The 56,781-nt window shown below is 70.8% G+C and carries 51 protein-coding genes, 6 pseudogenes and 1 riboswitch (2 of these 58 only partly in view); of the genes and pseudogenes, 19 read left to right on the forward strand and 38 right to left on the reverse strand.

The features are described 5' to 3' along the window. From Phou_RS14940 to fxsT (Phou_RS14950), 3 genes are all read left to right on the forward strand, one after another. A protein-coding gene (locus tag Phou_RS14940) for a pyridoxal phosphate-dependent aminotransferase (RefSeq protein WP_173056601.1) crosses the window boundary here: on the forward strand, positions 1-408 show its 3' portion. 783 nt of this gene lie to the left of the window's left edge; only the last 408 of its 1,191 coding nucleotides appear in the window; its start codon lies off the left edge, out of view; it ends in the stop codon at positions 406-408. Positions 409-636: 228 nt separating this feature from the next. Then, entirely contained in the window at positions 637-831 is a 195-nt protein-coding gene (locus Phou_RS14945; protein ID WP_173056602.1) for a hypothetical protein, read from the forward strand. A gap of 54 nt (positions 832-885) precedes the next feature. After that, positions 886-4,035: an FxSxx-COOH system tetratricopeptide repeat protein gene (gene fxsT / locus Phou_RS14950; RefSeq protein ID WP_486357954.1), complete on the forward strand. Its 3,150-nt coding sequence runs from the start codon at positions 886-888 to the stop codon at positions 4,033-4,035. Between the two features lie 12 nt (positions 4,036-4,047). On the opposite strand, the gene Phou_RS14955 is transcribed toward fxsT (Phou_RS14950), so the two are convergent. The 4 genes from Phou_RS14955 to fxsT (Phou_RS14970) all read right to left on the reverse strand — a co-directional run bounded on the left by Phou_RS14955 (position 4,048) and on the right by fxsT (Phou_RS14970) (position 9,538). Then, complete coding sequence (locus Phou_RS14955; RefSeq protein ID WP_173056604.1) at positions 4,048-5,328, reverse strand: HEXXH motif domain-containing protein; 1,281 nt, start codon at positions 5,326-5,328, stop codon at positions 4,048-4,050. Further along, positions 5,325-6,494: an FxsB family cyclophane-forming radical SAM/SPASM peptide maturase gene (locus tag Phou_RS14960; protein WP_246273567.1), complete on the reverse strand. Its 1,170-nt coding sequence runs from the start codon at positions 6,492-6,494 to the stop codon at positions 5,325-5,327. The genes Phou_RS14955 and Phou_RS14960 overlap by 4 nt, the downstream gene beginning before the upstream one ends. Before the next feature lie 32 nt (positions 6,495-6,526). After that, positions 6,527-6,727 carry a hypothetical protein gene (locus tag Phou_RS14965; RefSeq protein WP_173056606.1) on the reverse strand — a complete coding sequence of 67 codons (201 nt, stop codon included), beginning with the start codon at positions 6,725-6,727 and terminating at the stop codon, positions 6,527-6,529. A gap of 168 nt (positions 6,728-6,895) precedes the next feature. Next, entirely contained in the window at positions 6,896-9,538 is a 2,643-nt protein-coding gene (gene fxsT / locus Phou_RS14970; protein WP_173056607.1) for an FxSxx-COOH system tetratricopeptide repeat protein, read from the reverse strand. Between the two features lie 986 nt (positions 9,539-10,524). On the opposite strand from fxsT (Phou_RS14970), the pseudogene Phou_RS14975 reads away from it, so the two are divergent. Further along, positions 10,525-10,780, forward strand: a pseudogene (locus Phou_RS14975) (MerR family DNA-binding transcriptional regulator); the annotation flags it as partial. Positions 10,781-10,871: 91 nt separating this feature from the next. On the opposite strand, the gene glmM reads toward Phou_RS14975, so the two are convergent. From glmM to rplM, 3 genes are all read right to left on the reverse strand, one after another. After that, positions 10,872-12,218, reverse strand: a complete 1,347-nt coding sequence (gene glmM, locus Phou_RS14980; protein WP_173056608.1) for a phosphoglucosamine mutase — start codon at positions 12,216-12,218, stop codon at positions 10,872-10,874. A gap of 92 nt (positions 12,219-12,310) precedes the next feature. Beyond that, the gene (gene rpsI, locus Phou_RS14985; RefSeq protein ID WP_173056609.1) at positions 12,311-12,781 is read right to left on the reverse strand and encodes a 30S ribosomal protein S9; all 471 of its coding nucleotides are present in this window, start codon (positions 12,779-12,781) and stop codon (positions 12,311-12,313) included. A gap of 20 nt (positions 12,782-12,801) precedes the next feature. After that, complete coding sequence (rplM, locus tag Phou_RS14990) at positions 12,802-13,245, reverse strand: 50S ribosomal protein L13 (RefSeq protein ID WP_173056610.1); 444 nt, start codon at positions 13,243-13,245, stop codon at positions 12,802-12,804. 231 nt (positions 13,246-13,476) lie between these two features. On the opposite strand from rplM, the gene Phou_RS14995 reads away from it, so the two are divergent. After that, positions 13,477-14,841: an MFS transporter gene (locus Phou_RS14995; RefSeq protein WP_173056611.1), complete on the forward strand. Its 1,365-nt coding sequence runs from the start codon at positions 13,477-13,479 to the stop codon at positions 14,839-14,841. Positions 14,842-14,890: 49 nt separating this feature from the next. Here Phou_RS14995 and Phou_RS15000 read toward each other — a convergent pair whose 3' ends face one another. Further along, on the reverse strand, positions 14,891-15,184 hold the full coding sequence (locus tag Phou_RS15000; RefSeq protein WP_173056612.1) for a type II toxin-antitoxin system PemK/MazF family toxin: 294 nt from the start codon (positions 15,182-15,184) through the stop codon (positions 14,891-14,893). Further along, on the reverse strand, positions 15,174-15,419 hold the full coding sequence (locus tag Phou_RS15005; RefSeq protein ID WP_173056613.1) for a hypothetical protein: 246 nt from the start codon (positions 15,417-15,419) through the stop codon (positions 15,174-15,176). Before Phou_RS15005 ends, Phou_RS15000 begins: the two co-directional genes overlap by 11 nt. Positions 15,420-15,790: 371 nt before the next feature. Between Phou_RS15005 and Phou_RS15010 the strand changes: the two genes are divergently transcribed. The 9 genes and pseudogenes from Phou_RS15010 (at position 15,791) to Phou_RS15050 (ending at position 25,411) form a co-directional block, all read left to right on the forward strand. After that, entirely contained in the window at positions 15,791-16,162 is a 372-nt protein-coding gene (locus Phou_RS15010; protein WP_173056614.1) for a hypothetical protein, read from the forward strand. Positions 16,163-16,166: 4 nt separating this feature from the next. Next, complete coding sequence (locus tag Phou_RS15015) at positions 16,167-16,595, forward strand: hypothetical protein (protein ID WP_173056615.1); 429 nt, start codon at positions 16,167-16,169, stop codon at positions 16,593-16,595. 87 nt (positions 16,596-16,682) lie between these two features. Further along, a complete protein-coding gene (locus tag Phou_RS15020; protein ID WP_173056616.1) occupies positions 16,683-17,210 on the forward strand; it encodes a hypothetical protein in 528 nt (175 codons plus the stop codon). A 30-nt stretch (positions 17,211-17,240) separates the two neighbouring features. After that, positions 17,241-17,657 (forward strand): roadblock/LC7 domain-containing protein, encoded by a 417-nt coding sequence (locus tag Phou_RS15025; protein ID WP_173056617.1) that lies wholly within the window; start codon positions 17,241-17,243, stop codon positions 17,655-17,657. 237 nt (positions 17,658-17,894) lie between these two features. Next, entirely contained in the window at positions 17,895-19,976 is a 2,082-nt protein-coding gene (locus Phou_RS15030; RefSeq protein WP_173056618.1) for a molybdopterin oxidoreductase family protein, read from the forward strand. Continuing rightward, positions 19,973-21,415 (forward strand): FAD-dependent oxidoreductase, encoded by a 1,443-nt coding sequence (locus tag Phou_RS15035; protein ID WP_173056619.1) that lies wholly within the window; start codon positions 19,973-19,975, stop codon positions 21,413-21,415. The genes Phou_RS15030 and Phou_RS15035 overlap by 4 nt, the downstream gene beginning before the upstream one ends. Next, a pseudogene (gene nirB / locus Phou_RS15040) lies at positions 21,412-23,930 on the forward strand (nitrite reductase large subunit NirB). The gene Phou_RS15035 and the pseudogene nirB overlap by 4 nt, the downstream one beginning before the upstream one ends. After that, the gene (nirD, locus tag Phou_RS15045) at positions 23,927-24,271 is read left to right on the forward strand and encodes a nitrite reductase small subunit NirD (protein WP_173056620.1); all 345 of its coding nucleotides are present in this window, start codon (positions 23,927-23,929) and stop codon (positions 24,269-24,271) included. The pseudogene nirB and the gene nirD overlap by 4 nt, the downstream one beginning before the upstream one ends. Before the next feature lie 51 nt (positions 24,272-24,322). Continuing rightward, a complete protein-coding gene (locus Phou_RS15050; RefSeq protein WP_173056621.1) occupies positions 24,323-25,411 on the forward strand; it encodes a uroporphyrinogen-III synthase in 1,089 nt (362 codons plus the stop codon). Positions 25,412-25,507: 96 nt separating this feature from the next. Here the strand turns inward: Phou_RS15050 and Phou_RS15055 are convergent, their stop codons facing one another. Genes Phou_RS15055 through Phou_RS15070 form a run of 4 tightly spaced genes read right to left on the reverse strand, consistent with a single transcriptional unit; the run spans position 25,508 to position 30,124 of the window. Then, on the reverse strand, positions 25,508-26,134 hold the full coding sequence (locus tag Phou_RS15055; protein WP_173056622.1) for a GTP-binding protein: 627 nt from the start codon (positions 26,132-26,134) through the stop codon (positions 25,508-25,510). After that, positions 26,115-26,483, reverse strand: coding sequence for a DUF742 domain-containing protein (locus tag Phou_RS15060; protein ID WP_371872125.1), 369 nt, complete (start codon positions 26,481-26,483; stop codon positions 26,115-26,117). Before Phou_RS15060 ends, Phou_RS15055 begins: the two co-directional genes overlap by 20 nt. Before the next feature lie 57 nt (positions 26,484-26,540). Continuing rightward, complete coding sequence (locus Phou_RS15065) at positions 26,541-26,948, reverse strand: roadblock/LC7 domain-containing protein (protein ID WP_173041277.1); 408 nt, start codon at positions 26,946-26,948, stop codon at positions 26,541-26,543. After that, positions 26,948-30,124 carry a nitrate- and nitrite sensing domain-containing protein gene (locus Phou_RS15070; RefSeq protein WP_173056623.1) on the reverse strand — a complete coding sequence of 1,059 codons (3,177 nt, stop codon included), beginning with the start codon at positions 30,122-30,124 and terminating at the stop codon, positions 26,948-26,950. The genes Phou_RS15065 and Phou_RS15070 overlap by 1 nt, the downstream gene beginning before the upstream one ends. Positions 30,125-30,595: 471 nt before the next feature. Here Phou_RS15070 and Phou_RS15075 point away from each other — a divergent pair, with 471 nt between their 5' ends. Next, positions 30,596-31,789, forward strand: coding sequence for an ABC transporter substrate-binding protein (locus Phou_RS15075; protein WP_173056624.1), 1,194 nt, complete (start codon positions 30,596-30,598; stop codon positions 31,787-31,789). A gap of 84 nt (positions 31,790-31,873) precedes the next feature. Here the strand turns inward: Phou_RS15075 and Phou_RS15080 are convergent, their stop codons facing one another. Next, positions 31,874-32,698: an ABC transporter permease gene (locus Phou_RS15080; protein ID WP_173056625.1), complete on the reverse strand. Its 825-nt coding sequence runs from the start codon at positions 32,696-32,698 to the stop codon at positions 31,874-31,876. Between the two features lie 73 nt (positions 32,699-32,771). Beyond that, on the reverse strand, positions 32,772-33,797 hold the full coding sequence (locus Phou_RS15085; protein ID WP_173056626.1) for an ABC transporter substrate-binding protein: 1,026 nt from the start codon (positions 33,795-33,797) through the stop codon (positions 32,772-32,774). Between the two features lie 232 nt (positions 33,798-34,029). Between Phou_RS15085 and Phou_RS15090 the strand changes: the two genes are divergently transcribed. From Phou_RS15090 to Phou_RS15100, 3 genes are all read left to right on the forward strand, one after another. Continuing rightward, a complete protein-coding gene (locus Phou_RS15090; RefSeq protein ID WP_173056627.1) occupies positions 34,030-34,977 on the forward strand; it encodes an LLM class F420-dependent oxidoreductase in 948 nt (315 codons plus the stop codon). A gap of 95 nt (positions 34,978-35,072) precedes the next feature. Further along, positions 35,073-35,894 carry an ABC transporter ATP-binding protein gene (locus Phou_RS15095; protein WP_173056628.1) on the forward strand — a complete coding sequence of 274 codons (822 nt, stop codon included), beginning with the start codon at positions 35,073-35,075 and terminating at the stop codon, positions 35,892-35,894. A gap of 98 nt (positions 35,895-35,992) precedes the next feature. Further along, the gene (locus tag Phou_RS15100) at positions 35,993-37,639 is read left to right on the forward strand and encodes a hypothetical protein (RefSeq protein WP_173056629.1); all 1,647 of its coding nucleotides are present in this window, start codon (positions 35,993-35,995) and stop codon (positions 37,637-37,639) included. Positions 37,640-37,781: 142 nt separating this feature from the next. On the opposite strand, the gene Phou_RS15105 is transcribed toward Phou_RS15100, so the two are convergent. The 11 genes and pseudogenes from Phou_RS15105 to Phou_RS15155 all read right to left on the reverse strand — a co-directional run bounded on the left by Phou_RS15105 (position 37,782) and on the right by Phou_RS15155 (position 48,655). Beyond that, positions 37,782-38,798 (reverse strand): methyltransferase, encoded by a 1,017-nt coding sequence (locus Phou_RS15105; protein ID WP_173056630.1) that lies wholly within the window; start codon positions 38,796-38,798, stop codon positions 37,782-37,784. Between the two features lie 64 nt (positions 38,799-38,862). Further along, positions 38,863-40,446, reverse strand: coding sequence for a phosphomethylpyrimidine synthase ThiC (thiC, locus tag Phou_RS15110; protein ID WP_173056631.1), 1,584 nt, complete (start codon positions 40,444-40,446; stop codon positions 38,863-38,865). A gap of 16 nt (positions 40,447-40,462) precedes the next feature. After that, positions 40,463-41,253: pseudogene (gene thiD / locus Phou_RS15115) on the reverse strand (bifunctional hydroxymethylpyrimidine kinase/phosphomethylpyrimidine kinase). Next, complete coding sequence (locus Phou_RS15120; protein WP_281365031.1) at positions 41,250-41,867, reverse strand: thiamine phosphate synthase; 618 nt, start codon at positions 41,865-41,867, stop codon at positions 41,250-41,252. Before Phou_RS15120 ends, thiD begins: the two are co-directional and overlap by 4 nt. Next, the gene (locus Phou_RS15125; RefSeq protein ID WP_173056632.1) at positions 41,864-42,640 is read right to left on the reverse strand and encodes a thiazole synthase; all 777 of its coding nucleotides are present in this window, start codon (positions 42,638-42,640) and stop codon (positions 41,864-41,866) included. The genes Phou_RS15120 and Phou_RS15125 overlap by 4 nt, the downstream gene beginning before the upstream one ends. Next, positions 42,641-42,841: a sulfur carrier protein ThiS gene (thiS, locus tag Phou_RS15130; RefSeq protein WP_173056633.1), complete on the reverse strand. Its 201-nt coding sequence runs from the start codon at positions 42,839-42,841 to the stop codon at positions 42,641-42,643. Next, positions 42,838-43,862 (reverse strand): annotated as a pseudogene (gene thiO / locus Phou_RS15135) (glycine oxidase ThiO). Before thiO ends, thiS begins: the two are co-directional and overlap by 4 nt. Continuing rightward, the gene (gene thiE, locus Phou_RS15140) at positions 43,859-44,482 is read right to left on the reverse strand and encodes a thiamine phosphate synthase (RefSeq protein WP_173056634.1); all 624 of its coding nucleotides are present in this window, start codon (positions 44,480-44,482) and stop codon (positions 43,859-43,861) included. Before thiE ends, thiO begins: the two are co-directional and overlap by 4 nt. Positions 44,483-44,490: 8 nt before the next feature. Then, positions 44,491-44,577, reverse strand: a riboswitch (TPP riboswitch). A gap of 71 nt (positions 44,578-44,648) precedes the next feature. After that, entirely contained in the window at positions 44,649-46,376 is a 1,728-nt protein-coding gene (locus tag Phou_RS15145) for a copper resistance CopC/CopD family protein (RefSeq protein ID WP_173056635.1), read from the reverse strand. Between the two features lie 32 nt (positions 46,377-46,408). Then, positions 46,409-48,006: pseudogene (locus tag Phou_RS15150) on the reverse strand (ABC-F family ATP-binding cassette domain-containing protein). 43 nt (positions 48,007-48,049) lie between these two features. Next, positions 48,050-48,655, reverse strand: a complete 606-nt coding sequence (locus Phou_RS15155) for a class I SAM-dependent methyltransferase (protein ID WP_173056636.1) — start codon at positions 48,653-48,655, stop codon at positions 48,050-48,052. 108 nt (positions 48,656-48,763) lie between these two features. On the opposite strand from Phou_RS15155, the gene Phou_RS15160 reads away from it, so the two are divergent. Then, positions 48,764-49,564 carry a hypothetical protein gene (locus Phou_RS15160; protein WP_173056637.1) on the forward strand — a complete coding sequence of 267 codons (801 nt, stop codon included), beginning with the start codon at positions 48,764-48,766 and terminating at the stop codon, positions 49,562-49,564. On the opposite strand, the gene truA is transcribed toward Phou_RS15160, so the two are convergent. From truA to secY, 12 genes and pseudogenes are all read right to left on the reverse strand, one after another. After that, a complete protein-coding gene (gene truA / locus Phou_RS15165) occupies positions 49,553-50,362 on the reverse strand; it encodes a tRNA pseudouridine(38-40) synthase TruA (protein WP_173056638.1) in 810 nt (269 codons plus the stop codon). The two genes, Phou_RS15160 and truA, sit on opposite strands and share 12 nt — an antisense overlap. A 74-nt stretch (positions 50,363-50,436) precedes the next feature. After that, positions 50,437-51,000: a 50S ribosomal protein L17 gene (gene rplQ / locus Phou_RS15170; RefSeq protein ID WP_173056639.1), complete on the reverse strand. Its 564-nt coding sequence runs from the start codon at positions 50,998-51,000 to the stop codon at positions 50,437-50,439. Between the two features lie 33 nt (positions 51,001-51,033). Next, positions 51,034-52,056: a DNA-directed RNA polymerase subunit alpha gene (locus tag Phou_RS15175; RefSeq protein ID WP_173056640.1), complete on the reverse strand. Its 1,023-nt coding sequence runs from the start codon at positions 52,054-52,056 to the stop codon at positions 51,034-51,036. Between the two features lie 176 nt (positions 52,057-52,232). After that, positions 52,233-52,858: pseudogene (rpsD, locus tag Phou_RS15180) on the reverse strand (30S ribosomal protein S4). Positions 52,859-52,874: 16 nt separating this feature from the next. Then, positions 52,875-53,282, reverse strand: coding sequence for a 30S ribosomal protein S11 (gene rpsK, locus Phou_RS15185; protein ID WP_030329919.1), 408 nt, complete (start codon positions 53,280-53,282; stop codon positions 52,875-52,877). 18 nt (positions 53,283-53,300) lie between these two features. Next, positions 53,301-53,681, reverse strand: coding sequence for a 30S ribosomal protein S13 (gene rpsM / locus Phou_RS15190; RefSeq protein ID WP_173056641.1), 381 nt, complete (start codon positions 53,679-53,681; stop codon positions 53,301-53,303). Positions 53,682-53,838: 157 nt separating this feature from the next. Further along, the gene (rpmJ, locus tag Phou_RS15195; RefSeq protein WP_043965539.1) at positions 53,839-53,952 is read right to left on the reverse strand and encodes a 50S ribosomal protein L36; all 114 of its coding nucleotides are present in this window, start codon (positions 53,950-53,952) and stop codon (positions 53,839-53,841) included. A 31-nt stretch (positions 53,953-53,983) separates the two neighbouring features. Next, positions 53,984-54,205 (reverse strand): translation initiation factor IF-1, encoded by a 222-nt coding sequence (infA, locus tag Phou_RS15200; protein WP_007073013.1) that lies wholly within the window; start codon positions 54,203-54,205, stop codon positions 53,984-53,986. Between the two features lie 194 nt (positions 54,206-54,399). Continuing rightward, positions 54,400-54,912 carry a DUF1707 SHOCT-like domain-containing protein gene (locus Phou_RS15205; RefSeq protein WP_246273568.1) on the reverse strand — a complete coding sequence of 171 codons (513 nt, stop codon included), beginning with the start codon at positions 54,910-54,912 and terminating at the stop codon, positions 54,400-54,402. Between the two features lie 81 nt (positions 54,913-54,993). Further along, the gene (gene map / locus Phou_RS15210) at positions 54,994-55,836 is read right to left on the reverse strand and encodes a type I methionyl aminopeptidase (protein ID WP_173056642.1); all 843 of its coding nucleotides are present in this window, start codon (positions 55,834-55,836) and stop codon (positions 54,994-54,996) included. 58 nt (positions 55,837-55,894) lie between these two features. Further along, on the reverse strand, positions 55,895-56,548 hold the full coding sequence (locus tag Phou_RS15215) for an adenylate kinase (protein ID WP_173056643.1): 654 nt from the start codon (positions 56,546-56,548) through the stop codon (positions 55,895-55,897). Further along, a protein-coding gene (gene secY / locus Phou_RS15220) for a preprotein translocase subunit SecY (protein WP_173056644.1) crosses the window boundary here: on the reverse strand, positions 56,549-56,781 show its end. Its footprint extends 1,096 nt past the window's final position; only the last 233 of its 1,329 coding nucleotides appear in the window; its start codon lies beyond the right edge, outside the window — the gene reads right to left on this strand; the stop codon is at positions 56,549-56,551.

Genomic DNA, 56,781 nt, shown 5'->3' on the forward strand with positions numbered 1-56,781 from the left:
ACCGCGGTGACGCGGGTCAAGCAGTTCCTCACGTACGTCAACGGTGGGCCGTTCCAGCCCGCCGTGGCCGTGGCGCTGGATCTGCCGGACAGCTACTACGAGGGCTTCCGCGCCGGGCTGCAGGCGCAGCGCGACCAGCTCGTGGCCGGCCTGACCGACGCCGGCTTCGGTGTGCTCCCGTCCGAGGGCACCTACTTCGTGACCACCGACATCAGCCCGCTGGGCGGTACGGACGGCATGGAGTTCTGCCGCTCGCTGCCCGAGCGCCTGGGTGTCGCGGCCGTGCCGACCGAGGTGTTCTACGACGACCCGCAGGCGGGAAAGCGGCTCGTCCGTTTTGCCTTCTGCAAGCGCCCGGAAGTGATCGACGAGGCCGTGCGCCGCCTGCGCGGAGCGCGAGCGGGCTGAGCGTGACCAGCGGCGCGGGGTGAGGCCGCGGGAGCAACGGTCCGGACCACCGCGGACATCGCGGTAGCTCGGGTCTTCTCGCTCTTGCTCTTAAAGAACCGTCAGCGCAACTCCTTCTGCGCGGGTTCGGACGCCGCGTCGGGCTGTGGGCAGCGGGTGGCGGGCCGGCCGTGACCGGGTGGCGCGGGCGGGCGAGGCCGAGCCGGTGGTCCGCTAACGACGTGTCCCGTGAGCTGGTTTTTCGTACGTTCGACCATGGCGGATCACCCGGCTGCGATTGTTCTTGAGCGAAGCGTCGTCGATCTCGGTCAAAACAGAAAATCCGTTTGTGCCCAAGAAGTGGTGGTCGTCAGCGAAGCGCTTGGTCAGGCCGGGAATTCCGTTTACCATTCGTGGCAGACATTCGGATCGCGTGGGAAATGAGCACCCGTGTCAGAAACCGCGACGGCGGACAAGCCGTTTGATGCCCTGGTAGAGGTGTTGTTGCAGGTCCCCGCGCTGAGGGATCAGGCCGAGCGCGACCGCGTGGTCAACGATACCGCCGCTGTCCTGCGTCGCGCGTTCACGACTCGACGCGCTTCCGATACGCGCGGTGATCTGTTATCGCTGATCCATTCCTACAGCCTGCTCAGCGGCGGCGTGGTGGCCTTCAGCAGCATCGTGGCGGACCGGTATCCGGAACCGTCGGCTCTGCGTGCGCACGACCTGGCCCGCGAAATCAGGGGATCGTTGCTGCTCTCGGCACCTGATCGTCAGGATCTGTGTCGAATGCTCGGCGAGGTTGGCATTACGGCGGTTTTCAAGGCGCGCGGCGAGCTGTCCGAGGTGCCGGAGCTCAAGGACTTCGGCGTCTGGGAGGACTGGGCCGCCGTAATCCGGATCATGGAGCGGCAGCCTGCCCCCGAGGGCGAGGCGCCACCGCTGCTCGGATTCGTCGTACGCCTCGCCGACCTCGTCGACCGCACGCGGGCCGGTGCCCTGCGGCGCTGGGCGGCGAGCGTCGCCGGCGGTCTCGGTGCCACCGAGTCGATCGCCGCGGCGCTGGGGCCAGAGGAGCGGGACGACGAGGACCTCGGCGCGCCACGCCGGCGCCCGGCCGGCGCCCGCACGATCCGGGGCGGCGTGCCCCTTCAAAACCGCAACTTCACCGGCCGGGTGGAGCTGCTCGACCGCCTCGCCCGCACCCTCGCCTCGGGGTCCAAGGCGGCGGTGCTTCCGCACGCTGTTCACGGCATGGGTGGCGTCGGCAAGACCCAGCTGGTGCTCGAGTACGTGTACCGCCACCTGGATGACTACAACCTCGTCTGGTGGTTGCCCGCCGACTCCGCCTCCGGCGTGCTGACCTCGCTGGAGCAGCTCGCCCGGGAGCTCGGGATCCGACCGGGCGACAACGCGCAGCAGACCGCCCGCCTGGTGCTCGACGCCCTCGCCGCCGGAGCGCTGAAGTGGCTGCTGGTGTACGACAACGCCAACGACCTCGACTCGATCGACGAGTACGTGCCCTCCACCGGTGGAGATGTCGTCGTCACGACGCGCAACAGGGAGTGGGCGGCCGTCGGTCTGTCCATCGAGGTTGACGTCTTCCAGCGCGAAGAGAGTGTCGAGCTGCTGCGGCGGCGGACCGGAAACGGGATCAGCGAGGAGGACGCCGACCGCCTGGCCGAGCGCCTCGGCGACCTGCCGCTGGCGCTGGAGCAGGCGGCGGCCTGGCACCTGCTCACCCAGATGCCGGTCAGCCAGTACATCGGTCTGCTGGAGCAGCATCAGAAGGAGCTGCTGTCGGAGGGGAAACCGGCCGGTTACCCCATGTCGGTGGTCACGTTCGTGACGCTGGCGCTGGATAAGCTGCGCGCTGACGCCCCGGCCACGGCGCAGCTGCTGGAGCTCTTCGCCTTCCTGGGTGGTGAGGGAGTCTCGGTGTCGCTGCTGCGCTACGGCCGCGACGCGGACGTCGTGCAGCCCTTGCGCGCGCTGCTGGGCGACACGATCAGGATCAACCGCGCGGTCCGCGACCTCAACCAGTACGGCTTGGTCAAGGTCGACAACGACCAGCGCCTCGAGGTGCACCGCCTCGTCCAGAGCGTGCTCCACGACCTGCTCGACGAGCAGCGGGCCGCGGAGACGCTGCGCAGCGCCCAAAACCTGCTGGCCAAGGCCAACCCGGGAGACCCCGACGAGGAGGACGACCGCACCGCCCTCGACCGGCAGCGCGAGATCGGCCCGCACCTGCGCCCGGCCAAGATGATCACGGCGAAGCGGATGGAGGCGCGGTCGACGGTGCTCGACCATATCCGCTACCTGTACAACATGGGCGACTACGAGAACAGCCGCCGGCTCGCCGACGACGCGGTCAAGGAATGGGAGAGCGACGACAGCCACCCGCGGTTGGGTCCGGACGGCGAGTTGACGCTCCAGGCCAAGGCCCACATCGCGAACGCCATGCGCGCGCTCGGTGAAAGCGCGCCGGCCGACGAGCTGACCAACGACACCTACGCGCGCATGCGGCGGTTTCTCGGCGAGACCGCCAAGTCGACCCTGGTGCTGGGCAACCAGATCGGCCAGGCCATGCGTATCCGTGGCGAGTACGCGGACTCGCTTACATTCGATCGGGAGTCGCTCGACCGGCACAAGGAGGTGAAGGATCTACCGGAGCACTACATCCTGCGTGCGCAGTCCAACCTGGCGGTCGCCCACCGCATGGTCGGCGACTTCGTCGAGGCGGCGCGGCTGGACCGGGAGATCGTCGATCGGATCGAGGCCAGGGGCCGCTCCGACAACAGCTTCCGCGCCCTGGAGACGTACATCAACATCGCCCGTGACTACTACGGGCTCGGTGCCTATCAGGCCGGGCTCGCGGTGCTGGAAGGGTGGCGCGGTGCGCTGATGGAGAGGCGCAGCAGCGGCCACCGCATCGTGCTGCTGTCCGGCCGGACGTACGGCATCACGCTGCGCAAGGCCGGCCGGCTGCGGGAGGCGGCCGACGTGCTGGGCGAAAACCTGGAGCAGACCCGGCGCCGGTTCGGCGAAAACCACGAGTACACCGTGGCCGCCCTGTCGAGCTACGGCAACGCGCTGCGGCAGCTGGGTGACGTGTCCGGCGCGCTGGAGCTGATCGTGGACGCCTCAGGCCGCTACCGCGAGTTTTTCGGCGAGCACCACCCCTTGACGCTCATCACCGACATCAACGAGGCCGTGGCCCGGCGGGCCCAAGGTGACAACGACGCCGCGTTGGCACTGGACCTCCGCGCGTACGAGCTGCTCGCCGAGGTGCTCGGGAGCGACCACCCGTACACGCTCTGCGCGGGTACGTCGCTCGCCACCGACTACGCCCTGCACGGCGAGGCGGCCAGAGCCCGGGCCTTGTCGACGGAGGTGCTGGAGCGCAGCCGGGTGACATCGGGCGGTCCGCACGAGGCGCGCGACAACGCCGAGCACCCGTACCTGCTGGCTCGCGCGGTCAACCTCGCTCACGACATGCGCGCGACCGGCGACGGGGACGAGGCGGCGGCACTCCTGCGCGACGCGGTGTCCGGCCTGCGCCAGACGTTGGGCGCCACCCATCCCGAGGTCGTCGACGCGGAGCAGGGCAAGCGGCTCGAGGGCGACGTCGAGGCGCCGCCCACCTGACCGCGAGCCTTCTCAGGTGGCGTTGGCGGCCCGCCAGCGCTCGTGCAGCTGACGCTGGCGCTGCTCGGCACGTCGCGCCACGGCGGTCGGCACCGGCTCGGCGAGCAGCGCGTCGGTGAAGTGCCGCAGGTGCGCGGCGAACCGGGCACCGACCGGCGTGAGCGCTCCCGAGCCTTCCAGCGTCGCGAGGCTCTGAGCCACCTGGAGGCGTGCGTTCGCGAACTCCTGCTCCGCCGCGTCGGTCACGCCGGGTACACCCCGCAGCGCCCGCCACGTGTCCGCCACGCCGGCGAACGCGTACACACCCTGCAACAGGCCGGCCAGCGGCCGGGCGTCGGTCCGCCACGGGGCGAAGTACCGGCGTTCGTCGGCCGGGTCGCTCAGCTGCACGAGGTCGAGCAGGGCGCTGAGCTTCGCGTGCTGGTACTCGTGGACCAAGGTGACCGCGAAGTCCGCGGCGGTGGCCGGCCGGGTCAACCCGAAGACGCCGAACACGTGCCGGATCGTGGCGCTGCGTGCCGAGCGGCCGTCGCCTTGCAGGGGCACGAGCGCGCGCAGGCCGGCGGCGATCTCGGCGGCCCGGTACGGCACGCGCTCGGTGAGCAGGTGCCAGGCCTCGGTGAAGAGCTCCTGCCAGTGTGCGAACTCGGCGGCCGACAGGCGGGGGGCCGGGGGAGCGTGGTAGCCGTGCCGGTAGGGATCGACATCGTCGAGCGCCAGCTTCGCCCGGACCGTGCCGGAGCCGGCCACGAGCGTCCGGACCGGTTGCCAGCCGTCGTCCGCCGCGCCGGTCACGGTGACGGGGCCGCGGCCGGCGTCGACGGTCAGCGTCCCGCCCGCGCTGGTGACCCGGGCGTGACGGGCCTCGCCGACCGCCAGCCGGCCCACTCCGGGCAGCGCGACGGCGCCGTCGCGGACCGGCACCGTCATCTCGGTGTCCACGCGAGCGGCGGCGCAGGTGACGGCCGCGACCGCGCCGAGGTGCGCCACGTCGTCCCGCTCGGCGCGTCCCTGCGCGACCGCCCGGCTGACGATGGCGACCCAGGCCCCGACCAGCGGCGAGCCCAGCACCCGGGCCGCCTCGGCGGACGCGGCCGCCCGGGCCGCCTCCAGCGCGTGCACGATGCGGTCCCGGTCCGCCGCCGGCCCCGACCACCGCCGCAGCAGGTTGGCGATCAGCAGGAGGTGCTTGCTCAGCTGCGCCTCGGCGAGCGCCCGGGACGCGCCACGCCCGCCGGTGCTCGCGGCGAGCCCGCTGAGCAGGGTCGCGGGGAGCCGGTGGTACGCCGTCACGCGGTCACCGCCCCGGCGAGAGCCCGCACGTCCGTGGCCACCCGCGCCCGCACGTGGTCGACGAACAGCCGCAGGTCGGCACAGTAGACGGACGGGTTCCGGAACCCGGCGCCCGGCCGGTACCGGTGCGCGTAGTGGCCGCCTCCGCACACGCGACGCACCGGGCAGGCGGCGCACTCCTGGCCGAGGGCGGCCAGGCCGATCTGGCGGGCCACCACGCCGGGGTGGGTCAGGGCCGTGTCGAACTCGTCGTCGCGCACGTTCAGCCCGGTGGCGCACGCCCCCTCGTACGCCGACTTCAACGCGTCGACCTGCTCGATCGCGCCATCCGACTCGACGACGACGAGGGCGGCGGGACTGAGCCCGATCTGCTCCGACCGGGAGGCGCCGCCGAGTGTCAGGTCCACGACACTCTCGAACAGCCGGACCGGCACCGCGTCCGGATCGCCGTGCCACGCGTCGAACGCGCCGACCAGCCACCTGCCGTAGGCCGTCGGGCTGTCGCCCGGTCGTGCGGGAGGGGAGCCCCAGTTGGCGTGGGGCAGCAGGAAGTCGATCCCCGGCGGGTCGAACGCGCGCAGGCTCCGGTAGCACGCAACCGGGTCCGTGTCGGGCGCGACGGTGCAGAGCAGACCGCCGAAGCCGTCGCGGTGCTCCGGCCGGGCCAGCAGCTCCAGCGCCCGGCGCACCGACGCGAAGCTGCCGCGGCCCGCGTGGGTGACGCGGTGGCGGTCATGGGTCTCGGCGACGCCGTCCACGCTCACGGCGACCGTGATGCGGTGCCGGCGCAGCTCGCGCAGCGCCGCCTCGTCCAGCAGGACCCCGTTGGTCTGTAGCCCCAGGCGCAGGTCGCAGCCGGGGGGCAGCGCCGCACGCAGCGCGGCGGCCAGCTGACCGAGCTTGGCAGCGCCGAGCAGCATCGGCTCGCCGCCGTGCAGCACCACCTGTACACGGCGCAGGTCATGGGCGCGCACGTGGCGGCCGAGTCGATCGGCGAACGCGGTGAACACCGCGGCCGGCATCACGTCCGGGCGGCCGCGCCAGGTCTGGTCGGCGTGCGTGTAGACGTAGCAGTACGAGCACGCCAGATTGCACCGCTGATGGACCTTGACGATGAACTCATGGAACGGCCGCGGCCGCCAACCCCCGTCGAGGAGAGCCGCCACGTCGAAATCCTGGTACGGCCAGCCGGCCGATGTCATGACTCGTCAAGAAAGGAGCTGAAAGCCGACAGCACCCCATTGGGATCGTTGAGGCCGGATTGCAGGCGCCGGATGGAGCGCAGGACCGGCGAGTCGCCGTCAGCATCCAGTAGATGATTGAGGGAAATCCCTGCGACATCGACGAGCCCGGCGTCCTGCGGCGTGGAGCCCGCGCCTGATCCAGCTGCATCCACCACCGGCTGTCCTCCACCATATGGCATGTCCGTTCAACCCCCGCAGCCAAGCGCATCATGAAACGGCCGGGCGGCGTAAGACGCCGTCCAGCCCGAATTGGTTCCAGTGTTCACTCCATTGGAGGATCTTGGCGGTCCGACCATCAGCTGGTTGACAAGACTTGTCAAAACTTAAAGCAGCGGTGGCTCGATGACGCAGTCCAATCTATCCCCGCGTGTGATAGTGGAAACCATCGGATGATCTTGGCCGTAGAGGCCTTCCACTTGTTGCAGCACCCGCTGGCGCGTGCTCGACGCCTTGGGACCGTCGACCGCGATGAGGTCGACCGCCAGATTGGCCTCGGCCGCGATCACGTCCGGATGGTCGGGGCGGGGGTGTACCCGTTTCGCGAGCTCGACGGCCCGCCGGGAGGCGGTCAGCCGGTTCGGGTGCCCGCTCTGGGCGTAGTCCGAGGCCAGGTTCACCGCCGCCGCGACGGCGAACGGATGATCCTGTCCAACCTTGTCGAGCAGTGCCTCGCTGCTCGCGCCGTCGATACGCATGGCCTGGCCGAGCTCACCCCGGGCCCGCAGCACGTTGGCCAGGTTGATCTGGGCCGCGACGGTCAACGGGTTGCGGGGTCCGAACAGCCGGCCATAGCTGTCGATCACACTGGACGCCTGCTCGATCGCGTCGTCCGCCCGGCCGAGCAGGTGCAACGTGTTCGCCCGGCTCATCTGGAGCGCCAGCGGGTACTCGTGGTGCTCCCCGAACAGCCTCGCGCACTCGTCGTACGAGGTGTCCAGCAGCGCCAGCGCATCCTCCAGCCGCCCGATGCCGCGCCGCGCCAGGGCCAGCGCCCGCCGGGCGAACATCAGCCCGCGCTCCATCCTTGTCCGCTCGCGCGTCTCGATGCGTTCCAGCATCGGCTCGACCTCGTTGAGAACGTCCTGGTAGCGCCCCTGCCCGTTGAGGTCTTCGGCCAGCGCGTTGATCGACAACAGTGTCTGCCAGTTGTCCTCGCCGAAGGCGTCCCGGTGCTGCCGCAACGCGATCCGGTCGACCTCCTCGGCCTCCCGGAACCGACCGGTGAGCCGCAAGCTGATCGCGAAGTTGTGCCGGCTCATGATGGTGCGCGGCTGGTCGTCGCCGATGCTGTCGCGACATTGCCTGAGAGTGTCCTCGTCGAACTCAAGCGCCCGCCGGTAGTCACCGGCGATGCGCAGGTCCGCGGCCCGGCTGCCGGCCGTCGCCAGCGTGTAGGAGTGCCTCTCGCCGTACGCCGGGTCGACGCGGAGCTCGCTCATGGCGCTGCGGGTGAGCTCCGCGGCCTTCTCGTAGCGGCCGACCGCGCGGAGCGCGTTCGCCCACTCCTGCGAGGTGCGCAGCACGAGGTGGTCGTCGCCGGACGGGTCGTTTCCCACCCGCCAGGCGCGGTAGGCCCGCTCCCCGAGGTCGCAGGCCGCCGTGTACTCGCCGTACAGGTAGTGGAACCGGATCTGGTGGTACACCGTCGTGCGGGCCTTGAGCTCCGCGGACGTCACCAGGTCGGTGGCATCCAGGTGGGCGGCGATCTCGCGGTAGATCTCGACGGGACGCAGGTCGTCGGGCGGGCCGGGGTCGGCGGTGGCCAGGAGGGTATGGGCGTGGCAGCGTGCCCGCTCGGCCTCGCCACCGGAGAGCGCGTGCCGGACGACATGTCGCACCAGCGGCAGCACCTCGACCTGCCGACCGCCGTCGGCGTAGCGGACCAGTCCGTGCCGGCGGAGCTCGATGATCGCCTTGTTCAGCGCCAGCTCACCCTGCGGCATCTCGGTGGGAGTCTCGTTCTGGGCGACCGTGCCCCGGCCGAGGAGGTCCTTGGAGACGGGCGCCGCGGCGAAGAAGGAGAGGGCTTCGAGCAGCACCAGGGCCTGGCGGCTCGCGGCCTCGAGACGGTCGAGCGCGAACAGCACCGTCAGCGACGCGCTTCGGCCGTAGCCGTCCACCGCTCCGGCGGCCATGCGATAGGCCAGCAGGGCGCCGTCTGACCACTCCACTGGCACGGTGGTATCCCGCCACCAGGCGACCGTCTGGCGAAGCGCCAGTGGATTTCGCCCGTAGGCCTCGACGACCTTTTCCCGCGCCTCGGGAGCCGCATCCGGTATGTGCTCGCGCAGGAGCAGTTCCGCTTCGTCGTCGGTGAGATCAGGCACCTCGACACCGATCCGCGAACCGTTGTCACCGAGAGCGGGATCGCGGGTAGTGATGATGACGTGACCACCGTTGGGCACCAGGCTCAAAAGACCCGGCTCGTCAAGTCCGTCGAAGACCATCAGATAGGGAAACCGGCGTGACGCGAGCCCGTCCAACACCAGCTTTACCGTGCGATCGACGCGATGATGACGCTCAATCTTGAGTGCTGCCGCGAGGTCGATCAGGGACGTCCGGGCGGCGTCGGTCGTCGCGGACGGGACCCACCACACCGGGTCATCCGCGGCGGTATGACGATCGAGATACTGGAGGACCGCCTGCGTCTTTCCCGCACCTATCGGTCCGTGCAGCACCAGCCGCACGTCCGGTCCGCTGTGCAGCGTGGTGTGAATGGACTCGATGAGCCCTTCGCGACCGATGAAACCCGGGGCGGCCGATGGCCGGAATCCGATCAGCGGGGCGGGCTCTTCCCGCTCCGCGACGGTCGCCGCCGGCGCGATCGGACGGGCTCGCTCCTCGCCGTGAGGTGGCACCGTGTCCTGCAACTCGTGCCGCGCACGCCGCCACAGCTCGACCGTCCGCTGCTCCAGGAGGGTGCTGTCGTAGTCGAAAGGTGCCATCGATGCGAGCACGTGCAACATCGATCTGACCTTTTCCCAGGCCGGGACCGTACTGGCCCGCAACATCGCGCTCGCCGTCTCGTGCGAGACGGACTGGAATTCACTGGGAAGTGCGACCGTGGCCTTGGCGATCACCCGGGCGGCCGGCTGTCCGGCCACGTCATAGATTTCGTGTATGGCCGCGACGAAGTCGCGTAATGGTCCTTCGGGTAGCTTGTCAAGACCCGGCAATGGGATAGCCACGTCGAACGCTCCGGGCCCTAGGACGCCACGTCACTTTTTGTCAAGTTCCAGGATCTCATGCGAGGCTCGCTGGAGCCAATGGGCCGGCGAACCCAAATTTGGACATCGATTGGCGATTTTATGACGGAGGACGCCACTGTAGAAGATGACCATCCGCTGCCCCTCCATGATTCAAGTTGGCCTCAACTGACAGCTCATCCTCACAACGCTGGACACGAGCGGACGAATTGGGCTCGTCAAGACATGTTGGTATCAGCTCCGGAACCTTTCACTTGACTGGCACGCAATTCAACCTGGGTGACGACGCCATCGGACACCGAGGAGCCGACACATGATGGAGCTGCCCGATCCACTTACGCTTTTCACGTTGGTCCGCTTATTCAGGGACGCCGTCGCCATCGCCGCCGGGGTTGGCGTGTGGTCGCGAAAGATGTCTCGCCCCCGCCCGGTCCGGCGGATGATCCGGGTGCTCCGCCGCCGTCCGGAGGACCGAGTCCGGGCGGGGAGGCGTCGCCGCACCGCCCCGCGGAGGACCGTGCGGTGCGGCCAGGCGGACGGATCACGGCGACCCTGCTCCGGTCGGTGGGACGCGTCCGCTCCGGCGGCCGGCTCCCGACGGCGATGTCCCGGCTTCCGGGCCGGTCAGCGTCAGGGTCCAGCCTGTCGACGTCGATGCCGCCGACCCGGCTGGCCGCCGCCGGGGCGGTGCTGAGGTCCGCGGGCGGCTTGACTCTGACACCGTGTCAGCCGGCAGCATCGATCTCGTGTTCGGGATCGGGGACTTCGCCGCGCTGGGACGGGTGTCCGTGCGGATGCTGCGGCACTACGACGCGATCGGGCTGTTGCTGGCCGGCCAGGACGGATCCGGCCAGCGGATGCCGCTACTCCGAGGCAGACCAGCTGCGTCGCCTCAACCGGATCATTGCGATGAAGGACCTCGGCTAACGCTCGGCCAGGTCGCGGAAGCTCCTCGACGACAAGGGCGCCGTCGAGGAGCTGTACGGCATGCTCCGGCGGAGATGGTGGCGCAGCTGGCCGCGGAGGGTGAGGCCGCGGGAGCAACGGTCCGGACCACCGCGGACATCGCGGTAGCCCGCATATTGCTCTTGATCTAGACCGGGCTGGCCTCGCGGACGACGGCGGCGATCCGCTCGGCGACCGACCTGGCGGTCTCGACCGTGGCGGCCTCGACCATGACCCGCACCAGCGGCTCGGTGCCGGACGGGCGCAGCAGCACGCGACCGGTCTCGCCCAGCTCGGCCTCGGCCTCGGCGGTCGCGGCCAGCACCGGCGCCGCGGACGCACCCGCCGCGCGGTCGCCGACCGGCACGTTGACCAGGACCTGGGGCAGCTTGGTGATCACCGACGCGAGGTCGGCGAGCGAGCGGCCGGTGGCGGCCATCCGGGACATGAGGTGCAGGCCGGTGAGGACGCCGTCGCCGGTGGTCGCGTACGCCGGCATCACGATGTGCCCGCTCTGCTCGCCGCCGAGGCCGAGCGCCGAGGCGCGCAGCTCCTCCAGCACGTACCGGTCGCCGACCTTGGTCTCGATCAGGCGGATGCCCTCGCGCGACATGGCCAGGCGCAGGCCGAGGTTGCTCATCACGGTGGCCACGAGCGTGTCGGCTGTCAGCGCGCCGCTATCCCGCATCGCCAGCGCGAGGATCGCCATGATCTCGTCGCCGTCGACCTCCGCGCCCTCGGCGGTGACGGCCAGGCACCGGTCGGCGTCGCCGTCGTGGGCGATGCCCAGGTGCGCGCCGTGCTCCAGTACCGCCGCCTTGACCGGCTCCAGGTGGGTGGAGCCGCAGCCCTCGTTGATGTTCAGGCCGTCGGGCTCGGCGTGGATGGCGATCACCTCGGCGCCGGCCTCGCGGTACGCCAGCGGCGCGACGTCGGACGCCGCCCCGTTGGCACAGTCGACCACGATCTTCAGCCCGTCGAGCCGGTGCGGGACCGTGCCGACCAGGTGCTGCACGTAGTGCTCCGCGCCGTCGAGCAGGTCATGCACGCGCCCCACCCCGCCGCCGGTCGGGCGGGTCCACGACACACCCTCGGCGACCGCCGCCTCGATCCTGTGCTCGACCTCGTCGGGCAGCTTGTGCCCGCCGGCCGCGAAGAGCTTGATGCCGTTGTCGGGCATGGGGTTGTGCGACGCGGAGAGCATCACGCCGAGGTCGGCCTTGGCCTCGCTCACCAGGAAGGCCACGCCGGGCGTCGGGAGCACGCCCACGCGCACCACGTTTGCGCCGGCACTCGCCAGGCCGGCCACCACCGCCGCTTCGAGCATCTCGCCGCTGGCCCGCGGGTCGCGGCCGACGACCGCGAGCGGCGGGTGGCTACGGTCGGACTCCGCGAGCGTACGGGCTGCGGCCACCGCCACCGCCATCGCCAGCTCGGGCGTGAGGTCGGCGTTGGCCCGGCCGCGAACGCCGTCGGTGCCGAAGAGACGCGCCATGTGCCCTACTTCCTCGGAGCAACAGAACGGCCGGTGCCGCCCATGCTTTCACAGGGGCGACCCGGCCGTGTGTTTCAGCGGTACAAAACGCGTCAGCGCTTGGAGTACTGAGGAGCCTTGCGGGCCTTCTTCAGACCGTACTTCTTGCTCTCCTTGACGCGCGCGTCACGGGTGAGGAAGCCGGCCTTCTTCAGCGCCGGGCGGTCGTCGAGGTCGTTGGCGCAGAGCGCGCGGGCGATGCCCAGCCGCAGCGCGCCGGCCTGGCCGGTGATGCCGCCACCGCGCAGGTTGGCGACCACGTCGAAGGCCTCGACCTTTTCGGCGGTCACCAGCGGCTCCTTGATGAGCTGCTGGTGCACCTTGCTCGGGAAGTACTCCTCGAGCTCGCGACCGTTGCAGGTGATCTTGCCGGTGCCGGGCACGATGCGCACCCGGACGATGGCCTCCTTGCGGCGGCCGACGGTCTGGATGGGACGGTCACCACGGGGCACGCGAGCGACGGCGGGCGCCGGGGCGGTCTCGACGGCCGGCGGCGCCGGAGTCGGGACGACGGTGTCGGTCATGCTGCTTCCTTCGTCCGCGCTCACTGCGCGATCTGCTTGATCTCGAACGGCACCGGCTTCTGGGCGGCGTGCGGGTGCTCGGCGCCGGCGTAGACCTTCAGCTTCTTGATGAGCTTTCGGCCAAGACGGTTGTGCGGGAGCATGCCCCTGACGGCCAGCTCGATGGCACGGTCGGGGCGCTTGGCGAGCAGCTCGTCGTAGCCCACCTGCTTCAGACCACCCGGGTAGCCGGAGTGGCGGTAGGCGACCTTGGTCTGCCGCTTGTTACCGGTCAGCGCAACCTTGCCCGCATTGACGATCACCACGAAGTCACCGGTGTCGACGTGCGGCGCGAAGGTCGGCTTGTGCTTGCCGCGCAGCAGCGTGGCGGCGTGGGTCGCCAGACGGCCCAGCACGACGTCAGAGGCGTCGATGACGTGCCACTGACGCTCGATCTCACCCGGCTTCGGGCTGTACGTACGCACAGGTTTACCTTGTCTCGTCGTCGGTCTGGGGGCGCACGCCGAGGGCGCCGCTCTTGGGCAGCGCGTCCGGCATAAGCACAACAGCAGGCAACGATACCCGGTGCCAGGCGGAGGATGCAAAACGGGCCTCCATCCTCACAACGGCCGGCGCCGTCGTGGTGCGGCGCGGTTTACCGCCCGGGTACGCGGAGTGGAACCCTCTGGCAAAGTCAGCTCCGTAACTTGCCTGCCATGAGTACGACACTGACCCCCACCGTGGCCGCCGCCGCGGCTGCCCCGGCCGGTAAGGGCCGGTGGCTCACCCATTGGGAGCCGGAGAACGAGGAGTTCTGGGCCACCACAGGACGCCGGGTGGCCCGGCGAAACCTGGTGTTCTCGATCTTCGCGGAGCACCTCGGGTTTTCCGTGTGGACCATCTGGAGCGTCGTGGTTGTGGCGCTCCCGCCGGCCCTCTTCCCCTACTCCGTCGACCAGCGCTTCTGGCTGGTCGCGCTCCCCAACCTCATCGGCGCGCTGATGCGCATCCCCTACACGTTCGCGGTCACCCGCTTCGGCGGCCGCACGTGGACCATGATCAGCGCACTTCTGCTGCTCATCCCGCTCGCCGGCCTCATGTACGCGGTGACCGCCCGGCCACCGTACTGGGTGGTGCTCGCCTGCGCGGCCACGGCTGGCTTCGGCGGCGGCAACTTCGCCTCGTCCATGACCAACATCTCGTTCTTCTACCCCGAGCGGAAGAAGGGCGCGGCGCTGGGCTTCAACGCGGCCGGCGGCAACATCGGCATCAGCACGATGCAGCTGTTCGTACCGCTTGTCATCGCCGCCGGCCTCGTCTACGGCGGCCTGATGTGGGTGCCGCTCGTGCTGGCGGCGTCCGTCGGGGCGTACCTGTTCATGAACAACCTGGCCATGGCCAAGACGCCGTTCCGCGCCCAGTTCGCCACCGTCAAGCGGCCGCACACCTGGGTCATGTCGTTCCTCTACATCGGCACCTTCGGATCGTTCCTCGGCTACTCGGCCGCGTTCCCCTTGGTGCTCAAGCTGCAGTTCCCGGACGCGCCGACCGCGCACTGGGGTGCGGCGACGATCACGCTGGCGTTCACCGGCCCGCTGGTCGGCTCGCTGTCCCGCCCCTTCGGCGGCTGGCTCTCCGACCGGATCGGCGGCGCCCGCGTCACCGCGGCCTGCTTCACGCTGATGGCCCTCGGCTCGTACGGCGTTGTCACGGCGGCCGGCAGCAAGAACATGGGGCTGTTCCTCGCCTCGTTCTGGCTGCTCTTCACGGCGGCCGGAGCGGGCAACGGCTCGACGTACCGGATGATCCCGGCCATCTTCGCGGCGAAGTCGCCGGACCTGGTCACCGCCAAGCGCGAGTCGGCGGCAACGCTCGGCATCGCGGGGGCGGTCGGCGCGATGGGCGGTTTCTACCTGCCGCGGGCCATCAGCGACTCGTACTCCGCGACCGGCGGCATCTCGACCGCCTTCACCTGGTTCGGCGTCATGTACGGCGCCTGCCTCGCCGTCACCTGGTGGTGCTACCTGCGCCGCCGCGTCCTGATCAGCCAGGTGCCGAGCCTGGCGCACGCCTCCATCTGACCCGCTCGTAGGTCGGGGGTGCCGCTCGTGGGCACCCCCGATCGCATTGTCAAAGGTCCTGGATGATGCGGAGCGCGCGCGAGACCCGGGCCATCGTGTCGGTGTCCGCGAAGTCGACGCACTCGGTGAACCACTTCTTCATGGGTGAGGAGAGGCGGTCGGGCATCACCACGTACTGCCCCATCGAGACCGCCAGCGGGGAGTCGCGCAGCAACTCCTCCTCGACCACCTCGGCGACGAGGACGATGGGCACGTCGGTGCTGTTGTAGACGTCTGAGCTGATCACCAGGCCGAGCCGCTCGCGGGCTCCCTCGACGCGCCAGACCTCGCCCCTACGCAGCACGGAAGATCGCTGCGTCAACCATCGCCACCTCGCGCTCGTCGGCCAGCGCCGCGGCCTCCAGGTCGAAGCCGGCGCGCTGCACCGCCGCGGCGTGCGCGGCGAAGACCTCGCGCAGCGCCTTTTCTCTCGCGGCCTGATCCATCCAGGCGGACAGCGTCATGCCGTCGCGCTCGGCGAACCGTCGTGCCTCTTCGATCGTGTCGTCGGGGAACGACAGGGTCACCTTCTTGGTCATGCGCCTGAGCATACCCGCGGTATGACCAGGCGCCATCCGAGCCGGACGCCCCCCGCACCCACCGCTTATGGGTGCGCTCCCATAGATATCGGCCATGCGGGACGTAGCATGACGCGGGTCGCATACGCCACTACAGCACCTCCAGCCATCACACAACCCATCGTGATGGGCAAATTTTCGGTGCTCGGGCCGGGCTTGACTGACTCCTCAGTCAGTATTCGGCGCGGCTGCTGCGTGAAGCCGATCACCGTGCAAGATTCCGAATGGAACTGGCGTCAGGCCGACCGCCGCCCCCATGCAACACCCCCACGCACACGCTCCCCAGGGCTGCGGTGACGCCTCATCATTTCGATCATTGGAGGCAATGAACCATGGCTGCACTGGACACGGCCCTCAAAGACGCGATGAGCATCGAGGGCGCGCTCGGTGTCGCGCTCGTCGACTACTCCAGCGGCATGACGCTCGGCACCGCCGGCGGCTCCCCCGAACTGGACCTCGGCATGGCCGCGGCGGGCAACACCGACGTGGTCCGGGCGAAGATGCGGACGCTCGAAATGCTCAAGATCGAAGACTCGATCGAGGACATCCTGATCACGCTGGACACGCAGTACCACCTGATCCGGCCGCTCAGCTCGCGGGCCGGCAAGGGCCTGTTCATCTACCTCGCGCTGAACAAGTCGCGGGCCAACCTGGGCCTGGCGCGCCACCAGCTGCGCCTGATCGAAGCCTCGATCGAAATCTGAGCCGATGACCGAGGTCAGCATCAGCCAGGTCGTCACCAACGTGGTGCGCGAGTTCCGGCAGAGCGTTCCCGAGTGCGTCGCGGCCGGCATCGTGGACATGTCCACCGGCATGCTGCTCGCCGTCGACACCCTCGACTCCCACCCGTCCGAGGTACTCGACCTCCTCGCCGCCGCGACCTTCGACATGTTCCAGGGCCGCAACGTGGTGATGATCGAGGAGATGTTCAACAAGCGGCGCGGTATCGAGAAGGAGGGGCACTACTTCCGGGAGATCCTGGTCAACAGCGACAACCTGGTGCACCTCTTCATGCGCAGCGTCGCGACGGACGACATGGTGGCCGTGGTCGTGTGCCGGCGGTCGGTCAACATCGGCATGCTGTTCGCCCAGGCCCGGCTCGTGATGCGGGGTCTGGACACCGGCATCGGTGGCTGATGCCTCGGCGGGGCGGCCATAGGTCATGTCGATCGAGGAAGTCAATTGGGGGACGCGCTACGGATCACCGGTGCGCGCGCTGTGATCGTGACGGCCATCGACACCCGAAAGCCGCTCCGGTCGGCGACCATCGAGGCCCTCCCCGACGCGGAGAGCGTCGCGGAGATGGCCGCCGCCATGGCCGAGACGGCCGTGGAGCTGGTACGGCTGACGGGCGCCGACACGGCGATGGACGACCTGCTCGTGACCAGCCGCGGCTGGTTTCATGTGCTCCGGGTCGTCGAGGGTGACGATGACGGCGGGTGCGTCGCCCACCTGCTGCTCGACCGGCGGGAGGCCAACCTCGCCATGGCCCGCCGCGACTTCCGGGAACTGGTCGGCGGGGCGGTACGCGTCCCGCCCGAACCCGTCCCGGAGCCCGCGGCCCCGGAGGCCGTGGAGCTGACGCTCGCCGGCGGGCTGCCGCGGCGTACGCCCTCGACGACCGGACCGTGGGACCGCGGCGCCCAGCCGGAGGGCACGCCTTCCTGGTTTGCGAAGTTCGCGGGGCACCCGTTCGACTCGGGCGGCCGGACGGTGGAGCGGGTGCGGGACGGCCTGCACCGGCTGGAGTGACACGGCATTACTCACAGAGGGGGACTAGGCATGGCGGACACCGCCGAGGACGAAGCGGCGTACGGGGCGGCGTACGCCGAGATGGCGTCGCTGAAGCAGGCGGTCAGCGGCGTGGTGGGCTCGGTGATCGCCGGTGTCGACGGCCTGCTGCTCCTGCACGACCTGACCAGCGGCCCGGAGCCGCACGACATCGCGGCGCTCGCGGCCGCGACGTTCGGGCTCGGTCGGCAGACCGGCCTGGCACTGCGGCAGGGGCCCTTCCGGGAGTCCACCGTCCGCAGCCACCGGGGCTACTTCTCCGTGTACGCGGTCGGCGACGCGGCACTCCTCGCCGTGCTGGGCGGTGAAGGGCTCAACATCGCCCGCCTGCACATCGAGGCACGCCAGGTGACCGCCCGGCTGATCAGGATGCTGGACGTCCACGTAGCGTCACAGGCCCGCCTCTAGAGTGCGCACAAAGGGGTTCAGGTCGCCCATCGCGGAGGGTGAGGCCGCGGGAGCAACGGTCCGGACCACCGCGGACATCGCGGTAGCCCAAATCCCTTGGAAAAGATCATCTACGGCCTGCTTGAAACGCCGCCTAGCTGCACCTGTCCCTCTTCCGAGGGGTGCAGTGAACGCCTCTTAGCAGGCCCGAAACAATCGGGACCCGGTTGCGAAACGGCCTCTCGGCAGGCTTTCGGCATGGCAGGCGCGGTGGAGAGTCTGGTGGTGACCCGGGAGGTCGCCACCCACTGTCCCTACTGCGCGCTTCAGTGCGGCATGACCCTCCGGGCGGCGCCGGAGGGTCGCGTCGAGGTCGCGGCCCGCCAGTTTCCGACCAACCGGGGCGGCCTGTGCCAGAAGGGCTGGACCGCGGCCGACCTGCTCGACCACCCCGACCGGCTGACCACCCCGCTGGTCCGGGATGGCGGCGAGCTGCGCCCGGCGACGTGGGCGGAGGCGCTGGACCGGGTGACCGAGGGCATCCTGGCCACCCAGTCGGCGCACGGGCGCGACGCGGTGGCGGTCTTCGGCGGCGGCGGCCTGACCAACGAGAAGGCGTACGCGCTGGGCAAGTTCGCCCGGGTCGCGCTCCGCACGAAAAACATCGACTACAACGGCCGCTTCTGCATGTCGTCGGCGGCCGCGGCGGGCATGCGGGCGTTCGGGCTCGACCGGGGGCTGCCCTTTCCGCTCGCCGACATCGGCCAGGCCGACACGCTCGTGCTCGTCGGTGCCAACGTGGCCGAGACGATGCCGCCGTTCGCGCGCTACCTGACCGAGCAGAAGGCGCGTGGCGGCACGCTCATCGTGATCGACCCGCGGGCCACCGCGACCGCGCGGCAGGCAACGCTCCACCTGCAGCCGACGCCCGGCACCGACCTGGCGCTGGCCAACGCGCTGCTGCACATCGTGCTCGGCGAGGGCTGGGCCGACGAGGCGTACATCGAGGGCCGCACCACCGGCTTCGACGAGGTGCGCCGCACGGTGGCGAGCTACTGGCCGGCCCGGGTGGAGCGGTTGACCGGCGTGCCGGTCGCCGACCTGGAGGCGGCCGCCCACGCGCTGGCCAGCGCGCAGACCGCGATCATCCTGACCGCGCGCGGCGCGGAGCAGCACTCCAAGGGCGTCGACACGGTCACCGCGTTCATCAATCTCGCGCTCGCGCTCGGCCTGCCCGGACGGCCGGGTTCCGGCTACGGCTGCCTCACCGGCCAGGGCAACGGGCAGGGCGGGCGCGAGCACGGACAGAAGGCCGACCAGCTCCCGGGGTACCGCAAGATCGACGACCCGGCCGCCCGCGCGCACGTGGCGTCGGTGTGGGGCGTCGACCCCGACGACCTGCCCGGACCCGGCCCCTCGGCGTACGAGCTGCTGACCGGCGACGAGATGCGCACGCTGCTGGTCTTCGGCTCCAACCCGGTCGTCTCCGCACCCCGCGCGGCACGCGTCGAGGCCCGCCTGCGCGACCTCGACATGCTTGTCGTCTCCGACTTCGTGCTCTCCGAGACCGCGGCAATCGCCGACGTGGTGCTGCCGACCGCGCAGTGGGCCGAGGAGGACGGCACGATGACCAACCTGGAGGGCCGGGTGCTGCGGCGCCACGCCCTCCGCCAGCCACCGCCAGATGTGAGGACGGATCTGGCGGTGATTGCCGAGCTGGCCTCCCGGCTCGGCGCCGGCAAGTGGTTCACCACCGAACCGCAAGCCGTGTTCGAGGAGCTGCGGCGTGCTTCTGCCGGGGGTACGGCGGACTACGCAGGCGTGACGTGGGAGCGGGTCGACGCCGAGGACGGCGTGTTCTGGCCGTGCCCATCGGTGGACCGGCCGGGTACGCCGCGGCTTTTCCTCGACACCTTCGCCACGCCGGACGGGCGGGCCCGGTTTCTGCCGGTCGAGCACCGGCCGGCCGCGGAGGAGGTCGACGCGGAGTACCCGCTCTACCTCACCACCGGCCGGGTGCTCGCGCAGTACCAGTCGGGCGCGCAGACGCGGCGGATCGAGGCGCTGCGCCGCGCGGCGCCGAACGCGTTCGTCGAGCTCCACCCCGACCTGGCCGCCCGCATCGGTGTGGGAGCCGGCGACGAGGTCGTGGTCACCAGCAGGCGCGGCGAGATGCGGGCGCCCGCCCGCCTGACCGAGACCATCCGACCGGACACACTCTTCGCGCCGTTCCACTGGGGCGGCGCCGCCCGGGCCAACTCACTGACGAGTGACGCCCTCGACCCGACGTCTCGAATGCCGGAGTTCAAGGTGTGCGCAGTCAAGGTGAGGGCAGCATGAACGTTGTCGTGGTGGGGTACGGCATGGCCGGCTCCCGGCTCGCGGCCGAGCTGCGTGACCGGGGTCCCCACATGAAAATCACGGTGCTGGGGGCCGAGCGGCACCGCGCGTACAACCGGATCATGCTGTCGAGCGTGCTCGCCGGCAAGGTCCGCGAGCGCGACGTCGAGATCACCGAGGCCGCCGGCCACGGCATCGACCTGCGCCCCGGCGTGGTGGTCACCGCGATCGACCGGGCCGCCCGGATGGTGACGACCGGCGATGGCGACCGCATCGAGTACGACCATCTGGTGCTCGCCACCGGCAGCCGCGCGCTCATCCCGCCGCTGACCGGCCTCGACCGCGAGCACCTGCCCGAGCGGGTGGCGGTGTTCCGCACGCTCGACGACTGCCGCCGCATCCTCGCCACCGCCTCGGAGGCGCGCAGCGCGCTCGTGCTCGGCGGGGGTCTTTTGGGCCTCGAAGCCGCCCGCGGCCTGGCCGCCCGGGGCATCGCCACCGAGGTGGTGCACGCGGTCGGCCACCTCATGGAGCGGCAGCTCGACCCGGGTGCCAGCGCGGTCCTCGTGCGCACGCTCTCCGGCCTCGGCATCACCGCGCACCTCGACGCGATGGCCGCCTCCGTGGCCGCCGACGCGGACGGGGTGACGCTCGGCCTCGCCGACGGGCGCGAGCTCCGCGCCGACCTGCTCGTCGTGGCCTGCGGCGTGCGGCCGGAGACCGGGCTGGCCGGCGACGCCGGGCTCGCCGTCGAGCGGGGCATCGTCGTCGACGACCACATGCGCACCAGCGACCCGCACATCTCCGCGATCGGCGACTGCGCACAGCACGACGGCGTGGTGAGCGGCCTCGTGGCGCCGGCTTGGGAGCAGGCCAGGATCGTCGCGCGGGTCCTCGGCGGGGAAGACCCGCTCGCGAGGTACCGGCCGCTTCCGGTGGTCACGCGCCTCAAGGCCGCGGGCATCGACCTGGCCGCCATGGGTACCTCCGGACCCGCCGAAGGCGCCGAAGGCGCCGAGGAGCTGAGCTTCGCCGACCCCGTCCGGGGTACCTACGCCAAGCTCACGATCGTCGGCGAGCGGCTGACCGGCGCGATCATGCTTGGCGACAACCCGTCCGTGGGCGCGGTGATCCAGCTCTTCGACCGCGGCTCCCCCGTGCCGACCGACCGCCGCGCGCTGCTGCTCGGGCGCGCGATCGGCGTACCCGCCGCCACGCAGGCGGAGTCGCCGGCGCTGATGCCCGACGCGGCGACGGTCTGCCAGTGCAACACCGTGAGCAAGGGTGCGCTGGTGCGCTGCTGGCGCGCCGGCGCGAGGTCCGTCGACGACGTGGTCGCCGCGACCAGGGCCACGACCGGCTGCGGCACCTGCCGCGACGCCGTCGAGGGCATCGTCGATTGGCTATCCACAGTGGACTCTCCGGAGGTCGCCGCATGACCGCGAACCTTGTCGTCGTGGGCAACGGCATGGTCGGCCAGCGCTTCGTCGAGGCGTTGCGCTCGCGCGACACCAGCGGCGAGTGGCGGGTCACCGTCCTGGCCGAGGAGGGGCGACCGGCCTACGACCGGGTGCGGCTCTCCGCCTTCTTCGACGGCGTGTCGGCCGAGGAGCTGAGCCTGCACACCCCCGACGACGGCGTCGACCTGCGGCTCGGCGAGCCGGTCGTGCACATCGACCGGGAGCGCCGGGTCGCGGTGACCGGCGACGGGGAGTACCCGTACGACGCGCTGGTCTTCGCCACCGGCTCGTACCCCTTCGTGCCACCTGTCGACGGCGCCGACCTGCGCGGGGTCTTCGTCTACCGCACGCTCGACGACCTGGAGGCGATCCGCGACCACGCCAAGGGCCGGCGCACCGGCGCGGTGATCGGCGGCGGCCTTCTCGGGCTGGAGGCGGCGAACGCGCTGCGGCTGCTGGGCCTCACCACGCACGTGGTGGAGTTCGCTCCGCGGCTGATGCCGGTGCAGGTCGACGAGGCCGGCGGTTCGATGCTCCGGCGGTACGTGGAGGAGATCGGCGTCAAGGTCCACACGGGCACCGCGACGACCGCGATCCGGCCGCGCAACGACGGCGACGGGCTCTACGGCCTCACGCTCTCCGACGGCTCCTGGATCCAGGCGGACCTCGTGGTCGTCGCGGCTGGCATCCGCCCTCGCGACGACGTGGCCCGCGCGGCCGGGCTGGACGTCGGCGAGCGCGGCGGGATCACTGTCGACAGCGCGTGCCGTACCTCCGACGAGCGGATCTGGGCGATCGGCGAGTGCGCGGCCGTCGAAGGCCGCTGCTACGGCCTCGTCGCGCCCGGGTACGCGATGGCCGAGGTGGTGGCCGACCGGCTGCTCGGCGGGCAGGCGACGTTCCCCGGCGCGGACATGTCCACAAAGCTCAAGCTGCTCGGCGTCGACGTCGCGTCCTTCGGCGACGCACACGGCACGACCGAGGGCTGCCTGGACGTCACGTTCACCGACCCGGCAACCCGCGTGTACGCCAAGCTGGTCCTCTCCGACGACGCGAAGACGCTGCTCGGCGGCGTGCTGGTGGGCGACGCGTCGGCGTACCCCACGCTGCGGGCCAGCGTCGGCGGCCCGCTGCCCGGTGCACCGCTCGCGCTGCTCGCTCCGGAGTCGGGCGGCTCGGGCACCGGCGCCGGCATCGCCGCGCTGCCCGGCGGCGCGCAGGTCTGCTCGTGCAACGCGGTCACCAAGGACCAGATCGTCGGCGCGATCCACGAGGGCTGCACCGACGTGGCGGCCATCAAGGCGTGCACCCGCGCGGGCACCAGCTGCGGCTCCTGCGTACCCATGCTCAAGCAGCTCCTCGCCGTCTCCGGCGTGCAGCTCTCCAAGGCCCTGTGCGAGCACTTCGACCACAGCCGGCAGGAGCTCTTCGAGATCGTCCGGGCGCGGGGCATCCGCACCTTCTCGCAGCTCGTGACCGAGCACGGGCAGGGGCGCGGCTGCGACATCTGCAAGCCCGCGGTGGCCTCGATCCTCGCGTCGCTGGGCAACGGCTACGTGCTCGACGGCGAGCAGGCGACCCTCCAGGACACCAACGACCACTTCCTGGCGAATATCCAGCGCGACGGCACGTACTCGGTGGTGCCCCGCATCCCCGGCGGCGAGATCACGCCGGACAAGCTCATCGTGATCGGTGAGGTGGCCCGCGACTTCAACCTCTACACGAAGATCACGGGCGGCCAGCGGATCGACCTTTTCGGCGCGCGCGTGGAGCAGCTGCCGCAGATCTGGCGGCGCCTTGTCGACGCCGGGTTCGAGTCAGGCCACGCGTACGGCAAGGCACTGCGCACGGTCAAGTCCTGCGTCGGCTCTACGTGGTGCCGGTACGGGGTGCAGGACTCGGTCGGTCTGGCGGTGGCGCTCGAGCTGCGCTACCGCGGGCTGCGCGCGCCACACAAAATCAAGTCGGCGGTCTCCGGGTGCGCACGCGAGTGCGCCGAGGCGCGGAGCAAGGACTTCGGCATCATCGCCACCGACAACGGATGGAACCTCTACGTCGGCGGCAACGGCGGCTTCCGCCCGCGCCACGCCGACCTTTTCGCCAGCGATCTGTCCACTGAGGAACTTGTGCGGTACGTGGACAGGTTCCTCATGTTCTACATCCGTACCGCGGACCGGCTGCAGCGCACGGCCGCGTGGATCGAGGCGATGGATGGCGGCCTCGACCACCTGCGCGCCGTGATCGTCGACGACTCGCTCGGCATCTGCGCGGACCTGGACGCGGCCATGGCCCGCCACGTCGACTCGTACGAGGACGAGTGGCGCGCCACCGTCGAGGACCCGGAGCGCGTGCGCCGGTTCACCTCCTTCGTCAACGCACCGGACACCCCCGACCCGTCGATCACCTTCGAGGTGGAGCGGGCCAGCCGGTGCCGGCACTTGGCGAGCGCCGCCCCGTGGTGCTCGGTCTACCGACCATGGGAGTACGCCGATGACGGACACAATGACCGCACGCTGGGAAGCGATCTGCCCGTACGAGGTGGTGGAGCCCGAGCGGGGCGTGGCCGCGCTCGTCGGCGGGGCGCAGGTGGCCATCTTCCGCACGTTCGACGGTGGTCTATACGCCATCGACAACCGCGACCCGATCGCCGGCGCGCACGTGATGTCGCGCGGCATCGTCGGCAGCCGCGGCGACGTGCCGACCGTGGCGTCCCCGCTGCACAAGGAGGTGTACAGCCTGCTCACGGGCGAGTGCCTCGACGTGCCGGGCGTAGCGGTGCGCACCTTCCCGGTGCGGGTGCGGGACGGCATGGTCGAAGTGGGCGCCGGCTCATGACCTCGGCACCCTTCGAGCCTCGCGGGCGCCCGCAGCGAAGCGAGGACGGCCGTGAGTGATGAGCTTTCGGGCTTCACGGTTGGGGTGACCGCGGACCGGCGTCGCGACGAGCTGGCGGCCCTCCTCGAGCGGCGGGGCGCACGCGTCGTGCTCGCGCCGGCGCTGCGGATCGTCCCGCTCGCCGACGACACCGAGCTGCGCGCCGCCACCCGCGCCTGCCTCGACCACCCGCCGAACGTGGTGATGGCCAACACCGGCATCGGCATGCGCGGCTGGCTGGAGGCCGCCGAGGGGTGGGGGCTCGCCGAGCCGCTCCGCTCGGTGCTCGGCCAGGCGTACATCGTGGCCCGCGGCCCCAAGGCCCGCGGCGCCATCCGCGCCGCCGGACTGCACGACGAGTGGTCGCCCGCGTCGGAGAGCTGCGAGGAGGTCATCGAACACCTCCAGCGCCGCGGCGTCGAGGGGCAGGTCGTGGCCATGCAGCTGCACGGCGAACGGCAACCCGAGTGCACCGCCGCCCTGGAGGCCGCGGGCGCCACCGTCATCGAGGTGCCCGTGTACCGCTGGGCGCCGCCCACCGACCCCGCCCCGCTGCACCGCCTCGTCGACCTGATCACCGGCCGCTTGGTGGATGCCGTGACGTTCACCTCGGCCCCCGCCGCGGGCGCGCTGCTGCGGGCCGCCGGTGCCAGCGGCGACGCGGTGCTGGACGCCCTCCGCTCGGACGTGCTGGCCGCATGCGTCGGCCCGGTCACCGCCGCCCCGCTGCGCCGCCACGGCGTGCCGGTGGCGGCGCCTACCCGTGCACGGCTGGGCGCGCTCGTGCGCACGATCGTCGACGAACTCCCGCAACGCGCGGTCAACCTCAAGGTCGCCGGCCACGTACTCACCCTCCGCGGGCACGCCGCGGTGGTGGACGGCGAGCTGCGACCGCTGGCGCCGGCACCGATGTCGGTACTGCGCGCGCTGGCCGCCACGCCGGGCCGGGTGCTCTCCCGCGCCGCCCTGCTGCGCACCCTTCCCCGCGGCGCCGACGAGCACGCGGTGGAAATGGCCGTCGCCCGCCTACGCGCCGGCTTGGGCGCGCCCGGTGTGGTACAGACCGTGGTGAAGCGCGGCTACCGCCTCCCCGTCGACTAGGCCCAGGGTCGTCAAGATCCCAGCAATATCCCGCACGGTGGGGAGAAACGGCGAACGCCGCGTGCCGGGCCGGCACGCGGCGTGGTGAGGGCTGGCTCAGCCGACCGGCGTGGGGCGGCGACCGCCGCCGCGCTCGGCGCGGAGGGTCATCATCGCGTGCTCGACGACGTTGACCAGGACGTGCTTGACCGAGTCGCGGTGCCGGGCGTCGCACAGCACGAGGGGCACGTGAGGGGCGATGGCCAGCGCCTCGCGGATCTCCTCGACCTCGTACTGCGGGGAGCCGTCGAAGACGTTCAGCGCCACCACGTACGGCAGGTGCCGGTTTTCGAAGTAGTCCAGCGGTGCGAAAGCGTCCGCGATCCGGCGGGTGTCGACCAGCACGGCCGCGCCCACCGCGCCTCGGATGATCTCGTCCCACATGAACCAGAAGCGGGTCTGACCGGGCGTGCCGAAGAGGTAGAGGATGAGGTCTTCGGCCATGGTGATGCGGCCGAAGTCCATCGCGACCGTGGTGGTCTCCTTGCCCGGCACCTTCGAGGGGTCGTCGATCCCCACGCCGGCCGCGGTCATGACCGCTTCCGTGGTCAGCGGGGTGATCTCGGAGACGGCGCCCACGAGCGTCGTCTTACCGACGCCGAAGCCTCCCGCGATCACGATCTTGGCGGACGTGATGCCTCGGTTTCGGCGCGCCCCTGCGGCGTTATAGCCTGCGAAGTCCACTCAGCACCCTCTCAAGCAGTTCCATCCGCTCCTCATAGGCTTCTACCGGAGCGGCACTGTGCAGCGTCAGCAAGCCCTCTGCCACCATGTCGGCGACGAGCACACGGGCAACGCCCAGCGGGAGCCGGGTGTAGGCCGCTATCTCCGCCAGCGACTGCGCACGGTTTTCGCAGACGGTGGCGATGCGGTGCTTGTCGTGGCCCGCAAACCGCGACTCCTGCACGGCGGCCGGGTCCGCCACGAGCACCGCTTCCAGGGCGATGTCGCGGCGTGGCTCGGTGCGCCCGCGGGTGACCGCGTACGGTCGGACCAGCGCACCTCTCGGGTCTTCCCGTGGTTGGTCCACCATGACGCGGTCACCTCCTTCTGCAATAGTCGCGGCTGCACCCTCATTATCTACTTAGGACTAGCGCGACACTGCCTCTCGGGTCGCCGGCGACAGGGCCGCCCCGACCCGTTCGACGAGCAGAGCCATCTCGTAACCCACCTGGCCCACGTCGCAGCTGCGCGCGGCCAGTACTGCCATCGAGGAACCGTCGCTGATGGACATGAGGAACAGGTAGCCGCTGTCCATCTCGATGACGGTCTGGAGCACCCCACCAGCGCTGAACATCCGCGAGGCGCCATCGGTGAGGCTCACCACACCCGACGTGATCGCGGCCAGCTGGTCCGCGCGGTCCGCCGGCAGGTCACGCGACGACGCGAGGAGCAGGCCGTCGGCCGACACCGCGACGACGTGGGCGATCCCGGCCACGCTGTCGGCGAAGTTGCTGAGCAGCCAACTCATGTCCTGCATCGCTGCTGGCCTCGTCATCAACTGGTCTCCTTGGTAGAGGTGCTCCCGTTTTCCTGGCTGCCGGCCGAACGGCCGCGCTGCACGCCGCGGTGGTACGCGGAGAGCAGGCCGCGGACCTCGTCCGGCGTACGCCTCGCGCGCTCGCGGCTGGCCGAGGTTTCGACGCCACCGGGAACGAGCTGGGCCTGGGGTACACGCTTGGGCAGACCCGACCGCGTGGTGCCCGCGGCGACCGGCTCAGCGGCCTTCTCAGCCCGCTTCCAGCCCTCGTCAGCCGCGGTGCGCCACGGCGCGTCGGCGGAGTCGCGCTGGCGTGGCACCGCGCCGACGCCGGAGTCGGTCGGATTCTGCGCGGCGGGCGGCACAACCGGTGGCGCGTACGCGGCCGGTGGTGGCGGTGCCGCGGCGGGCTGCGGGGTGGGTGTGCGGGTCGGCAGCGAGCCGCCGAGCCCGCCGTTGCCGAGCCCGGAGCCACCGCTCATCCCGCCACCGTTGCCGAGCCCGGAACCTCCGCTCAGGCCACCACCGTTGCCGAGGCTGGTGCCGCTCGAAAGTCCCGAAGACCCACCGGACAGACCGGAAGAGCCGGAGTAGCCCGAGGCGGCCGGCGCGCTGGACGACGACGCGTAGCTGCCGGCCGGGCTGGCCGTGGCGCCGCTGGGGCTCACCGCCGAGAAGATCTGCGTCGACGCCTGGCCGTGCGAACGGAACCAGACCGCCTCCATCTCCCGGTAGATCGGCACCTCACCGCCGTCGTCGGGACGGGGCGAGACACCGGGTGAACCGGCAACCGGGCCGGCCGGCAACCCGGACGGTGGCAGCACGGCGGGCGTCATCGGGTGTGCCGTCGCCGGGATCGCGGCGGTCTGACCGCGCTGTGGCAGGCCGGAGGACTGCACGGTCGGGTACGCCACCGTGGGCGAACCCATCCCGCCCTGCGGCTGGCCGAGCGTGGCTCCGCCCGACTGCCCGACCGTGGGGAACGCGCTGGTCGCGGCCGAAGCGTTGACCGGTACCGCGGACGTGTCCCACGAGGGCGTCTGGCTCGGCCACTGGTCGGCGAGCGTGGCGGCCGACGAGCGGGCGGCCGGTGCGGCGGCCTGCGGCCACCCGCCGGACGTGGGTGCCGCGGACGCGCTGGTCTCGACCGCGAGCGGCGAGCGGGGGCGGGTGAGCACCTGCTCCCGGGTGCGCGGCTTGGGCAGTACGACGATGCCGCTCGGCAGCGTCACCTGTGCCACGGTGCCGCCCTCGACGTTCGGGCGCAGCTCGACGCGGATCCCGTACCGCGAGGCGAGGCGGCCGACGACCGCCAGACCCATCAGCCGGAACGCGGCCACGTCGACCGTGGGCGGCTGCCCGAGCCGGTGGTTGAGCGCTTCGAGCTGGTCTTCGGTGAGGCCCAGACCGCGGTCTTCGATCTGGATCAGCACGTAGTCGCGGATGCGCCGGGCGTCCGCGACGACCACCGTGTTGGGCGGCGAGAACCGGGTCGCGTTGTCGAGCAGCTCGGCGACGAGCCGCACGACGTCGTTGACGGCGTGCGCCGCGATCGAGATGTCCGTGTCGACAGTGCCGAACTCGATGCGGTTGTAGAGCTCCACCTCGGACTGTGCGGCGCGGAGCGCGTCGACCAGCAGCGCGTCGTCACGCCGCGGCGCGGTGGAGTCGGCACCCGCGAGCACCAGCAGGTTTTCGTCGTTGCGGCGCATTCGGGTGGCCAGGTGGTCCAGCTGGAAGAGCTGGGCCAACCGCTTCGGGTCCTCCTCGCCGCGCTCGATCATGTCGAGCTCGCCGATCATCCGGTCGACCAGCGCCTGGCTTCGGCGGGCCAGGTTGAGGAACATCGCGGAGACGCTCGTCCGCAGCGCGGCCTGCTCGGCCGCGATCCGGACCGCCTCCCGGTGTACGACGTTGAACGCCTGGGCCACCTGACCGACTTCGTCGCGGTTGGGCAGCCGGATCGCGTCGCGCACTTGTCGCACGATCTCGTCGGGTCCGCCGTCACCGATACTTCGCACGTCCCGGAGCTGGGCGACGGCGTCCGGCAGGTCGCGGTTTGCCACGGCGAGCGCGCCCTCACGGAGGCGGCGCAGCGAGCGGTTGAGCGACCGGGCGAGGACCACGGCGAGCGCGATGGCGATGAAGAGCGTGATGAGCACGAGGATCGACTCGATGACCGCCTGCCGCACCACGGCCGCGCGGACGTCGTCGGCTTCGGCGAGTGCGCGGTCTTCGAGCTTCTGCTCGGCAAACCGCATGAGGTCGACCACCGCGCCGATCGAGCGCTGGGCGTCGAGAGCCTGGGTCGGCTCTGGTCGCTGGCCGACGGTGCGGCTGACCTGGGCCTCGCTCGACTGGGCGAGGTTGACCGCGTCACCGGTGACGGTGGCGTCCGCGATGGCCTGCTGCTCGCTGCTCGCGACCAGCTCGAACGCCTGCTGCGCGGACTCCTGGCTGGTCAGCGTCGTGAGGAACGAGTTGAGCTGCTCCTGCCCCAGCACCTCGCGACCGATGAGAGCGGCGTACACCACCGCTTCCTCCTCGGCCTTTGCCGCCTTGGCCCGGGCGAAGGCGGCCACCGCGCGCAGCTCCTCGGCCAGGTCACCTTCGCCGGCCAGCTGGCCGACCACGTCGCCGTACGCCACGAGGTCGGTGAGGATGTTGCCGTAGCGGAGCACCGACTCGGCCACCGAGCGGCCCTGGCGGGAGAGCATGTCCTGGCGGGTGACGTTGAGCGTGGCCAGGTGCTCGTCGATCCGGGCAAGCCGGGTCTCGACCGAGTTCGGCACGTCGCCGATCGACTGCCGGGCGGTCGTGTACGCCGCGACCCGGTCGTCGGTGCGGTTGACGGCCTGGTTGTACAGGTCCTTGTAGTCGACCTTCGGGTCGGACTTCGGCGGGTCGGCCAGGTAGACGGCGGCCGCCATCCGCTCCTTGTGCAGGTCCTGGTTCAGCGCCGAAACGTTAGTGGACAGTGCTGTCAGGTCGCGGATGAGGCTCGCTTCGAGGGCACCGCGGCCGACGTCGACCAAGCGGACCGTGGCGAGCGCGACGACCGCCGCGACCGGCACAACGAGGATGAGCGCGAGCTTGGACCTGATGCGCGCGTCACGCAAGCGCGGAAACCAGCGGCGCGCAGCACGGCGGGCCTGCGCACCTTTTTCGGGCAGGGTCGTAGGTCCCGTGCTCACGACATCGCCTCCGTCGTCGTCTCCACGTGCGACCCGCTCGACCGACGCCTGGGTGCATCGGTTAGCGCCGCACGCGGCACGGCCGCGATTTCACCAGAAACGGCACCCGCTTGGGAAGCCTCAGTCAGGCAGGAAACGGTCGCACCATCCCCAATACAAACTCCGCCCACTCCGCTCCTTCCCACGAATGCGCCTGTGACCTGCGCAAACAGCAGTCTGTAAGGCATTGATGTCGATAAAGTTAACGAGTACAAACTTCTTCGCAAACCACTATGTGGGATGAACGTCCCGCGGAAGCAGGTACCCTCCCGCTTGACCCCGGCGTCCACCGTTGGCATGGTTTTCCAGGTTCGAATGACTGCGCGCTCACACCGTACGGCAGGCCCGTCCGCGTCGCTCCACAGGGGACGGACAGCGGTCGCCAGCCCTTAAAACACCAGCTCTGCTGGGCCGTCCACATGGAGGACCGACTTGAGGCCCATACGCTCCGTGACGCTGTCTGCGCTCACCGCAGCCATGCTGGTCATGTCGGCGTCCGCATGCGCGTCGAGCGAAGACGCGGCGGATGTCGAGGAAGTCATCATTGGCGCTGACCTGGAGCTGTCCGGCCCCACCGCGGCGATCGGACAGGCGTACCAGCGCGCACTCGAGCTGAAGATCGGCCAGGTCAACGACTCTGGCGTCCTCGGCAACCGGAAGCTGCGGCTGGACCCGAAGGACAACCGCTCCGACTCCAGCCGCTCGCTGACCAACGTGGGCGCGTTCGCCAACAACCCCGACGTCGTCGCGGTGGTCATGGGCATGTGCGCGCAGTGCGTCAAGACGGTGGCGGAGACCGTCAAGGACCGCCGGTTGCCCACCATCGCGCTGTCCCCGGCCGGCACGGTGGTCGCACCCATCCAGGAAAGTCAGTGGATTTTCAAGGTGGGCCCGAACGCGAAGGACAACGCCGCCGCCCTCACCGCCGAGATCACCACGCTCAAGAAGAAGCGGGTCGGTTTGATCTACACCGACGACCTGTACGGCAAGGAGGGCAAGGAGGCCGTCGAGCTCGCGCTGCAAAAGGTGAAGGTCGGCGGCGTGCCGGTCAAGGTCACGTCGGTATCCGTCAAGCCCACCGCCACCGACCTGAGCCAGGTCGTGGAGTCTCTGGTGGACAAGGACCCGGAGGAGGCGCCCGACGCGCTCGTCGTGTGGACGCTGGCCGAGCAGGCTGCCCTGGCCGCCACAAGCGCCCGGGAGGCGGGCTTCGACGGCTCGCTCTACTTCGACGGCGCCGCCGCGGGTGAGCTCTTCCTCGCGGGACAGAGCGCCACTGACGGCGCCACCATGGTGTTCACGCAGACCATGGTGATCGACGACGTGATCGCCACGACGCCCGCCACGGCGGCCCGCAAGCAGTGGTTCCGCGACTACACCGCCAAGTACGGCAGCTACAACGGCTACTCGTCGTTTGCCGCGGACGCGGTCCAGATGGTCACCAACGCCCTGCAGCAGAGCACGTCGTCCAGCCGGGACAGCATCCGGTCCATTGTGGAAACCTCGCAGTTCGACGGGCTGTCCGGGCCGATCCGGATCACCCCGGACAACCACTCCGGCCTCATGCCGCAGGCACTCACCATGCTCGTGGCCCGCAACGGCCGCTGGCGGCTGGCCACCAGCTGACACCTCGAAACCCAAATGGGGTACGGCGCCGCACAGGTCGGCGCCGTACCCCAGATTTTTTGGCGGATCAGACTTTTTGGCGGATCAGCGGTCGGTCGTGGCGCGCACCCACGGGAGCAGCAGGCGCTCAAGGCCGACGAGCAGGTAGTACAGGACGATCGTCGTGCTCGCGATCAGCACGAACGCGGCGAAGGCGGTCGAGGACTGCCCCTGGCCCAGCGTCTGCTGGATGATCGAGCCGAGGCCCGGCCGCTCCGCGTCGCCGGCCTGGAACTCGCCGATGATCGCGCCGACCGCCGCCAGCGGCAGCGCCAGCTTGAGGCCCACGAAGACCTGCGGCAGCGCGGCGGGCAGCCGCACCTTGAGGAACATCTTGGCGCGCGAGGCGTCGAGCGACCGCGCCATCTCGGCGAGCTCGGCCGGCGTGCGGGTCAGGCCCGTCACGGTGGAGAGCACGACCGGGAAGAAGCACATGACGAAGATCATGAACTGGATCGGCGGCTGCCCCCAGCCGAGCCAGGCGACCAGCATCGGACCCAGGGCGATCTTCGGTACGGCGTTGACGGCCACCAGCAGCGGCGAGAACATCCGCTCCAGCAGCGACGAACTGGCCAGCATGAGCCCGATGAAGAAGCCGGCGATCGAGGAGATGACGAAGCCGATCACCGTTTCCAGGGCCGTCACCAGCAGGCCCTCGAGCACGAACTGACGGTTTTCGTTGAAGCCGCGGAGTACGTCCTGGGGCGGCGGCAGCACGACCGGGTGTGCGAGGCCGAGCACCGTGGTGACCAGCCACCACGTGAAGACCGTGATGGTGAAGCCGGCGAGGGGGTAGACGATCGCGGGCACCCGTACCCGGGACCGGTCGGAGACCGCGACGGGCGGCGCGGCGACGGACGTGTCGCTCATTGTCTGGCTCCTTGCGCGTCTGCTTCGGGTGTGGCGACCGGCCGGCCGCCACACCCGTTCGCTATCTAGCGAATCAGACCTTCGGCAGCAGGTCGACAGAGATGATCTGCTCCGGCGTGATGCCCTGCGGAAGCTGACCCGCGCCCTGGAGGATCGCGATGCTCCGGGCCACCCGCTGGGTGTCGATCGTGCCGACCTTCTCGCCACTACCCGCCGAGCGGACGAACGAGGCCATCAGCTCCAGCTCGGCCTTCGCGGCGGCCTCCACCGTCGCCGGCTCGCTCTTCTTCAGGATGGTCGCCGCCTCACCGGGGTTGGCCAGCGAGTACTCCAGGCCCTTGAGCAGCGCCTGCGCGAACTTCTTGACCTCTTCCGGCTTCTCCTTGGCGTTCTTGCTGGAGGTGATCAGCACGTTGCCGTACAGGTCGGTCAGGTAGTCGCTGTATGGCAGGAAGGTCGGCTCCTTCTTGGTCACCGCGGCGATCGTCGGGCGGCCGACCACGAACTGGCCGATGCCGTCGACCTTGCCGGTGGCCAGCGTGCCGATCAGCTCAGCCGCCTGGCCGTCCTGCCACTTCACCTTGGTGTAGTCGATGTTCGCCAGCTTGGCGTACGTCGGGAACAGGTTGCGCACGACGGAGCCGGGTGTGTCGGCGAGGGTCTTGCCCTCCAGATCCTTCGGCGTCTTGATGTTCTTGTCCGACGTGGACGCGATGGCGGCCATCGTGCGCTGCTGGATCGCGGCGACCGCGGTGAAGTCCTTGGTGCCCTTGCCGAACGTGAGCAGACCACCGGTCAGGTCGATCGGGGTGTAGTCAGCCTTCCCCGACACGATGGCGGTGATGTTTCCACCCGTACCCTGACCTTTTTGGATAGTTACGTCAAAGCCGGCGTCGCGGAAGAAACCCTTTTCAAGCGCGACGGCGCCGTACGCGTCGCGGCCGAACGCACCGAACGACGTGAGGTACGTCACCTTTACGAGCTCACCGCCCGAGCCGGCGTTGTTTGTCGTTTCCGGTTCATCGGAGCTGCAACCTGCCACGACGGCCAGAGCCGTGGCCAGGGCGGCTACCGCAAACGTACGGGTAACCCTTCTCATGAACAGATTCCTTCCAACTGGAGGGGGCGTTGGAGCGACGGCGTCGCGGGCCGAGGGGTGACCCACGAAGCCGTTCATGAATGTCGCGCCACAGCGTAGGCGAAAGCCGGGTTTGCGACGCAAGGCGTATCAGGTTACGAACCGATCCCGGGCGGGGTATCGCGTCGCAACGGGATGCCGATAGCCTGACCGCGACCAATCACCCTCATCCGATCGAGACAGGGCGGTTACTGTGCGGGTTTGCGTCTTCACAGAGCCACACCGAGGCGCGACGTACGAGGACCAGCTGCGCCTCGCCCGTCTCGCCGAGGATGCGGGCTTCGAGGGCTACCTGCGCGCCGACCACTTCCAGGCGATGGGGCTCGAGGCCGGGCTGCCAGGGCCCACCGACGCCTGGATCACGCTGGCCGGGCTCGCCCGCGAGACCTCCCGCATCCGGCTCGGCACGCTTGTCACCTCGGTGACGTTCCGCCTGCCAGCACCCCTCGCGATCGCCGTTGCGCAGGTCGACGAGATGAGCGGCGGCCGCGTCGAGCTGGGCATCGGCACCGGGTGGTACCAGCGCGAGCACGTGTCGTACGGCATACCGTTCCCGTCCACAGGCGAGCGCTTCGACATCCTCGCCGAGCAGCTCGCGGTCATCACCGGGCTGTGGAGCACGCCGGTCGGTGAGCCGTTCAGCTTCAAGGGCGAGCACTACCAGCTCGTCGACGCGCCGGCGCTGCCCAAGCCGGTGCAGGTGCCGGGCCCGCCGATCATCGTGGGTGGGCGCGGCCCCAAGCGCACGCCCGAGATCGCCGCGCGGTTCGCGGACGAGTTCAACATGCCGTTCAAGACCGTCGCCGAGTCGAAGGGCGCGTTCGACCGGGTGCAGGCGGTCTGCGACAAGGTCGGGCGGGCCGCCTCCGGCAAGGCGCCGCTCGTGATGTCGGCCGGCATCGTGGTCGCCATCGGGCGCACGGACGCGGAGGCACAGCGGCGCGCGGCACCCCTGCACGCGCCCAGCGCCCTGCCGCCGGAGGACCCGGTGGTCGGCTCGCCGGCGCAGCTCGTCGACCGGATCGGCGAGTTCGCGGCGATCGGCGTGACCCGGGTGCACCTGCGGTTCATCGAGATCACCGACGTCGACCACCTCGAGTTGGTGGCTTCCGAGGTGCTTCCGCAGGTTGTCGCCCTGTGATCACAGAGCGCGAAAATGACCATGGCGGCATGGGCCGCGCTCGGCCTTCCCGATAGCCTGGCACCGGCGAGACCGCGCCGGGTAGGGAGCAGACGATGATTCGACTGGCCGGAGTTTCCCAGACGTTCCAGGCGCGATCGGGCGCTGTGGAGGCACTGCGAAACATCAACCTGACTGTCGCCGAGGGCGAGTTCATCGCCATCATCGGCCGCTCCGGCTGCGGAAAGTCCACTTTGCTCCGGCTGATCGCCGGCCTCATCGCGCCGAGCGCGGGCGAGGTCGCCGTCGCGGGGTCCCGGGTCAACAAGCCGCGCAAGGACATCGCGATGATGTTCCAGCGGCCGGCGCTGCTGCCCTGGCGCTCGGTCCTCGACAACGTGCTGCTCCCCGTGGAGATGTTCGGCTGGAAGCGGTCCGAGCACCGCCGGCGGGCCGAGGAGCTGCTCGACATGGTGGGCCTTGCCGGGTTCCACAAGAAGCAGCCGCACGAGCTCTCCGGCGGCATGCAGCAGCGGGTCGCGCTGTGCCGGGCACTGATCCAGCGTCCCAAGGTGATGCTGATGGACGAGCCCTTCTCCGCACTCGACGCGCTCACCCGCGAGGAGCTCTCGACCGAGCTGCAGCGCGTGCACATGGACCTGGGCGCCACGACCGTCTTCGTCACCCATTCGATTGACGAGGCGGTGCTACTGGCCGACCGCGTGGTCGTGCTCAGCCCGCGCCCCGGGCGGCTGCGGCGCATCGTCGACGTCAATATCCCGCGCCCCCGCTCGCTGGGACACAACGCGTACCTGGAGGAGGTGGCCCGCTGCAGCGCCGAGCTGCACGAGCTGCTGCTCACCCCCGACGGACCGCCCGCCGTGCCGGAGCACCACCCGGTGCCGCCGCAGTCCCAGCGCTCGCGCCAGCGGGTCTGATCGACTTTCTTAAGGGACTTTCAGCGGCTCCTGGGAAGTGCGTCAAGCCACGACCGGTCGGGTAGCGGCTGGGGTCAGGGAGCCGTAACGTGCCTGACATGGCCATCCGTACGTGGAGCAGGGTGCTCCTCGCCGCGCTGGGCGTAGCCATGCTCGCCGCGGCCAGCCAGCTCGGTGTGGCCTTCGGCCTCGGCGTCGTGCGGCTCAGCCGCACCTTCCCGGTCGACCAGGAAAACCAGTGGACCGCGCAGATGGCCTGGGTCGCCTGGTTCGCGATGGTGGCGGCGGTGGCCGGGGCGGTCGCGGCCGACCGGATGGCCCGCCGTCATGGTTACGAGGGCGGCATCGGCTCCCGGACCGCGTATTCGTTCTGCGCCGGCATCGGCGCGGCGGTCCTCGTGCCGCTCTGCATGCAGCCCGCGCGCTTCGCCATCGTCCGCTCCACCGACCCGGTGCTGGTCATCGGCCTGTCCGCCGCGCTGGGCGCGGTGGCTGGCGTGTTCGTCGCGCTGGCGGCGCTGAGCCACCGGCCCCTTTTGTGGAACGTCGGTGCCATCACGGGTGCCGCGTGGCTGCTCGCGCTCATCTCGGTGATCCCGTCGCTCGGCCCGGACGACCCGCTGCCCAACCTGCGGCTCGGCGTGCTCGACCTGGCCTCGTTCAGCACCGGCGCCGCACAGAGCTCGGCCGTCGTGACGATGCCCCTGCTGGCGCTGGTCATCGGGGCCGCGACGGCCGGCATCGGCAGGTGGCTCGGGCGCCCGCCGGTCACGATCGCCGCGTCCGGCATCATCGGGCCGGCGACGCTCTCCCTGGCCTACCTGGTGGCCGGCCCCGGCACGGACACCGACAAGTTCCAGGCCGCGCCCTACTGGGGTGCTCTCGTCGCGGTCGGCGCCGGCACGCTGGGCTCGGTCCTCGCGACGGTCGCCCGCCGCCCCAACTTCGGCCCGGCCACGCCCGACGAGGAGCCCGCACCCGCCGCGCCGCAGGAGCAGCCCTTGACCGGGCAGCCGCCCCGCGAGCAGGGCATCGAGCCGGTCTTCCGCGACCCGCCGGCCGGCGAGTGGAGCGTTCCCCTCCCCCGGCACGGCACCGAGCCGTCGCCCGCTCCGCCCACGCCGGCCCTCAGCTCCGCTTCGGCCGCCGACGAGACCACCGCCTCGCTGCCCACAGTGGAGCCGCCGGCCAGCCGCGGGGGCTCGTTCTTCTCGGCGCCCGAGCCCGCCCCCGCCCGCGACTCAGGCGGCGCCGGCCGCGGGCGACCCGGCGGTGGCCTGTTCGACGAGCCGACGGCCGACCTCGCGCCGCCGCCCTCGCCGCCCCAGGCACCCCCACCTCCCGGTCGCAAGTCCCGCCGCTCCGCCAGCCCCGTGACCCGGGTGCCGCCGAGGCCGCGACCGCGTTCTCCGCCGGCCGCCGCGCCGCGGAGTACTCGACGGGTGAGCTGCCCATCTACTCGGACGCTGAAGAAACCCGCGGCCGGCGCGCAGCCGCCGACCCGCCGGTCGACGACGAGCCGACCGGTCGCCGGTCCCGCAGGCGCGCCAAGGAGGAGGCACCGCCCGCCGCCGCGGAAGAGCCCGCCCGGCAGCGCCGCGGCCTGTTCGGTCGCCGCCGGGCCGCTCCGGAGCCGGAGCCCACCGAGCCCACCGGCAAGCTCGACGTGCCCACGCAGCGCGGTGGCCAGCCCCGCCCGGAGGCGCCGCTCAAGCCGCGCGACGAGGAGTACGTGGACTGGGTGAGCGGCCTTTCCACCCGCGAGACCGACCCGCGCGACTCGTCCCGCTGACGCAAAGCGGTGCCGCCCCGCGCGACTCGTCCCGGTCACGCAAAAGCGGGGCCGCCCCAACCGCGGCCCCGCAGAGTGATGCGCCTACCCGAGCCTCACGGCTTGCGCGCCACGACCACGCCGTTGGCCCCCGGCGCGTCGAAGTGGACCACGTGCGCGTCCACGAAGCCGGCGTCGGTCAGCCAGTCCGCGTACTCGGTCTCCGAGTAGTTGCGCCCGCCCACGGTCTCGACCAGCATGTTCATCCCCATCAGGGCGGCCGACGCGGGTCCGGTGCGGTCGGCGTTGAGCAGCAGCTCCGACACCACCACCGCGCCGCCCGCGGGCAGGGCGGCGTAGCACTTGGCGAGCAGCGCGCGGTTTGTCGGCTCGTCCCAGTCGTGCAGGATCATGCTCAGCAGCATCACGTCGTACCCGGCCGGGAGCGCCTCGTCGTGCAGGAAGTTGCCCGCCACCGTGTCGATCCGGTCGGCGAGCCCCGCCGCCGACGCCTTCTCGGCGGCGATCGGCACCACGTGCGGCAGGTCGAACACGGTGGCCCGCAGCGACGGGTATCGCCGGCACAGCTCGATCGGGTACGCGCCGGAGCCGCCGCCCACGTCCAGCAGTCGCGAGTGCGTGCCGAAGTCGTACGCCTCGCCGAGCGCGCGGGCGGTGAAGATTGACGTCGAGTACATCGCCTCCCAGAAGAGCGCGAGCAGCTGCGGGTCCTCGGTCTCGAACATCGACTCCTGCGTGTCCGGGTCCCAGGTGAGCGGGCGGTCCGTGCGCAGCGCGTCGCCGACCCGGTGCCAGGCCAGGTAGGTGCGCCGGTCGCAGTAGCGCACCTGGCCGCCGAAGTAGTACTGCTTGCCGGCGACAAGGAACTCCTCGGCGAGCGCCGAGTTGCGGTACCCGTCGCCGTCGCGCTCCAGCAGGCCGAGCGAGGCGCAGGCGGCGAAGAGCAGGTCGGCGGGGCGTTCGGCGAGGCCCAGCTCGGCAGCGGCCTTCTCGACGGTGATGCTCTTGCCGCCGGCGAGCTTGGTGAACAAGTCAAGCTCGACGGCGGCAGCAAACGTCTTGAAGCTCCAGAAACCGGACACCAGGCGCATGAGGGGTGTTGGCGTCAGCATCCGGACATGCTACAAAGTTCAACTAACGCTGGTCACTATCTATGACCGTAAACATTAGGAAAAATCATGCGAGAGGCAGATAAACCTTCCCGCCTGCCTCGACGAACTCCTCTGATTTGTCCTTCATGCCCTTCTCCGCGTACGCCTTGAGCTCCTGCGTGATCTTCATCGAGCAGAACTTGGGGCCGCACATCGAGCAGAAGTGCGCGGTCTTGGCGGGCTGAGCCGGGAGCGTCTGGTCGTGGTACGCCCGCGCGGTCTCCGGATCGAGCGCCAGGTTGAACTGGTCCTCCCAGCGAAACTCGAAGCGCGCCTTGGAGAGCGCGTCGTCCCACGCCTGCGCGCCCGGGTGTCCCTTCGCAAGGTCGGCGGCGTGCGCAGCGATCTTGTACGCGATCACGCCCGCCTTCACGTCGTCACGGTCCGGCAGGCCCAGGTGCTCCTTCGGCGTGACGTAGCAGAGCATGGCCGTGCCGTACATGCCGATCATCGCGGCGCCGATCGCCGAGGTGATGTGGTCGTACGCCGGCGCGATGTCCGTGGTCAGCGGCCCGAGCGTGTAGAACGGCGCCTCGTGGCACACCTCCTGCTGGAGGTCCACGTTTTCCTTGATCTTGTGCATCGGCACGTGGCCGGGGCCCTCGATCATGACCTGTACGCCGTGCTCCCACGCCACCGTGGTCAGCTCGCCCAGCGTCCGCAACTCGCTGAACTGCGCCTCGTCGTTGGCATCCGCGATCGAGCCGGGCCGCAGCCCGTCGCCGAGCGAAAACGTGACGTCGTACCGCGCGAGGATCTCGCACAGCTCCGGAAAGTTTGTGTAAAGGAAGTTTTCCTCGTGGTGCGCGAGGCACCACGCCGCCATGATCGAGCCGCCGCGGGAGACGATGCCGGTGACCCGCTCGACGGCCAGCGGCACGTAGCGCATGAGCACACCCGCGTGCACCGTCATGTAGTCGACGCCCTGCTCGCACTGCTCGACGACGGTGTCCCGGAAGACCTCCCAGGAGAGCTTGACCGGGTCACCGCCGACCTTCTCCAGCGCCTGGTAGATCGGAACGGTGCCGATCGGAACGGCGGAGTTGCGGATGATCGCCTCGCGGGTCTCGTGGATCCGCTTACCGGTGGACAGGTCCATCACGGTGTCCGCGCCCCACCGGGTGGCCCACGTGAGCTTCTCCACCTCTTCCGCGATCGAGGAGGTGACCGCTGACGTGCCGATGTTGGCGTTGACCTTCACCAGGAAACGCCGCCCAATGATCATCGGCTCGGACTCGGGGTGGTTGACGTTCGCCGGCAGCACCGCGCGACCGGCCGCGATCTCCTCGCGCACGACGGACGGATCGACACCCTCACGGATAGCAACAAACTCCATTTCGGGCGTGACGACGCCGGCACGCGCATACGCGAGCTGAGTGGGTCGCGAGCCGGCCAGCGGCGTGCCAGCACCCCGCACCGGAGCGACGTCGCCACGTGCCGCGATCCACGGCCCGCGCAGCGGCGGCAGCCCCACCTCGGGATCCGAGCCTGGGCCGGACGTGTCGTACAGCCTCACCGGCGGCTCGCCACCGGTCAGGTCCACCTCGGCGAACGGTACCTGAATGTCCGGTTGGGACCCCTCGACGTACACCTTGCGACGCGCTGACATCGTGCCTCCAAAAGGGCTAGATCGCTTTCCAATCGAGGTGATCGAGCGGTCCCGTGCCGCCGCCCAGCTTCCATTCGCGGGCGCCCGCGAGGGCCCGCGCGACGTACTGCTTCGCGAACGCGAGCGCGTCCAGCACCGAGTCGCCCAGCGCCAGCCGGGCCGCGATCGCCGCGGAGAACGTGCAGCCCGTGCCGTGCGTGTTGCGGGTGGCGATGCGCGGGTAGCGCAGGAAGCGGGTGCCCGCGTCCGTCCACACCGCGTCGACGGCCTCGTCGCCGGCCACCATGTCGCCGCCGGTCACCACCACGAACTTCGGCCCGCCCGCCGCCAGTTGCCCGGCCGCGCCCGCCATGTCGGCCGGCGTGGCCACCGGCCAGCCGACAAGCGCCGACGCCTCCTCCCGGTTGGGGGTGGCGACAAGCGCGTACGGCAGCAGGCGCTCGATAGCGCCGACCACCCCAGCCGCCGCCCGCTCGACGAGGCGAGCACCGGATCGATGACGAGGTTGGGGAGCAGCCCCGCGCGGGCCTTGGCCAGCACGGCAGCGCCGACCTCGGCCGTGGCGAGCATGCCGGTCTTGGTCGCGGCCGGTGGCAGGTCGTCCAGGAGCGAGTTGAGCTGGGTGCTCACGACGTTGCCCGGCATCGGGAACACGTCCTGCACACCCCGGGTGTTCTGTGCCGTCGCGGCGGTGATGACCGACGTGCCGTACACCCGCAGCGCCGCGAAGACCTTGAGGTCGGCCTGGATGCCGGCGCCCCCGCCCGAGTCGGAGCCGGCGATGGTGAGCGCGATCGGAGGTGTCATGACCACACCCCATCCTGGCCAGCGGGCGTTTTGACGGACAGCGTCGCACCGTGAAGGTCACGAACCACCGCAACGGGGTCGTCCGCCCGCATCACCGCGCCCATCACGGCCACCCCGGCGGCACCCGCGGCGAAGCAGTCGGCCGCGTTGTCCGGTGTGACGCCGCCGAGCGCGAGCACCGGAACAGGCGAGCGGTCGGCAAGTCGCGCGAGGCCGTCGAGCCCGAGCGGCGGACCGTACCCCGGCTTGGAGGGCGTGGGAAAGACCGGCGAGACGATCGCGTAGTGCTCGCGCGTCAGCCGGGACAGCTCCGCCTCGTCGTGGCACGAGCGGCCGACCAGCGAGAGGTCCGGAGGCGGGTACGGCCCGGCCGACGCGAGGTGCACCGCCTCCCCACCCAGCGGGTCCGCACCCGCCACGATCAACCGCCCACCCACATCCGCGAGCACCGCGCGCAGGGCCGCCGCCAGCGACGCACGCTCATCGGGGTCCATGTCCTTCTCCCGGAGTACGACCCATCGGGCCCCGCCCTCGACGGAAGCCGCGACGGTCTCCACGAGCGGCCGGCGCGACATCCGCCGGTCGGTGAGGATCACGATCCCCGCCGGGATCACAGCGCCGGCCTACCCTCGTCCGGTGTGGACGCGAGTGCGTGAAAGCGCCGCGGTATCCGTCCAGCCCGCGCCGCGAGCCGCCCCGCCTCGATCGCGTGGCGGATCGCCGCGGCCATGCGCACCGGATCGGCGGCCCGGGTGATCGCGCTGGCCACCATCACCGCGTCGCAGCCGAGCTCCATCGCGAGCGCGGCGTCCGAGGCGGTGCCGATGCCCGCGTCGAGGATCACCGGCAGGTCCACCGACTGGCGGATCAGCTGGATGTGGTGCGGGTTGGAGATGCCCAGCCCGGAGCCGATCGGCGAGCCGGCCGGCATCACGCCCGCACAGCCGGCGTCGACGAGCCGGCGGGCGAGGATGGGGTCGTCGGTCGTGTACGGCAACACCTGGAACCCGTCCGCCACAAGCTCCTCGGCGGCGCGCAGCAGCTCCACGCCGTCCGGCAGCAGGGTGCGCTCGTCGCCGATCACTTCGAGCTTGACCCACGGCGTCTCGAACGCCTCGCGCGCCAGGTGCGCGACCTTCACCGCCTCCCGGGCCGTGAAACAGCCGGCCGTGTTCGGCAGCACCTGCACGCCGCAGCGGTCCAGCATGTCGAGCAGCCCGCCGTTCATGGTGGCGGCGGCGTCGACCCGCCGCAGCGAGATGGTGACGAGCTCGCTGCCGCTCTCCTTGACCGCACGCTCCAGAATGTCCAAGTTGGACGCGCCACCGGTGCCGAGGATCAGCCGTGAACGCAGCTCCACGCCCGCGATCCGCAAACTCCCGCTCACCTAGCCCCCTTGCGCCGCGGTCAGGACCTCCACCTGGTCGCCCTCGCGCAGTGGCGCGCCCGGCCACCCGGCGCGGGGCACGACCTCGCCGTTGACCGCGACCGCGACCCCGCGCACCACCGGCGTCACGACCCGCACGAGGTCCGCGACGGTCGCCCCGTCGGGCACGGCCTGCGGGTTGCCGTTTACGACCACCTTCATGCGAACCTCCCGGGCGCGTACGGTCCCAACATCGGATCCGGCTCCCCGTCTCCACCAGGTCGGCGACGAGGTCGGCGGTGAGCGGCGTGAGCACGATGCCGTGGCGGTAGTGGCCGGTCGCCACGATCACGCCGTCGCCGTGCGTGCCGATCAGCGGCGCGTTGTCGGGCGTGCCGGGGCGGTGGCCGGCGATGGCCTCGGCCAGCTCGTACTCGTAGATCTCCGGCACCAGGTCACCGGCGGCGCGCAGCAGCTCCGCCACCCCACCGGCCGTGACCTGCGCGTCAGCGCGTTCCTCCACAGTCGCGCCCACCACGACCTCACCGTCCAGCCGAGGTACGAGGTATATGTGCCGGCCGTCCGCGTACCCGCGAATGACGTGAGAGAAGCCCGGCGGCTGCTGGCCGGGCGCGCGGAGGCGGATGATCTGGCCCTTGACCGGGCGGACCGGAAGCCCGGTCAGCGCGGCCGACCCGGTCCCGGCGGCGATGACGGTGACCCGCGCGGGCCCGGGCTCGCGGACGATGGTCGCGCCGGCGGCGGCCGCGGCCCTGCGCAATGCCGGCACGAGCCGCCGCGGGTCGACCTGGTGGTCGTCCGGCGCGTGCGCACCACCCCGCACCCGCGGCGACAGCAGCGGCTCGCGGTCGCGCAGCTGCGTGGGCCGCAGCGCCGTGATCGGCAGGCCGAGACCCGTCTGGTACGCGCGCAGCCGCTCCGCCTCGGCAAGGTCGTCGCCGGTCAGCGCGACGACCAGCGTGCCCTCGGTGCGGTAGCCGACCTCCTCGGCGCCCAGCTCGGCGGCGAAGGCGGGCCACCGCCGCGCCGACTCGACGAGGAAGGCGGTGAGGGCGGCCTCGCCGAAGTACGCCTCGGCGACCGGCCCGAGCATGCCGGCGGACGCGTGCCACGCGCCGCGCCGCCCGTCGTCGACCACCTCGACCGCCATGCCGCGGGTGGCGCACCGCCAGGCGATCGCCAGCCCGATGGGGCCCGCGCCGACGACGGTGACGTCCTTCATCGGAGGGCGTCCCAGAGTGCCTTCGTGGCCTCGACCGGATCCGGTGCCTGGGACAGCGCGCCGATCACCGCCACCCCGTGGGCGCCGGCCGCCCGCAGCTCGGGTATCCGCTCGGCCGTCACGCCCGCGATAGCGATCACCGGCACGCCCACCGCGCGCGCCACGGCCGCAACCCCCTCGACCCCGATCGGCGTTGGAAGGCCGTCTTTGGTCCTTGTCGCGTACGCCGGCCCGACGCCCAGGTAGCTTGCCCCGGCATCCACCGCCGCCCTGGCGGTCGCCGGCTCGCGCGCCGTCGCGCCGAGGATCGCGTACGGCCCGAGCACCCGCCGCGCCGCGTCGACCGGCAGGTCGAGCGCGCCGACGTGGCCGCCGTCGGCACCGACCGCCAGCGCGACGTGGAGGCGGTCGTTGACCAGGCAGATCGCGCGCGCTTCGGCACAGAGCGCCCTTACCCGCGCGGCAAGCTCGTACGCCTCGCGGTCGGTCGCGTCGTCCTCGACGCGCACCTGCACGGCGAGATGCTCGCCGGCCACGCCGAGCGCAGCCTCGACGACGGCCAGCGGCTCGCGGCCGGGTCGGGTGTCGGTGATGAGGTGAAGCCGAGGAAACGGCCGCATGCAGCTCTCCTCCCTGCGCCGGCATTACCCGGATCAGGTTCGACGGTCGAGGGCTGCATGCCCCCCTCTCAGCCCGGTGCACCGGGCTCCCGTGGGTCACTCCTTCGGCGAGGGTACGACGCCGTTAACGCCGCCGTAAAGGGGACGCCACGTGAGACGCGCGTTACTACGCTCCGGCGGGCACGTCCACCGTGGTCTTCACCGTTGCCTGGTTGAGGTCGTCCAGGCGGATGGTCAAAGTGAGCTCCCACTCCCCGGGGTACGGGAAGGTGATCGCGCCGATGCCCTGGTTGCCGCGGATCGACACCACCTCGTTGGGGATCGGCGGGATGCCCTTATCCGGCAGCGCGGCAGTGACCCGCCACTCGGCCACCTCGACCGGCTTGCCCGCCGGCGTGTAGACGAACGCGTGCAGCGTGTTGTTTTCCCCGATCTGCACCGGGAAGATCTCGAACTGCACCGAGAAGAGCGAGCTGTTCAGCGTCGTCGAGTAGCCGACGGCATCGGCGGCCGCCTGTGCCTCGATGTCCGCCGAGCGCCCCGGGGTGGTCTGCACGAGCACCGAGCTGGCCGCGAGCACGATCGCGGCGAGGCCCAGCTCCGCGGCGACGAGGCGCCCGAGGCGGTCCGGCAAGCGGCGCATCACCAGGCGCCGGGAGAAGAACGCGACCGCGAGCACCGCGCCCAGCAGGCCGGCCTTGGCCAGGATCAGCAGGCCGTACCGCGTGTCGAAGAGCGCGCTCACCCCGCCGATCTCGATGACCGCCTGCACAACGCCGCCCAGCACCAGCCAGCACACGGCGACCGCGGCCCACCGCGACCAGACCGGCAGCACGACGCCGAGCGCGCGGCGGTCGGCCCAGCCCTTGCGGAGCACGAAGCCGACCAGCACCACCAGGCCGCCCAGCCAGACCGCCATGCTGGCCAGGTGCACGGTGTCCGCGACCGCCGACACGGGCGGCATCGGCGAGGCGGCCGCGTGACCGGACAGCGGCCAGGTGAGCAGCCCGACCCCGCCGAGCAGCAGCAACGGCACGGGCGAGGCGCGGTGGCCGGGGCGCGGCACCGGTCGCTCGGCGGGCGGCTGGTCGAGCACCGGCGGTCCACCGGCACCGACGAGGACCCGCTCCCGCACCGCAACGGGATGGGCAGCGCGCAGCGGCGAGCGCACGCGCAGCAGCACCACTACCGCGGCCAGCACCACGAGCCGCACCGCCGACCAGAGGCCGAACGAGCTCAGCGCCACCTCACGCAGCTCGGTCGCCGACACGTCCAGCGGGCCGGCGCCCGACGTGTACGGCGCCTGTAGCCAGAACGACGCCACCGTGCTCGCGGCGATCAGGCCCAACCCGACCCGCACCAGCCGCGTCGGGCCGCGGGTCGGCGTGCGGCGCGGCCACAGCACGGTGAGGAAGAGCAGCGGGCCGACGACGAGCGTGAGCCCGACGTACCCGGCGTACCTGGCGACCGGCATCAGGACGCCCACCGTCGGGTCGTCCTCCAGCGCGGACGGTGCGGTCTGCGACGGCGCGCCGACCGAAAACATGAAGCCGCCCGAGAGCGGGTGCCCGTCGGCCGAGATGATGCGGTAGCTGACCAGGTACGTCCCGAGGGGGTGGTCGGCGGGCCGCACGTCCAGCGACAGCGTGCCACCGGACGCGACCGGGTCACCGGTGTTGATGCGCTTGCCGTCCGGGGCGATCACCTGCGTCTTGCCCGGGATCACGCGCACCGGCTCGTTGAAGGTGAGCGACACCTTCGTCGGCGACGAGCCGATCACCGAGCCCTGCTCGGGCGTGGTCGAGACGAGCGCGGCGTGCGCGCTCGCTGGGGCGGCGGGCACCAGAAAGGCCAGGCACAGCCCAGCCACCAGGGCCCCCACCCACCGTCTCATGCAAGGTTGTTCGGATTTCGCCAGCGGATGGTTCAATCCCAGACCGGCTCGGGCGCCTCCACCACCTCACCGTCGCCGCCGAAGACCACGAACCGGTCGAACGAGCGCGTGAACCACCGGTCGTGCGTCACCGCCACCACCGTGCCGGAAAACGCCGCGAGCCCCTCCTCGAGCGCCTCCGCCGAGGCCAGGTCGAGGTTGTCGGTGGGCTCGTCGAGCAGCAGCAGCGTCGCACCCGACAGCTCCAGCAGGAGCACCAGAAAGCGCGCCTGCTGCCCGCCGGAGAGCGTGCCGAACCGCTGGTCACCCTGCCCCGCCAGGTCGTACCGGTTGAGCGCTTTCATCGCCGCGTGCCGGTCCATCCCGTCACGGTGCTCGTCGCCGCGCCACAGGGTCTCGACCAGCGTCTTGTCGAGCAGCTCGGGGTGGTCGTGCGTCTGGGAGAAGTGGCCGGGACGCACGCGGGCACCGAGCCGGGCACTGCCGGCGTGGGCCACCGCGGACGGCGTGTCCAGGAGCCGCAGGAAGTGCGACTTGCCGGTGCCGTTGGCGCCGAGCACGGCAACCCGGTCGCCGTACCAGATCTCCAGGTCGAACGGGTACGTCAGCCCGTCGATCTCCAGCTGCTCGCACATCACCGCCCGCTTGCCGGTGCGCCCGCCGGTCAGCCGGATGCGGATGTCCTGGTCGCGCGGGGGCAGCTCGGGCGGCCCCGCCTCCTCAAACTTGCGCAGCCGGGTCTGTGCCGCCTGGTAGCGCGGCGCCATCGCGGAGTTGTAGGCGGCCTTCTGCTTGTACATGAGCATCAGCTCGCGCAGCTTCTGGTGCTCCTCGTCCCAGCGGCGCCGCCGCTCCTCCAGCTTGTCGTGCCGCGCGACGCGCGCCTCGTGCCAGGAGGCGAAGCCGCCCGGGTGCACCCACGCGCTGCCCCCTCGACGGCGACGACCCGGTCGGCGGTGTTGGCGAGCAGCTCGCGGTCGTGCGACACGTACAGCACGGACTTGGTCGACTCGCGCAGCCGCTCCTCCAGCCACCGCTTGCCGGGCACGTCGAGAAAGTTGTCCGGCTCGTCGAGCAGCAGCACCTCGTCGGTGCCACGCAGCAGCAGCTCCAGGGCGAAGCGCTTCTGCTGGCCGCCGGAGAGCGTGCGCACCGGGCGCTCGCGCACCTCGTCCCACGGCTTGCCGAGCACCAGCGTGGCCACGGTGTCGAAGAGCACCTCGGCGTCGTACCCGCCCGCCTCGCCCCAGGCGGCCAGCGCGTTCGCGTACGCGATCTGCTTGCGGTCGGACGGGTCCTCGTGGACCGCTGCCTCGGCGGCGGCGAGCCGCTCACCCGCGGCGCGCAGCGGCGGCGGGGCGAGCGAGAGGGCCAGCTCGCGCAGCGGAGTGTCGTCGCCGATCATGCCGATGAACTGCCGCATCACGCCGAGCCCGCCAGCACGCGCGACCGCGCCGCTCACGACGGGCAGGTCGCCGGCCACCATCCGCAGGAGCGTGGTCTTGCCGGCGCCGTTGGGACCGACGAGCGCGACCTTCGCACCCTCGCCGACCCGAAACGAGACGTCGTTGAACAGCTCCCGGCCGTCCGGGAGCACATACCCCACGCCGGCGACGTCCACGTAACCCACGCCGAAATCTTCCCTGATCGGCAGGTCAGCGGTCACCCGACTTTCAGGCGCCGCCGACCTTCAAGACCCGGTACCCCTTCTGGCTGGCGTGCCGCTCGACCCGGTGGCCCTGCTCCTCAAGCCATCGCTGGAGCGAGTCGCCGCCGAGGTGCCGGGCGACCACGAGCCAGCCGACACCGCCCGGCGCCAGCCGGGGCAGCCACCGGTCGAGCATCGCGTGCAGCTCCGCCTTGCCGATCCGGATCGGCGGGTTGGACCAGATCTCCGCGAACCGCACGCCGTCCGCCACATCCTCGGGCGCGACCACCCGCACGTTGCCCGCGCCGAGCCGGGCGGCGTTTTCGGCGGCGAGGGTGCGGGCCCGCTCGTTCACATCCACCGCGTACACCGTGGCGCGCGGCGCGGACGTCGCGAGCACGCAGGCGATAGGGCCGTAGCCGCACCCCAGGTCGAGGAAGGGACCGGCGGCACCGGCCGCGGGCAGCGGGGCCTTCCGCAGGAGTACCGCCGTGCCGGGGTCGAGGCGCTCGGCGGAGAAGACGCCGCCGGCGGTGACCAGCGCGTACTCCCGGCCGCCGGCGGTGAACTCCACGTCGCGGCGGTGCTCGCCGACGCTCGGCTGGGCGGTGAAGTAGTGCTCTCCGGTCACGCCGAGCATTCTCACACGTGGGTTTGCACGGCCTGGAAGTTCCCTCTTCCGGGGATGTGTCCCACTATTGCCATATCTGGTGAAACGTGATCTATTAGCGTGTCCGGCATGGTTCACGGGCGTTGGTTCGGGTTCGACGGGCGGCACGCGCACACCGGTCCTCGCCACGCCCGCCCCAGCTCCATCTCGGAGCTGCTGGCCCGGCCGCAGAAGCGCACATGGCAGGCGTTCACGACCGGGCTCGGCATCTTCACGATGCTGGCGGTGTGCGGGCTGAGCTCGTTCTTCATCGTGGCGGACGAGCGGCAAGGGCGGGACGCGCAGGCGTCAGGGGCGGCACCGCCGGTCACCGTGCTTCGCGACATCAGCTCCCGCGAGGCCGATCCGGCGCCGCTCACCGCGGCCGAGGTGTTTGCGGTCGGCGAGGTGGTGGTCGACCCGGCGCGGCCGGCCTACCGGGTGCTCAAGACGCAGGCGGACCGCAACTGCGCCGCCGCGGCCAGCGGCGAGATCGGCACGTTGCTCACCGACCTGGGCTGTGACCAGGTGGTACGCGGGACGCTGCGCGCGCCCTCCGGCGGGTACCTGGTGACGGCCGGCATCTTCAACCTCGACGACGTGGCCGGCGCGACCTGGGCCCGCGAGCAGATCAAGTCGATGGTCGACGGCGAGCGGGGCCGCTTCCAGGGCATGCCCGCCGGCAAGGGCACCGAGGCGATCGCGCTCTCGTCGGCACACGTCGGGTGGCACGCGCGCGGCCACTACCTGCTCTACTGCGTGACCGCCCGTGCCGACGGTCGGCCGATCCCACCGGCCGACGCCGAGGCCGCGCGGATCCTCACCGACATGCTCGATCTGTACCTGAACGGCACCGTGGTGGAGAGGCGAGCGGTCGTCTCAACCCCGTAGCCTGCGGGTCAGCTCCGCGCGGCTCGCGTACTCCTCGGGGTCTTCGGGATAGCCGACCGCGACAAGCGTCAGGCCGTGCGGCGGCGCGACGGTCACCTCGCTTGACCGCTCGGCGCGGCTGAGCAGGCTCGCCGGCCAGTCGACCGGTCGCCGCCCGTCGCCGGCCACGAGCAGCGCGCCGACCAGGCTGCGCACCATTGCCTGGCAGAAGGCGTCGGCCTGTACGGTCGCCACCACCATGCCGTCCGGGTCGCGCCGCCAGTCGAGCCGGCTGATCGCCCGGATGGTCGTGGCGTGCTCCTTGCGCTTGCAGTACGCCGCGAAGTCGTGCTCGCCCAGGAAGCCCTTGGCGGCGGCGTTGAGCGTGTCGACGTCGAGCGGGCGCGGCCAGGCGAGGATGTCGTGGCGGCGCAGCGGCTCGGCGCCGTACGGCGCGTCGGTGACCCGGTACTCGTACCGCCGGAACGTCGCGGAGAAGCGGGCGTCGAAGTCGCCCGGCACCTCGCGGGCCGCCCGCACCCTCGCGTCGGGGGGCATGAGCGCGGCCAGCCGCCGTACGAGCGTGGGCGCGAGCCGGGCCCACTCCTCGTCGGGCAGGTCGACGTGGCAGACCTGGCCGGTCGCGTGCACGCCCGCGTCGGTACGCCCGGCGACCGTGAGCCCGGTCGCCGTGCCCGGGCCGAGCAGCCGCTCCAGCGCCTCCATGAGGACCCCGGCGACGGTGCGGCGCTCCGGCTGGGCGGCCCAGCCGGAGAAGCTCGTACCGTCGTACGACACGTCGAGCCGTACCCGGGTCATCCGCGCTCCTGTCCCTGGATGCGGCAGGGCGCCCCTCACATGCGTGAGAGGCGCCCTGTCACTGTCTTTTGCCGTCAGTCCTTGACCTCGTCCTTGGCGCCCGGCGCGTCAGCGTCGGAGGCCTCGGGCGTGGTGTCGGTCTCGGCGTCGTCGACCTTCGAGGCCGGCGTCGGCTCGTCGTCGTCCGGCGCGAGGGCCTCGACCTTGTCCCGCTGGGCCGTGGCCTTGCGGGCGGTCTTCTTCGCGGCCTTGGCAGCCTTGGCCGGCGGCTCCGCGACCACCAGCTCCTCGACCAGCTCGATGATCGCCATCGGCGCGGCGTCACCCTTGCGCGGACCGGTCTTCACGATCCGGGTGTAGCCGCCGGGCCGGTTGGCGAACCGCGGCGCGATCTGGTCGAACAGCTCGAAGACCACGTCCTTGTCCTTGACCACGGTCAGCACGCGGCGCCGCGAGTGCAGGTCACCGCGCTTGGCCTTGGTGATCAGCTGCTCGGCGAGCGGCCGCAGCCGCCGGGCCTTGGTCTCGGTGGTGGTGATCTTTCCGTGCCGGAACAGCGACGTGGCCAGGTTGGCCAGCATCAACCGCTCGTGCGCGGGGCTACCGCCGAGGCGGGCGCCCTTCGTGGGCGTGGGCATCGTCTGGTGCTCCTCGTTGATGGCGGCAGCTGGTTAGAGCTGCTCGGTCTCGCGGTAGTCGTCGGAGTCGTAGTCCACCTCGCCGAAGGAGTCCACGACGTGCGCCGGGTCGAAGTTCGGGGCCGAGTCCTTAAGCCCCAGACCCATCCCGGCGAGCTTCATCTTGACCTCGTCGATGGACTTCTGACCGAAGTTCCTTATATCGAGGAGATCCGCCTCCGTGCGGCCGATCAGCTCGCCGACGGTGTTGATGCCCTCGCGCTTGAGGCAGTTGTACGAGCGGACGGTCAGGTCGAGCTCCTCGATCGGCAGCGCCAGGTCGGCAGCGAGCTGCGCGTCCTGCGGCGACGGGCCGATGTCGATGCCCTCGGCGGTCTCGTCCAGCTCACGGGCCAGGCCGAAGAGCTCGACCAGGGTGGAGCCGGCAGAGGCCAGCGCGGTGCGCGGGCCGATCGACGCCTTGGTCTCGACGTCGATGATCAGGCGGTCGAAGTCGGTGCGCTGCTCGACACGGGTCGCCTCGACGCGGTAAGTGACCTTGAGCACCGGCGAGTAGATCGAGTCGACCGGGATGCGCCCGATCTCGGCGCCGGCCTGCTTGTTTTGCGCGGCGGTGACGTAGCCGCGACCCCGCTCGACGGTCAGCTCCATGTCGAGCCGGCCCTTGCCGTTGAGGGTGGCGAGCTTGAGGTCCGCGTTGTGCACGGACACGCCGGCCGGCGGCTGGATGTCACCGGCGGTGACGTCGCCCGGGCCCTGCTTGCGCAGGTACATGCTGACCGGCTCGTCGTGCTCGGAGCTGACGCACAGCTCCTTGACGTTCATGACCAGCTCGACCACGTCCTCCTTGACACCGGGGATCGTGGTGAACTCGTGCAGCACGCCGTCGACCTTGATGGACGTCACGGCCGCGCCCGGGATGGACGACAGCAGCGTACGCCGGAGGGAGTTGCCGAGCGTGTAGCCGAAGCCCGGCTCGAGCGGCTCGATGGTGAACCGCGAACGGGTCTCGCTGATCGACTCCTCGGAGAGGGTCGGCCGCTGGGTGATGAGCACTGTGTTTCTTCCTTCTGTCGGGGCTGCCCGCTATATGACAGCCACCTTGGTCTTGCTTTTGATCTGACGCCGGTGGTGCCCGATCCGGCCTCGTTGGCAAGGCGCACGTCGGCGCCGTGTGCGTTCCTTGCACACAAGCCGGCGCGCAACGCCGCCAGCGAGGCCGGAGCGGGTACCTACTTGCTGTAGAGCTCGACGATCAGTTGCTCCTGGACCTGGGTGTCGATGACCTGCCGGGCCGGGAGGGTGTGCACGAGGATCTTCATCTGGCTGGGGATCGCCTCCAGCCACGCCGGGACCGTCTTGGAGCCGGCCTGGGCCTGGGCCACGATGAAGGGGGTCATCTCCTTCGACTTGCCCCGGACCTCGACGATGTCGTGCTCCTTGACGCGGAACGACGGGATGTCGACCTTCTTCCCGTTGACCAGGAAGTGGCCGTGCTTGACGAGCTGGCGGGCCATGTCGCGGGACATGGCGTAGCCGGCCCGGTATACGACGTTGTCGAGCCGCGACTCCAGGATCTGGAGCAGCACCTCACCGGTCTTGCCCGGCTTGTGCACGGCCTCGTCGTAGTAGCCACGGAACTGCTTTTCCAGCACGCCGTACACCCGGCGGGCCTTCTGCTTCTCGCGGAGCTGGAGCAGGTACTCCCCTCCTTGGTGCGGCCGCGGCCGTGCTGCCCGGGCGGGAACGGCCGGGACTCGAACGGGCACTTCGGACCGTCGCACTTGCTGCCCTTGAGGAACAGCTTCATCTTCTCCCGCCGGCAACGGCGGCAGTCAGCACCGGTGTAACGAGCCATCTCTCTTCGATCTCCCTCAGACCCGGCGACGCTTCGGCGGACGGCACCCGTTGTGCGGCTGCGGCGTGACGTCGGCGATCTGGCCGACCTCGAGGCCGACGGCCTGCAGCGAACGGATGGCGGTCTCCCGGCCGGAGCCCGGACCCTTGACGAACACATCGACCTTGCGCATGCCGTGCTCCATCGCGCGACGGGCGGCCGCCTCGGCGGCCAGCTGCGCGGCGAACGGAGTCGACTTGCGGGAGCCCTTGAAGCCCACCTGACCGGCGGACGCCCAGGAGATCACCGCACCGGTCGGGTCCGTGATCGAGACGATGGTGTTGTTGAAGGTGCTCTTGATGTGCGCCTGCCCGTGGGCGACGTTCTTGCGTTCCTTGCGCCGGACCTTCTTGACTGCGGCCCCGGCGCGAGCCTTCGGTGGCATATGTGTGTGCGCTCCTAATTACTTCTTGCCGGGCTTCTTCTTGCCGGCGACGGTCCGCTTCGGACCCTTCCGAGTGCGTGCGTTGGTGCGGGTCCGCTGCCCGCGGACCGGAAGCCCACGGCGGTGGCGGATGCCGGCGTAGCAGCCGATCTCGACCTTGCGGCGGATGTCTGCGGCAACCTCGCGGCGCAGGTCACCTTCGACCTTGAAATTGGCCTCGATGTAGTCACGGAGCTGAACGAGCTCTTCGTCCGTGAGGTCCTTGGCGCGCTTGTCGGGGCTGATGCCGGTCGCGGAGAGCGCCTCGATGGCGCGGGTCCGACCGACCCCGAAGATGTAGGTGAGCGCGATCTCCATCCGCTTTTCGCGGGGGAGGTCCACGCCGACTAGACGTGCCATGTGCGGGCGTACTCCTCGTGGTGTCTCGCGGAGGTCTGTGCCCGACCCACCCCGCCTGCCCTGGCGGGCCCCGGCCTCCGACCGGGGGTCAGCCACGAGTCACGCCGATGATCGGCGAATTCCGCGGCTGGGTCGAGCGTCTTCTGTTGGGGGTGCGTCAGCCCTGGCGCTGCTTGTGGCGCGGGTCACTGCAGATGACCATGACCCGGCCGTGCCGGCGGATCACCCGGCACTTGTTGCAGATCCTCTTGACGCTCGGCTTGACCTTCACGGTTGGCCTTTTCTGATGGTCGGCTCGACGGTCACTTGTAGCGGTAGACGATGCGCCCGCGGGTCAGGTCGTACGGCGAAAGCTCGACGACGACCCTGTCCTCGGGCAGGATGCGGATGTAGTGCTGCCGCATCTTGCCACTGATGTGGGCCAGTACCTTGTGGCCGTTGGCAAGCTCTACCCGAAACATCGCATTCGGGAGTGGCTCGATGACCCGGCCCTCGATCTCGATGGCCCCGTCCTTCTTGGGCATGTCCTCCGCTGTCCTGACGTCGGGTTCTTCGGACAGGCTCGCACCGTCTTACACGAGTGAAGGAATCCACCCGCGCCAGCCGCGGCTCCGATCACCCACCGAAGCGCGTGGTGGGCATGCCGGAGTGGACGCTGCGCGCCAGCTAGCCAGTGTACGCCGCTTCATGTATTGACAGCAAACCGAGCCACCCGCGCTCAGTAGCGGTCGCGGCGCCGGCGCTCCTGCCTGCGCACCTGCTTGTCGGCCCAGCGCTGCGGCTCGCCCCGGCTCAGCCCGCCGATGGTCGCGAACAGCAGCACCGCACCCCAGGGACCGGCCACCCACATCGGCCAGAAGTACACCAGGTCGGAGGTGGAAAGGCTCACCAGGAGCCAGATCACCACGTTGATCCCGACGGCCGCGGCCCAGGTGCCCCAGAGCGCGACGAGCCAGCGCGGGACGGTGCCGGGCTGGGCGGGGGGCACGGGTGGCGGCATCGGCGAAACCGGCGGGGTCGGCGCCAGCTGGGAGCGGCTCACCGGCGCGACGCCGGGCAGGTCGGTGAGGAGGCGGTCGAGGTCGGCGTACGTCTTCGACCGGTAGGCCTCGGCCACCCGCTCGTCGAACTCGTGAAGCTCCAGCCGCCCCTCGTTCAGCGCCGTGCGCAGGCGCTCGACGACGGTCTCCCGGTCGGCGTCGGCCGCGCGCATCTGGTCCCGCTGCTCCATGCCTACGAGCATCCCACTCGGCCCTATACACCGGCTATGCCAGCGTCCCTGGCTCGACCCTGAGAAGCCGTGTGAAGGCCCCTACGCGGGCGCCGGCTCGCGGGCGGTCACGAGGCCACCCAGGCGCTCGCGGCCGCCGTCCGGGGCGGTGAGCACCCACACGCCGTCGTCCAGCAGCGCCATCGAGTGCTCCACGTGGGCGGCGATCGAGCCGTCGCGGGTCACCACGGTCCAGCCGTCGTCGAGCTCCTCCGTCTTGGGCGAGCCGATAGTGATCATCGGCTCGATGGCGAGCGCCAGCCCCGGCACCAGCCTCGGCCCACGTCCGGGCCGGCCGTGGTTGAGCACGTGCGGGTCCTGGTGCATCTCGGTGCCGATACCGTGGCCGCCGTAGCCGTCGACGATGCCGTACCGGCCGCCGGAGCGCCGCACGGCGGCCTCCACGGCGAACGAGATGTCGGTGAGCCGCCCGCGCCCCGACGCGGCACCCCGCGCGGCCGCGGCGATGCCGGCCCACATCGCGTCCTCGGCGACCTCGGCCATGCGCAGCAGCTCGGGGCGCACCTCACCGACCGGCACCGTGATCGCCGCGTCGCCGTGCCAGCCGTCGAGCACCGCGCCGCAGTCGATCGAGATGAGGTCGCCCTCGCGGAGCACCTGCTTCGGCGAGGGGATGGCGTGCACGATCTGCTCGTTGACCGAGGAGCAGATCGACGCCGGATAGCCGTGATAGCCCTTGAACGACGGCACCGCCCCGGCGTCCCGGATCACCGACTCGGCCAGGCTGTCGAGGTCGGCTGTGGTGACTCCGGGAGCGACCGCCTCGCGCATGCGGGCCAGCGCTGCGGCCACGACAAGGCCGGCGGCCCGCATCTTTTCGATCTGCGCGGGAGTCTTGAGCTGGATCAGCTGGTGGCGCGGCATCCTTCGAGGCTAACTGCAATCCCGGCCGGCGCTGGGCCAGGGCCGAGGAGTGAAAACATCAGCCGCCGTACGAGCGGAGCGCGTCGATCGCCCGGACGGTGACGTCCTCGACCGGGCCGGTGGCGTCGATGCCCACGAGCTTGTTCTGCGCGCCGTAGTAGTCGACCAGCGGCGCGGTCTTCTCCGCGTACTCCTCCAGGCGCTTGGCGATGGTCTCCGCCTTGTCGTCGTCGCGCTGGAAGAGCTGCCCGCCGCACCGGTCGCAGATGCCCTCGCGGGAGGTCGGGTCGAACTCGACGTGCCAGATCTTGCCGCAGCCCCGGCAGGTGCGCCGGCCGGACAGGCGCCGGATCACCTCGTCGTCGTCGACCACGAGCTCCATGACGAGGTCGAGCGCGGTGCCGAGGTCAGCGAGCAGCTTGTCGAGCGCGTTGGCCTGCGGCACCGTGCGGGGAAAACCGTCGAGCAGGAAGCCGTCGGCCGCGTCCGGCTCGGCGAGCCGCTCGCGCACCATGTTGATGGTCACCTCGTCGGGGACGAGCTGACCGGCGTCCATGTATCGCCGGGCCTCCACACCCAATGGCGTGCCCTGGGAGACGTTGGCGCGGAAGATGTCCCCAGTCGAAATCTTTGGCACAGCCAGGTGGGCGGCGATGAACTCGGCCTGGGTCCCCTTACCCGCCCCTGGAGGACCGACCAGTACGAGGCGCATCTACCGCAGGAACCCTTCGTAGTTCCGCTGCATCAGTTGGCTCTCGATCTGCTTCACGGTCTCCAGACCCACGCCGACCATGATGAGCACGGCGGTGCCACCGAACGGGAAGTTCTGGTACTGGCTGCTGTCCAGCCAGATGAAGAAGAAGTTCGGCAGGATCGAGATCAGGCCCAGGTACATGGCGCCGGGAAGGGTGATCCGGCTGAGGATGAAGTCCAGGTACTCGGCCG

Origin of the sequence: Phytohabitans houttuyneae (genome assembly GCF_011764425.1) — a bacterium.
Classification (GTDB): domain Bacteria; phylum Actinomycetota; class Actinomycetes; order Mycobacteriales; family Micromonosporaceae; genus Phytohabitans; species Phytohabitans houttuyneae.

Bases quoted from the DNA above. Each gene is read 5' to 3' on its own strand.
- fxsT (WP_173056607.1), bottom strand. From the start codon at position 9,538: ATGTTGCACGTGCTCGCATCGATGGCACCTTTCGACTACGACAGCACC.
- glmM (WP_173056608.1), bottom strand. From the start codon at position 12,218: ATGGCGCGTCTCTTCGGCACCGACGGCGTTCGCGGCCGGGCCAACGCC.
- rpsI (WP_173056609.1), bottom strand. From the start codon at position 12,781: ATGACCGACACCGTCGTCCCGACTCCGGCGCCGCCGGCCGTCGAGACC.
- Phou_RS14995 (WP_173056611.1), top strand. From the start codon at position 13,477: ATGAGTACGACACTGACCCCCACCGTGGCCGCCGCCGCGGCTGCCCCG.
- Phou_RS15005 (WP_173056613.1), bottom strand. From the start codon at position 15,419: ATGACCAAGAAGGTGACCCTGTCGTTCCCCGACGACACGATCGAAGAG.
- Phou_RS15010 (WP_173056614.1), top strand. From the start codon at position 15,791: ATGGCTGCACTGGACACGGCCCTCAAAGACGCGATGAGCATCGAGGGC.
- Phou_RS15015 (WP_173056615.1), top strand. From the start codon at position 16,167: ATGACCGAGGTCAGCATCAGCCAGGTCGTCACCAACGTGGTGCGCGAG.
- Phou_RS15025 (WP_173056617.1), top strand. From the start codon at position 17,241: ATGGCGGACACCGCCGAGGACGAAGCGGCGTACGGGGCGGCGTACGCC.
- Phou_RS15030 (WP_173056618.1), top strand. From the start codon at position 17,895: ATGGCAGGCGCGGTGGAGAGTCTGGTGGTGACCCGGGAGGTCGCCACC.
- Phou_RS15035 (WP_173056619.1), top strand. From the start codon at position 19,973: ATGAACGTTGTCGTGGTGGGGTACGGCATGGCCGGCTCCCGGCTCGCG.
- nirD (WP_173056620.1), top strand. From the start codon at position 23,927: ATGACGGACACAATGACCGCACGCTGGGAAGCGATCTGCCCGTACGAG.
- Phou_RS15060 (WP_371872125.1), bottom strand. From the start codon at position 26,483: ATGGTGGACCAACCACGGGAAGACCCGAGAGGTGCGCTGGTCCGACCG.
- Phou_RS15065 (WP_173041277.1), bottom strand. From the start codon at position 26,948: ATGACGAGGCCAGCAGCGATGCAGGACATGAGTTGGCTGCTCAGCAAC.
- Phou_RS15080 (WP_173056625.1), bottom strand. From the start codon at position 32,698: ATGAGCGACACGTCCGTCGCCGCGCCGCCCGTCGCGGTCTCCGACCGG.
- Phou_RS15085 (WP_173056626.1), bottom strand. From the start codon at position 33,797: ATGAGAAGGGTTACCCGTACGTTTGCGGTAGCCGCCCTGGCCACGGCT.
- Phou_RS15095 (WP_173056628.1), top strand. From the start codon at position 35,073: ATGATTCGACTGGCCGGAGTTTCCCAGACGTTCCAGGCGCGATCGGGC.
- Phou_RS15100 (WP_173056629.1), top strand. From the start codon at position 35,993: ATGGCCATCCGTACGTGGAGCAGGGTGCTCCTCGCCGCGCTGGGCGTA.
- Phou_RS15105 (WP_173056630.1), bottom strand. From the start codon at position 38,798: ATGCTGACGCCAACACCCCTCATGCGCCTGGTGTCCGGTTTCTGGAGC.
- thiC (WP_173056631.1), bottom strand. From the start codon at position 40,446: ATGTCAGCGCGTCGCAAGGTGTACGTCGAGGGGTCCCAACCGGACATT.
- thiS (WP_173056633.1), bottom strand. From the start codon at position 42,841: ATGAAGGTGGTCGTAAACGGCAACCCGCAGGCCGTGCCCGACGGGGCG.
- thiE (WP_173056634.1), bottom strand. From the start codon at position 44,482: ATGCGGCCGTTTCCTCGGCTTCACCTCATCACCGACACCCGACCCGGC.
- Phou_RS15145 (WP_173056635.1), bottom strand. From the start codon at position 46,376: ATGAGACGGTGGGTGGGGGCCCTGGTGGCTGGGCTGTGCCTGGCCTTT.
- Phou_RS15160 (WP_173056637.1), top strand. From the start codon at position 48,764: ATGGTTCACGGGCGTTGGTTCGGGTTCGACGGGCGGCACGCGCACACC.
- truA (WP_173056638.1), bottom strand. From the start codon at position 50,362: ATGACCCGGGTACGGCTCGACGTGTCGTACGACGGTACGAGCTTCTCC.
- rplQ (WP_173056639.1), bottom strand. From the start codon at position 51,000: ATGCCCACGCCCACGAAGGGCGCCCGCCTCGGCGGTAGCCCCGCGCAC.
- rpsK (WP_030329919.1), bottom strand. From the start codon at position 53,282: ATGCCACCGAAGGCTCGCGCCGGGGCCGCAGTCAAGAAGGTCCGGCGC.
- rpsM (WP_173056641.1), bottom strand. From the start codon at position 53,681: ATGGCACGTCTAGTCGGCGTGGACCTCCCCCGCGAAAAGCGGATGGAG.
- infA (WP_007073013.1), bottom strand. From the start codon at position 54,205: ATGCCCAAGAAGGACGGGGCCATCGAGATCGAGGGCCGGGTCATCGAG.
- Phou_RS15205 (WP_246273568.1), bottom strand. From the start codon at position 54,912: ATGGAGCAGCGGGACCAGATGCGCGCGGCCGACGCCGACCGGGAGACC.
- map (WP_173056642.1), bottom strand. From the start codon at position 55,836: ATGCCGCGCCACCAGCTGATCCAGCTCAAGACTCCCGCGCAGATCGAA.
- Phou_RS15215 (WP_173056643.1), bottom strand. From the start codon at position 56,548: ATGCGCCTCGTACTGGTCGGTCCTCCAGGGGCGGGTAAGGGGACCCAG.